The sequence below is a fragment of the Streptosporangium sp. NPDC050148 genome (genome assembly GCF_055586505.1).
Window position 1 is genome coordinate 1 of the sequence record NZ_JBVJIA010000042.1, and the last position, 55,277, is coordinate 55,277.

54 protein-coding genes, 3 tRNA genes and 2 pseudogenes are annotated in these 55,277 nt (G+C 71.3%); 38 read left to right on the forward strand and 21 right to left on the reverse strand.

Annotation, left to right across the window (positions count from 1 at the left end; translation table 11 throughout):
* The 3 genes and pseudogenes from ACZ6RT_RS32695 to ACZ6RT_RS32705 form a co-directional block, all read left to right on the forward strand.
* Positions 1–132, forward strand: a pseudogene (locus ACZ6RT_RS32695) (IS5/IS1182 family transposase); the annotation flags it as partial.
* 322 nt (positions 133–454) lie between these two features.
* Positions 455–1,276 carry a helix-turn-helix domain-containing protein gene (locus ACZ6RT_RS32700; protein ID WP_470157713.1) on the forward strand — a complete coding sequence of 274 codons (822 nt, stop codon included), beginning with the start codon at positions 455–457 and terminating at the stop codon, positions 1,274–1,276.
* Positions 1,267–1,479, forward strand: a complete 213-nt coding sequence (locus ACZ6RT_RS32705; RefSeq protein ID WP_350961927.1) for a DUF397 domain-containing protein — start codon at positions 1,267–1,269, stop codon at positions 1,477–1,479. The genes ACZ6RT_RS32700 and ACZ6RT_RS32705 overlap by 10 nt, the downstream gene beginning before the upstream one ends.
* A gap of 144 nt (positions 1,480–1,623) precedes the next feature.
* On the opposite strand, the gene ACZ6RT_RS32710 is transcribed toward ACZ6RT_RS32705, so the two are convergent.
* Positions 1,624–2,301, reverse strand: coding sequence for a hypothetical protein (locus ACZ6RT_RS32710; protein WP_470157715.1), 678 nt, complete (start codon positions 2,299–2,301; stop codon positions 1,624–1,626).
* A 153-nt stretch (positions 2,302–2,454) separates the two neighbouring features.
* Between ACZ6RT_RS32710 and ACZ6RT_RS32715 the strand changes: the two genes are divergently transcribed.
* Positions 2,455–2,976 carry a 2'-5' RNA ligase family protein gene (locus ACZ6RT_RS32715; RefSeq protein WP_470157717.1) on the forward strand — a complete coding sequence of 174 codons (522 nt, stop codon included), beginning with the start codon at positions 2,455–2,457 and terminating at the stop codon, positions 2,974–2,976.
* Positions 2,977–3,071: 95 nt separating this feature from the next.
* Here the strand turns inward: ACZ6RT_RS32715 and ACZ6RT_RS32720 are convergent, their stop codons facing one another.
* The gene (locus ACZ6RT_RS32720; RefSeq protein WP_470157719.1) at positions 3,072–3,572 is read right to left on the reverse strand and encodes a MerR family transcriptional regulator; all 501 of its coding nucleotides are present in this window, start codon (positions 3,570–3,572) and stop codon (positions 3,072–3,074) included.
* A 28-nt stretch (positions 3,573–3,600) separates the two neighbouring features.
* Here ACZ6RT_RS32720 and ACZ6RT_RS32725 point away from each other — a divergent pair, with 28 nt between their 5' ends.
* Positions 3,601–4,287 carry a methyltransferase domain-containing protein gene (locus ACZ6RT_RS32725; protein ID WP_470157721.1) on the forward strand — a complete coding sequence of 229 codons (687 nt, stop codon included), beginning with the start codon at positions 3,601–3,603 and terminating at the stop codon, positions 4,285–4,287.
* Positions 4,288–4,434: 147 nt separating this feature from the next.
* The gene (locus ACZ6RT_RS32730) at positions 4,435–4,959 is read left to right on the forward strand and encodes a hypothetical protein (RefSeq protein ID WP_470157723.1); all 525 of its coding nucleotides are present in this window, start codon (positions 4,435–4,437) and stop codon (positions 4,957–4,959) included.
* A gap of 34 nt (positions 4,960–4,993) precedes the next feature.
* On the opposite strand, the gene ACZ6RT_RS32735 is transcribed toward ACZ6RT_RS32730, so the two are convergent.
* The 4 genes from ACZ6RT_RS32735 to ACZ6RT_RS32750 all read right to left on the reverse strand — a co-directional run bounded on the left by ACZ6RT_RS32735 (position 4,994) and on the right by ACZ6RT_RS32750 (position 10,786).
* On the reverse strand, positions 4,994–5,935 hold the full coding sequence (locus ACZ6RT_RS32735) for an NAD-dependent epimerase/dehydratase family protein (RefSeq protein ID WP_470157725.1): 942 nt from the start codon (positions 5,933–5,935) through the stop codon (positions 4,994–4,996).
* Between the two features lie 95 nt (positions 5,936–6,030).
* Entirely contained in the window at positions 6,031–7,092 is a 1,062-nt protein-coding gene (locus ACZ6RT_RS32740; RefSeq protein ID WP_344890778.1) for a 2-oxoacid:ferredoxin oxidoreductase subunit beta, read from the reverse strand.
* Complete coding sequence (locus ACZ6RT_RS32745; RefSeq protein ID WP_399185488.1) at positions 7,085–8,938, reverse strand: 2-oxoacid:acceptor oxidoreductase subunit alpha; 1,854 nt, start codon at positions 8,936–8,938, stop codon at positions 7,085–7,087. The genes ACZ6RT_RS32740 and ACZ6RT_RS32745 overlap by 8 nt, the downstream gene beginning before the upstream one ends.
* Positions 8,939–9,283: 345 nt before the next feature.
* Entirely contained in the window at positions 9,284–10,786 is a 1,503-nt protein-coding gene (locus tag ACZ6RT_RS32750; RefSeq protein WP_470157728.1) for a polysaccharide deacetylase family protein, read from the reverse strand.
* 211 nt (positions 10,787–10,997) lie between these two features.
* Here ACZ6RT_RS32750 and ACZ6RT_RS32755 point away from each other — a divergent pair, with 211 nt between their 5' ends.
* The 5 genes from ACZ6RT_RS32755 (at position 10,998) to ACZ6RT_RS32775 (ending at position 14,541) form a co-directional block, all read left to right on the forward strand.
* Complete coding sequence (locus ACZ6RT_RS32755) at positions 10,998–11,369, forward strand: NADH-quinone oxidoreductase subunit A (RefSeq protein WP_344890770.1); 372 nt, start codon at positions 10,998–11,000, stop codon at positions 11,367–11,369.
* Positions 11,370–11,422: 53 nt separating this feature from the next.
* On the forward strand, positions 11,423–11,920 hold the full coding sequence (locus ACZ6RT_RS32760; RefSeq protein ID WP_184537730.1) for an NADH-quinone oxidoreductase subunit B: 498 nt from the start codon (positions 11,423–11,425) through the stop codon (positions 11,918–11,920).
* Positions 11,913–12,497: an NADH-quinone oxidoreductase subunit C gene (locus ACZ6RT_RS32765; RefSeq protein ID WP_399185490.1), complete on the forward strand. Its 585-nt coding sequence runs from the start codon at positions 11,913–11,915 to the stop codon at positions 12,495–12,497. The genes ACZ6RT_RS32760 and ACZ6RT_RS32765 overlap by 8 nt, the downstream gene beginning before the upstream one ends.
* Positions 12,498–12,518: 21 nt before the next feature.
* Complete coding sequence (nuoH, locus tag ACZ6RT_RS32770) at positions 12,519–13,475, forward strand: NADH-quinone oxidoreductase subunit NuoH (RefSeq protein WP_470157731.1); 957 nt, start codon at positions 12,519–12,521, stop codon at positions 13,473–13,475.
* Between the two features lie 127 nt (positions 13,476–13,602).
* Positions 13,603–14,541: a hypothetical protein gene (locus tag ACZ6RT_RS32775; RefSeq protein ID WP_399185494.1), complete on the forward strand. Its 939-nt coding sequence runs from the start codon at positions 13,603–13,605 to the stop codon at positions 14,539–14,541.
* 31 nt (positions 14,542–14,572) lie between these two features.
* Here ACZ6RT_RS32775 and ACZ6RT_RS32780 read toward each other — a convergent pair whose 3' ends face one another.
* Positions 14,573–16,120, reverse strand: a complete 1,548-nt coding sequence (locus tag ACZ6RT_RS32780) for a serine/threonine-protein kinase (RefSeq protein ID WP_470157733.1) — start codon at positions 16,118–16,120, stop codon at positions 14,573–14,575.
* A 371-nt stretch (positions 16,121–16,491) separates the two neighbouring features.
* On the opposite strand from ACZ6RT_RS32780, the gene ACZ6RT_RS32785 reads away from it, so the two are divergent.
* From ACZ6RT_RS32785 to htpX, 7 genes and pseudogenes are all read left to right on the forward strand, one after another.
* Positions 16,492–17,592: a 4Fe-4S binding protein gene (locus tag ACZ6RT_RS32785; protein WP_470157784.1), complete on the forward strand. Its 1,101-nt coding sequence runs from the start codon at positions 16,492–16,494 to the stop codon at positions 17,590–17,592.
* Positions 17,589–18,125 (forward strand): NADH-quinone oxidoreductase subunit J, encoded by a 537-nt coding sequence (locus ACZ6RT_RS32790; protein WP_399185496.1) that lies wholly within the window; start codon positions 17,589–17,591, stop codon positions 18,123–18,125. Before ACZ6RT_RS32785 ends, ACZ6RT_RS32790 begins: the two co-directional genes overlap by 4 nt.
* A gap of 1 nt (position 18,126) precedes the next feature.
* Positions 18,127–18,408 (forward strand): annotated as a pseudogene (gene nuoK / locus ACZ6RT_RS32795) (NADH-quinone oxidoreductase subunit NuoK); the annotation flags it as partial.
* 164 nt (positions 18,409–18,572) lie between these two features.
* Positions 18,573–20,723 carry an NADH-quinone oxidoreductase subunit 5 family protein gene (locus ACZ6RT_RS32800; RefSeq protein ID WP_470157736.1) on the forward strand — a complete coding sequence of 717 codons (2,151 nt, stop codon included), beginning with the start codon at positions 18,573–18,575 and terminating at the stop codon, positions 20,721–20,723.
* A 79-nt stretch (positions 20,724–20,802) separates the two neighbouring features.
* Positions 20,803–22,560 (forward strand): complex I subunit 4 family protein, encoded by a 1,758-nt coding sequence (locus ACZ6RT_RS32805; RefSeq protein ID WP_470157738.1) that lies wholly within the window; start codon positions 20,803–20,805, stop codon positions 22,558–22,560.
* A complete protein-coding gene (locus ACZ6RT_RS32810) occupies positions 22,557–24,263 on the forward strand; it encodes an NADH-quinone oxidoreductase subunit N (RefSeq protein ID WP_470157740.1) in 1,707 nt (568 codons plus the stop codon). The genes ACZ6RT_RS32805 and ACZ6RT_RS32810 overlap by 4 nt, the downstream gene beginning before the upstream one ends.
* Positions 24,264–24,336: 73 nt before the next feature.
* A complete protein-coding gene (gene htpX, locus ACZ6RT_RS32815) occupies positions 24,337–25,185 on the forward strand; it encodes a zinc metalloprotease HtpX (RefSeq protein WP_399185503.1) in 849 nt (282 codons plus the stop codon).
* Between the two features lie 39 nt (positions 25,186–25,224).
* On the opposite strand, the gene ACZ6RT_RS32820 is transcribed toward htpX, so the two are convergent.
* The gene (locus tag ACZ6RT_RS32820; RefSeq protein WP_470157742.1) at positions 25,225–26,070 is read right to left on the reverse strand and encodes a hypothetical protein; all 846 of its coding nucleotides are present in this window, start codon (positions 26,068–26,070) and stop codon (positions 25,225–25,227) included.
* Positions 26,071–26,571: 501 nt separating this feature from the next.
* A complete protein-coding gene (locus tag ACZ6RT_RS32825; protein WP_399185506.1) occupies positions 26,572–27,066 on the reverse strand; it encodes a YajQ family cyclic di-GMP-binding protein in 495 nt (164 codons plus the stop codon).
* 508 nt (positions 27,067–27,574) lie between these two features.
* Here ACZ6RT_RS32825 and ACZ6RT_RS32830 point away from each other — a divergent pair.
* Positions 27,575–27,659: transfer RNA gene (locus tag ACZ6RT_RS32830), tRNA-Tyr, on the forward strand.
* Between the two features lie 245 nt (positions 27,660–27,904).
* The gene (locus ACZ6RT_RS32835; RefSeq protein ID WP_470157744.1) at positions 27,905–28,498 is read left to right on the forward strand and encodes a DUF4291 domain-containing protein; all 594 of its coding nucleotides are present in this window, start codon (positions 27,905–27,907) and stop codon (positions 28,496–28,498) included.
* A gap of 166 nt (positions 28,499–28,664) precedes the next feature.
* On the opposite strand, the gene ACZ6RT_RS32840 is transcribed toward ACZ6RT_RS32835, so the two are convergent.
* From ACZ6RT_RS32840 to ACZ6RT_RS32855, 4 genes are all read right to left on the reverse strand, one after another.
* A complete protein-coding gene (locus ACZ6RT_RS32840) occupies positions 28,665–29,807 on the reverse strand; it encodes a pentapeptide repeat-containing protein (RefSeq protein WP_470157746.1) in 1,143 nt (380 codons plus the stop codon).
* A gap of 440 nt (positions 29,808–30,247) precedes the next feature.
* Positions 30,248–31,120 (reverse strand): zinc-binding dehydrogenase, encoded by an 873-nt coding sequence (locus ACZ6RT_RS32845; RefSeq protein WP_470157748.1) that lies wholly within the window; start codon positions 31,118–31,120, stop codon positions 30,248–30,250.
* 43 nt (positions 31,121–31,163) lie between these two features.
* The gene (locus tag ACZ6RT_RS32850) at positions 31,164–31,991 is read right to left on the reverse strand and encodes an NAD(P)H-binding protein (RefSeq protein ID WP_470157750.1); all 828 of its coding nucleotides are present in this window, start codon (positions 31,989–31,991) and stop codon (positions 31,164–31,166) included.
* Between the two features lie 18 nt (positions 31,992–32,009).
* Complete coding sequence (locus ACZ6RT_RS32855; RefSeq protein WP_470157752.1) at positions 32,010–33,092, reverse strand: alkene reductase; 1,083 nt, start codon at positions 33,090–33,092, stop codon at positions 32,010–32,012.
* A gap of 141 nt (positions 33,093–33,233) precedes the next feature.
* On the opposite strand from ACZ6RT_RS32855, the gene ACZ6RT_RS32860 reads away from it, so the two are divergent.
* Positions 33,234–33,659 carry a MarR family winged helix-turn-helix transcriptional regulator gene (locus tag ACZ6RT_RS32860; protein ID WP_470157754.1) on the forward strand — a complete coding sequence of 142 codons (426 nt, stop codon included), beginning with the start codon at positions 33,234–33,236 and terminating at the stop codon, positions 33,657–33,659.
* A 441-nt stretch (positions 33,660–34,100) separates the two neighbouring features.
* Here the strand turns inward: ACZ6RT_RS32860 and ACZ6RT_RS32865 are convergent, their stop codons facing one another.
* Both ACZ6RT_RS32865 and ACZ6RT_RS32870 read right to left on the reverse strand, forming a co-directional pair.
* Positions 34,101–34,622 (reverse strand): hypothetical protein, encoded by a 522-nt coding sequence (locus ACZ6RT_RS32865; protein WP_470157756.1) that lies wholly within the window; start codon positions 34,620–34,622, stop codon positions 34,101–34,103.
* Positions 34,623–34,689: 67 nt separating this feature from the next.
* Positions 34,690–35,427: a phosphotransferase family protein gene (locus tag ACZ6RT_RS32870; protein WP_399185518.1), complete on the reverse strand. Its 738-nt coding sequence runs from the start codon at positions 35,425–35,427 to the stop codon at positions 34,690–34,692.
* Positions 35,428–35,446: 19 nt separating this feature from the next.
* Between ACZ6RT_RS32870 and ACZ6RT_RS32875 the strand changes: the two genes are divergently transcribed.
* From ACZ6RT_RS32875 to ACZ6RT_RS32915, 9 genes are all read left to right on the forward strand, one after another.
* The gene (locus ACZ6RT_RS32875; RefSeq protein WP_470157758.1) at positions 35,447–35,752 is read left to right on the forward strand and encodes a hypothetical protein; all 306 of its coding nucleotides are present in this window, start codon (positions 35,447–35,449) and stop codon (positions 35,750–35,752) included.
* Positions 35,753–35,771: 19 nt separating this feature from the next.
* Positions 35,772–36,356, forward strand: a complete 585-nt coding sequence (locus tag ACZ6RT_RS32880; RefSeq protein WP_399185519.1) for a GNAT family N-acetyltransferase — start codon at positions 35,772–35,774, stop codon at positions 36,354–36,356.
* 237 nt (positions 36,357–36,593) lie between these two features.
* Positions 36,594–37,112 (forward strand): SigE family RNA polymerase sigma factor, encoded by a 519-nt coding sequence (locus ACZ6RT_RS32885; protein WP_399185520.1) that lies wholly within the window; start codon positions 36,594–36,596, stop codon positions 37,110–37,112.
* Entirely contained in the window at positions 37,109–38,200 is a 1,092-nt protein-coding gene (locus tag ACZ6RT_RS32890) for a hypothetical protein (protein WP_470157760.1), read from the forward strand. Before ACZ6RT_RS32885 ends, ACZ6RT_RS32890 begins: the two co-directional genes overlap by 4 nt.
* A gap of 94 nt (positions 38,201–38,294) precedes the next feature.
* Positions 38,295–38,876: a TetR/AcrR family transcriptional regulator gene (locus ACZ6RT_RS32895; protein ID WP_399185523.1), complete on the forward strand. Its 582-nt coding sequence runs from the start codon at positions 38,295–38,297 to the stop codon at positions 38,874–38,876.
* A gap of 103 nt (positions 38,877–38,979) precedes the next feature.
* A complete protein-coding gene (locus ACZ6RT_RS32900; protein WP_470157762.1) occupies positions 38,980–40,230 on the forward strand; it encodes an MFS transporter in 1,251 nt (416 codons plus the stop codon).
* 15 nt (positions 40,231–40,245) lie between these two features.
* Entirely contained in the window at positions 40,246–41,004 is a 759-nt protein-coding gene (locus ACZ6RT_RS32905; RefSeq protein ID WP_399185525.1) for an SDR family NAD(P)-dependent oxidoreductase, read from the forward strand.
* A 225-nt stretch (positions 41,005–41,229) separates the two neighbouring features.
* Positions 41,230–41,562, forward strand: a complete 333-nt coding sequence (locus ACZ6RT_RS32910) for a hypothetical protein (protein ID WP_399185527.1) — start codon at positions 41,230–41,232, stop codon at positions 41,560–41,562.
* Positions 41,559–42,011: a MerR family transcriptional regulator gene (locus ACZ6RT_RS32915; RefSeq protein ID WP_470157765.1), complete on the forward strand. Its 453-nt coding sequence runs from the start codon at positions 41,559–41,561 to the stop codon at positions 42,009–42,011. Before ACZ6RT_RS32910 ends, ACZ6RT_RS32915 begins: the two co-directional genes overlap by 4 nt.
* Positions 42,012–42,450: 439 nt before the next feature.
* Here the strand turns inward: ACZ6RT_RS32915 and ACZ6RT_RS32920 are convergent, their stop codons facing one another.
* The 5 genes from ACZ6RT_RS32920 to ACZ6RT_RS32940 form a co-directional block, all read right to left on the reverse strand.
* Positions 42,451–43,728, reverse strand: a complete 1,278-nt coding sequence (locus ACZ6RT_RS32920; RefSeq protein WP_470157785.1) for an RNA polymerase sigma factor — start codon at positions 43,726–43,728, stop codon at positions 42,451–42,453.
* Positions 43,729–43,731: 3 nt separating this feature from the next.
* Positions 43,732–44,136: a YciI family protein gene (locus tag ACZ6RT_RS32925; RefSeq protein ID WP_399185530.1), complete on the reverse strand. Its 405-nt coding sequence runs from the start codon at positions 44,134–44,136 to the stop codon at positions 43,732–43,734.
* Positions 44,137–44,351: 215 nt separating this feature from the next.
* Positions 44,352–45,644, reverse strand: a complete 1,293-nt coding sequence (locus ACZ6RT_RS32930) for a PP2C family protein-serine/threonine phosphatase (protein WP_399185532.1) — start codon at positions 45,642–45,644, stop codon at positions 44,352–44,354.
* A 264-nt stretch (positions 45,645–45,908) separates the two neighbouring features.
* A complete protein-coding gene (locus ACZ6RT_RS32935) occupies positions 45,909–46,157 on the reverse strand; it encodes a hypothetical protein (RefSeq protein ID WP_399185533.1) in 249 nt (82 codons plus the stop codon).
* Between the two features lie 368 nt (positions 46,158–46,525).
* Positions 46,526–46,837 carry a hypothetical protein gene (locus ACZ6RT_RS32940; RefSeq protein WP_399185534.1) on the reverse strand — a complete coding sequence of 104 codons (312 nt, stop codon included), beginning with the start codon at positions 46,835–46,837 and terminating at the stop codon, positions 46,526–46,528.
* Between the two features lie 395 nt (positions 46,838–47,232).
* Here ACZ6RT_RS32940 and ACZ6RT_RS32945 point away from each other — a divergent pair.
* The 8 genes from ACZ6RT_RS32945 to ACZ6RT_RS32980 all read left to right on the forward strand — a co-directional run bounded on the left by ACZ6RT_RS32945 (position 47,233) and on the right by ACZ6RT_RS32980 (position 52,311).
* Positions 47,233–47,305: transfer RNA gene (locus ACZ6RT_RS32945), tRNA-Thr, on the forward strand.
* Between the two features lie 203 nt (positions 47,306–47,508).
* A tRNA-Met gene (locus ACZ6RT_RS32950) sits at positions 47,509–47,582 on the forward strand.
* A 78-nt stretch (positions 47,583–47,660) separates the two neighbouring features.
* Entirely contained in the window at positions 47,661–47,825 is a 165-nt protein-coding gene (gene rpmG, locus ACZ6RT_RS32955; protein ID WP_030921771.1) for a 50S ribosomal protein L33, read from the forward strand.
* Between the two features lie 277 nt (positions 47,826–48,102).
* Complete coding sequence (locus tag ACZ6RT_RS32960; RefSeq protein ID WP_344890670.1) at positions 48,103–48,549, forward strand: MaoC family dehydratase N-terminal domain-containing protein; 447 nt, start codon at positions 48,103–48,105, stop codon at positions 48,547–48,549.
* 1 nt (position 48,550) lies between these two features.
* A complete protein-coding gene (locus ACZ6RT_RS32965) occupies positions 48,551–48,979 on the forward strand; it encodes a MaoC family dehydratase (protein WP_399185535.1) in 429 nt (142 codons plus the stop codon).
* Positions 48,980–49,106: 127 nt separating this feature from the next.
* Entirely contained in the window at positions 49,107–50,339 is a 1,233-nt protein-coding gene (locus tag ACZ6RT_RS32970; RefSeq protein WP_399185536.1) for a glycosyltransferase, read from the forward strand.
* Between the two features lie 34 nt (positions 50,340–50,373).
* Positions 50,374–51,411: a UDP-N-acetylmuramate dehydrogenase gene (locus ACZ6RT_RS32975; protein WP_399185538.1), complete on the forward strand. Its 1,038-nt coding sequence runs from the start codon at positions 50,374–50,376 to the stop codon at positions 51,409–51,411.
* 330 nt (positions 51,412–51,741) lie between these two features.
* Positions 51,742–52,311 carry a TMEM165/GDT1 family protein gene (locus ACZ6RT_RS32980; protein WP_399185539.1) on the forward strand — a complete coding sequence of 190 codons (570 nt, stop codon included), beginning with the start codon at positions 51,742–51,744 and terminating at the stop codon, positions 52,309–52,311.
* A 53-nt stretch (positions 52,312–52,364) separates the two neighbouring features.
* Here the strand turns inward: ACZ6RT_RS32980 and ACZ6RT_RS32985 are convergent, their stop codons facing one another.
* Complete coding sequence (locus ACZ6RT_RS32985; protein WP_399185541.1) at positions 52,365–55,229, reverse strand: helix-turn-helix transcriptional regulator; 2,865 nt, start codon at positions 55,227–55,229, stop codon at positions 52,365–52,367.
* Positions 55,230–55,277 lie beyond the last annotated feature (48 nt).

The window sequence follows — 55,277 nt, forward strand, 5'->3', positions numbered from 1 at the left end:
AAGGCCTTCGCCCTGCTGCACCACTTCCGCCGGTTGCGCATCCGCTGGGAAGTCCGCGACGACATCCACGAAGCCTTCCTCAGCCTCGGCTGTGCTCTGATCTGCTGGCGTCGCCTCAACTCATTGCGTTAGCAGCTCTTACTCAGCGGTGACAGGTACGTGTCCGGAAGAAGCCGAGGTGCGGCCGTCGATCTGTTCTCCACGTGGCTGAGCGGACATTCTCACCCTCCCGACTCGGACATACCCGATGATTTTTCGATGCTCGCGGAGGAGCGCTCACTACGGGCACGGGAAAACCGATCCAGTGGCGTCCCCGGTTTCCCGGAACCCTCAAAAGAGTGCCCTCTAATGGCTACTTTGAGTGTTGAAATCTGCGGTACATCGACGAGACGATTTGTAGAAAAGCTGTGTCGCCTGTGTCGCGGTGTGGAATTCTTCGCTGGACGGAGCCAAAATGTTCATGAATTCCGATCTCGATCCGAGAGTGAGCAATCTGGCTCTCTTCGGTGCGGAACTCCGTAAATATCGAAAAAGGGCAAAAATAACTCAGGACGAGCTGGCCGAGGTGACCCAGTTCAGCAGGAGCCTGCTGAGCTTCGTCGAGAGAGGCGAGCGCACTCCCAGTCGCAACCTGGCACAACGCTGTGACGAGGTCCTGGAGGCGGGCGGAGAGCTCGTCCAGCTCTGGGAGTACATCACCCACGCCGCGAGCCCTCGGTGGTTCCGGGGCTGGCTCGATGTCGAACCGGCCGCGCACACGCTGCACACCTGGGAGCCGCTCGTCATGCCCGGCCTGCTCCAGACCGAGGAATACGCGCGGGCGGTCATCCGCGGAGAGCCCGGCATAACCGACGAGCAGACAGAAAAAGCCGTCACCGCTCGAATGGAGCGTCAGACGATCTTGGGTCGTGACGACCCGCCCCTGTTTCGTGCGGTGATCGACGAGGGCGTTCTGTATCGCCCCATCGGCGGCGGAGACGTCATGCGCCGACAACTCGAACGGCTCGTGCGGGCGATGGAGTCCCCGCGAATCGGCGTCCAGATCGTTCCCATGGAACTGGGAGTGACAACGGGAATCCTCGGCGGTTTCGTGATCGCCCAGCTTCCAGGGAACCCGGATATGGTGTACATCCAGTCTGCGATCCAGGGAAATGTGTCGAGTCGCCCCGAAGACGTGGAGGCCATCCACGCCAGATACGACGCCCTGCGCGCGGAGGCGCAACCCCGGCGCGCGTCCATCGAGTTGATCAGAAAGGCCGAGAAGCTGTGGATCTGAGTGATGAGCTGAAGAGCGCGGCCTGGCGCAAGGCCACCAAGAGCGGATCTGACCAGGGAAACTGCCTGGAGGTGGCTCCGTTGTCGGGTGGCCGGGTGGGGTTGCGTGACACCGAGGCTCCCGAGCGCGCGCCGTTCGTGGTGAGCGCGAGCGTCTGGGACGCCTTCATCGACGGCGCCAAGAAGGGCGAGTTCGACTTCTAGTCCGACAGGACGCTCATGCCGGAGCCGATCGGTTGCGCGCCGCGATCGCCGAGTTGTCGGCTCTGCTGGAAGAGCCCGAGCAGGTCGCGTCCACCCCGTCCCCGCCGACCGGCGGACACCGGTCGGCAGAGGCCGGGTGGCCGGTCAGCAGACGCCGGGCAGCGAGCAGACCTTCACCGCCATCTTCCGGGCGTCCTTCAGCTGCCGGCGGAAGTCCGAGGCGTGCACCCCGCTGTACTCCCTGGCCTGCGTGTAGCTCACCAGGGCGCGGCCCTTGCGCACGATGACACCCCGCTGGCCGCCGATGGCCGGGCCCGCGTCCCTGCGGTCGTAGTTCTGGACGATCACCCGGACGGCCTGGTCCCCCACCTTGATCTTCTTCGTCCGGCCCTTGGCGATCACCTGGTCGCCCTGATCGACCTCGCATCCGCCGATCCGCCTCCGCAGGTCGGCCAGGGCCGTGCGCGCAGCCCGCTCGGAGCGGTAGATCACGACCTGCTCGGCCTGGTAGACCTCCAGCGCCGTGTAGGTGACCGTCCGGGTGCTCACCCGGCCCCGGTCCGTGGAACGGCCCACGTCGCAGGGCGAGAGGTTGAGGCGTTCATGCCGGTCGCTGATCGTCCACTTCTCCTCCCCCGGGTGCTTCACCGGCTTGCGGGCCTGGGACTCGTGGAGCAGGAAGTTCCTCGGCAGTTTCCCGCCGGTCTTCTCCGCTCCCGCGTGCTGCTCCGCGGTGGCGGCCGTCCCGGTGGCCGCCGCGGCAGCGGCGCCGCCTCCCGTCAGGACGAGCGCGGTGAGCGCCCCGGCCGCCATCTTCGCCACGCGATGCATCGTCCGCCCCGTACCCGCCATGGTGACTCCCCCGTGTCCGTGCTCCGGTCTCATGCTCGGTACGACAGGCGTTCCGCGCAAAAGGTTCACGCCCATGGAGAAGAGATCCGCGGCCGGGCACAGCGCACCCGTTACCGTTGCCGGATGCACACCATCGAGCTGACCTGTGACGACATGCTCGACTCGGCGGTGCGCGCGGCCTGGGACCGGCTGGCGGCCGAGGGACTTCCCAGCCAGGCCCGGCACCCGCACCCGAGCAACCGCCCCCATCTGACGCTGGCGGTCTGCGAACGGCTGCCGCCCGACGCGCCGGCCGCGTTCGCCGAGGCCTTCGGTGACCTGCCGGTGCCGGTCAGGCTGGGGCCGCTGCTGCTGTTCGCCGGCCGGGCGCGGGTGCTCGCCTGGGGCGTGGTGCCGGAGGCCCGGCTGCTGGCCGTACACGCGGGGGTGTGGCGGGTGCTGGGCGGCTCCTGCGGCGGCAACCCGCTGCACGCGCCGGGACGGTGGCTCCCGCATGTGACGCTCGCCCGCAACCTGGACGCCGCGACCCGGGCGCGGGCGGTCACGGTGCTCGACGGGCTGGCCGAGGCCACCGGGGCGTTCTCCGGCGCGCGCAGCCACGACGGCGCGCTCCGCACGACCGTCCCCTTGGCGGGACAGCACTGACCGGGCCTGTCACCGCCGCCCCTTCCGGGGGTGCTCGACGAGCAGGCCCGGCAGGGCCGCGGCGCCGCCGCCTTGCCCTCATCCGTACGTTCGCGTCATATCAATGATCCCGGTCGCCGGTCGGCCGTGTTCGGTTCGTCCACGGTGCCTTCGGGATTCCTGCCGGCGGACTCGACGGCCCGATCCGGGGTACGGCGATCCGGACCCGTCGCGGAGGACGAGCGCAGCCGGTCGGTCAGGAACCCCTGGAAGTGGGGGCACGTCATGATGTCGTCGTGCGGGCATTCCAGGCCGCCCTCCAGCATGTCGAGGGCGGCCTGTGCCCGGGCGATCCGTGCCAGCAGCCGCTCACGGTGGCGGGCCATCACCTCGTGGCGGTCCGGTGCGGACCGGGCGGCCAGCATCGTCCGGATGTCCGCGAGCCCGAAGCCCGCCTCCTTCGAGATCAGGATCGCCGCCACCCGGTACAGGTCCGCGTCGGTGTAGCGGCGGCGGTCACCCGCACGAGCCGGTGTCATCAGTCCTTCCGACTCCCAGTGACGCAGCACGTGTGTCGGCAGTCCGAACTGGGCCGCCACTTCGCCGATTGACTTCATGTCGACATTAAGTCGCACACTGATGACCATGTCCACACTGCTTACTCTCCTTGACGCTCTCGACGACCTTCCCCAGGCCCGCGAACTGCGGGAACGCACGTACCAGGCGCTGGGCGACAGCGTCGTCGACGTCGGCTGCGGAAGCGGGCGCGCCGTCGGCGAGCTGGCCGCCCGCGGGGTGAGGGCCATCGGTGCCGACCTGGATCCCGCCATGATCGAGGTCGCCGCCGAACGCTGGCCCGCGGGCGAGTTCCATGTCGCCGACGCCACCGCGCTGCCTCTCGACGACGGCTCGGTCACCGGCTACCGCGCAGACAAGCTCCTGCACGCCCTCGCCGAGCCCGAGCGAGCCGTCGCCGAGGCCCGCCGGGTCCTGGCCGTGAACGGCCGTGCGGTGCTCACCGGCCAGGACTGGGACACGTTCGTGATCGACTCCGACGATCCCGGACTCGTCCGCACGCTCGTCCACGCCCGCGCGGACGCCATGCCGAGCCCGCGGGCCGCGCGCCGGTACCGGAACCTCCTGCTGGACAACGGGTTCGTCGACGTCACCGTCGAGGTCCACACGATCGTGTGGACGGGCCCCGAGGGCCTGCCGATACTCGCCAGCCTGGGAGAGGGGGCCTGGCTCGACGAGCAGGCCGCCAGGGCGCGCGACGACCGGCTCTTCCTCGCCGTCCCGGTCTTCCTCGCCTCCGGGACCCGCGCCGGCTGAGCACCGGTCCGGCATCGACGATGATCGTCGGAAGCGTGGCGGATGACACCAGCCCACGCCGGAAGAGCGTCGACGCGGTCCTGTACGTGGTGCGATCCGGCTGCCCGTGATGCCGCCTCCCCGCCGAGGCTGTGGCATGTTCGTCGGATGAATCGTCTTTCCCGTTCCCGGATCCAGCGACGATTACGGTCGCTGGCCTGCCTGGAGGTGCTGAACGTCCCGTTGCAAGCGGTGATCTGGTTCGGCGTGTTCGGGCTGCCGGTCACCGTGGGTAACATCGCGGGCTTCGTGTTGTTCGCGCTCCTCTTGCTGGAGGGGGCGGGGTACTGGTCAGCGAAGTCGCGCCAGATAGCCACACGGAACAGGTTCCTCCCGGGGCGCGGAGCCTTCAAGACCCTCCGTAGAGGTAACGTCGCCGTGCTCGCCGTCGGACTGCTGTTCGTCGTCGGGACGGTGGTGACCGATCCGGGGATCGGCAGCTGGCCCGGACTGGGGTTCGGACTGTTCGCCGTGCTGGAGCATGTGAATTATTTTCACGTCCAGCTCATGTACGACACCGCTGAGGATCTCCGCCACCTGCGCTCACACGGCCTGCGTCACGCTCACCTGGCCCGTGATCTCGCTCTTCACGAGAAACGTGCCGCCTACCGCGTCCGCGGCGACGAACGGTGACTCCGATACCGACGTCCCCGCGCGGACCCTCCGCTCAGGCGCCCTCGCGGGCGAACCAGGCGACGGTCCGGCGCAGGCCCTCCTCCAGGCCGACGACGGGCCGCCAGCCGAGGATCTCGGTGGTGGCGGTCAGGTCGGCGATCCTGGCGCTGTCCAGGGGGCGGTCGCCGAGCGCGCCGTAGCGGGGGCGGGCCTCACCGCCGACGCCGACGCCGCCGACGATCCGGACGAGCAGGTCCACGGTGTCGCGGATGGAGGTGCCCTCTCCCGAGCCGATGTCGAAGGTGCGGCCCGCGGCCTCCGGGGTCGCGCCCGCCGCGAGGAAGGCGTCGACCACGTCGTCGACGTGGACCCAGTCGAGCTCGCGCGTGCCGCTGCCGAGCTCGGGCTCCCGGCCGCGCAGCAGCGACAGCGTCACGTACGGGACCAGCTTGCGGACGTCCTGGGGGCCCGGCCCGTAGACCATGCCGATCCGCAGGGTGCTGACCTGGACGTCCCACAGGTGGTGGAACATCCGCGCGTACCCCCCGGCGGCCCACTTGGAGGCCGCGTACGGCGAGGACGGGGCCCGCTCGCCCTCGTCCGGCCGGAGCTCCTCCAGGGAGCCCGCCAGGACCACCCGGGCCGGGGTGCCGGCGACCGCGGTCAGCAGGTTGACCACGCCGGTGAGGTTGCTGTGCAGCATCGGCAGCACGAGCTTCGGATCCCTGGCCCCGGCGACCTCGCTGGCCAGGTGGAACACGACGTCGGGGCGGACGGAGCGGACGAGCCCCCCGACCGCGTCCGCGTCGGCGACGTCGGCGACGTGCCAGGTCTCGCCGTGCTCCGAGCCCTCCCGCACCCTGCGGCCGACGGCGTGCACCCGCGCGCCGAGCCCGCCCAGGCGCCTGACCAGATGCGTCCCGATGAAGCCACCGGCCCCCGTCACCAGCACGGGCCTGGCGCGCCAGTACGTCTCCGCCACCGGGTCGGCCATGTGCTTCCTCCTGGTTCGGGGGATTCGGGGGGAGCAAGCGGTAAGGCCCGCTCCGAGGAGCGGGCCTTACCGTGTGGTCGTGCGCGTGGTACCGGTCAGCCGATGCGCCAGGTGTCCCCGGCGAGCAGCAGGTCGTTCAGGTCCCCCGGGCCCTTGTCCCCGACGGCCTCCTGGAGCTGGGCGGCCATGAGCTCGTCGTAGGACGGGCGGTCGACGTTGCGGAAGACGCCGATCGGGACGTGCTCGAACGAGGGCTCGTCCAGCCGGGAGAGCGCGAACGCCAGCGACGGGTCGGCGCGGCGGGCGTCGTGGACGAGGATCTCCTCCTCGCTCACCGCCGACCTCGGGACGACCTCGATGCCGCCGTCGGCCGCCCGGCGTACGGCCTTGGAGGCCGAGGCGATGGGCATGCCGTGCTCCAGGCGCAGCGTGATCTCGTCGCGCTGCTCCGGGTCCTTCAGCGGCTCGAAGGCGTTGTCGTTGAAGATGTTGCAGTTCTGGTAGATCTCGACCAGGGAGGTCCCCCGGTGCTCGGCGGCCTCGCGCAGCACCGACTGCAGGTGCTTGCGGTCGGAGTCGATGGTCCGGGCCACGAAGGACGCCTCGGCGCCGATGGCCAGCGAGATCGGGTTGAACGGCTTGTCCAGCGACCCCATCGGGGTCGACTTCGTGATCTTCCCGACCTCGGAGGTCGGGGAGTACTGCCCCTTGGTCAGGCCGTAGATCCTGTTGTTGAACAGCAGGATGTTCAGGTTGACGTTGCGGCGCAGCGCGTGGATCAGGTGGTTGCCGCCGATGGACAGCGCGTCGCCGTCACCGGTGATCACCCACACCGACAGGTCGGGACGGGACGCGGCCAGGCCGGTCGCGATCGCCGGGGCGCGCCCGTGGATCGAGTGGAACCCGTAGGTGTTCATGTAGTACGGGAACCGCGACGAGCAGCCGATGCCCGAGACGAACACCATGTTCTCGCGCTTGAGGCCGAGCTCGGGCACGAACGACTGGACCGCGGCCAGGATGGCGTAGTCACCGCATCCGGGGCACCAGCGGACCTCCTGGTCGGACTTGAAGTCCTTCATCCCGAGCTTGACCTCGGACTTGGGGACCAGCGAAAGTCCGCCGCCGCTTCCGGGGAAGGACACTTCGGTACTACTCACTGTCGATCACGTCCTGAATAACGCCGGCGAGTTCCTCGGCCTTGAAGGGAAGCCCGCGCACCCGGTTGTAGCTGATGATGTCGACCAGGAAGCGAGCGCGGAGCAGGAGCGCGAGCTGGCCGAGGTTGATCTCCGGCAGGAGCACCTTGTCGTAGGCGCGGAGCACCTCGCCGGTGTTGGCGGGCAGCGGGTTGAGGTGGCGCAGGTGGGCCTGGGCGACCTTGCCGCCGGCCTTCCTGATGCGCCGCACCGCCGCCGCGATCGGCCCGTACGTGGAGCCCCAGCCCAGCACCAGCACGCGGGCGTCGCCGTCGGGGTCGTCCACCGCGAGCGGCGGGATGTCGTTCGCGATTCCGTCGATCTTGGCCTGGCGGACCCGGACCATCCGGTCGTGGTTGCCGCCGTCGTAGGAGATGTTGCCGGTGTTCTCGGCCTTCTCGATGCCGCCGATCCGGTGCTCCAGGCCCGCGGTGCCCGGGATCGCCCAGGGGCGGGCGAGGGTCTCGGTGTCGCGCTTGAACGGCAGGAAGGTCGTGCCGTCCTCGGCGTTCGGCCCGGAGGCGAACTCGGTGGAGATGTCGGGCAGGTCGGCCGCGTCGGGCACCTTCCACGGCTCGGAGCCGTTGGCCAGGTAGCCGTCGGAGAGCAGCATGACCGGGGTGCGGTACTTCACCGCGATCCTGGCCGCCTCCACCGCGGCGTCGAAGCAGTCCGACGGGGTCGAGGGCGCGACGATCGGCAGCGGCGACTCGCCGTTGCGGCCGAACATGGCCATCAGCAGGTCGGTCTGCTCGGTCTTGGTGGGCATTCCGGTGCTGGGACCGGCCCGCTGCACGTCGACCACGAGGAGCGGCAGCTCGGTCGTCACCGCCAGGCCGACGGTCTCGGCCTTGAGCGCGACACCCGGCCCGGAGGTCGTGGTGACGCCCAGCGCCCCGCCGAAGGCCGCGCCGAGCGCCGCGCCGACGCCCGCGATCTCGTCCTCGGCCTGGAAGGTACGGATGCCGAACCGCTTGTGCCGGGAGAGCTCGTGCAGGATGTCGCTGGCCGGGGTGATCGGGTAGGACCCCAGGAAGAGCGGGAGCCCGGACTGCACCGAGGCGGCGATCAGGCCGTAGGCGAGCGCCTGGTTGCCGGAGATGTTGCGGTAGACGCCCGGAGCGAGCTTGGCGGGCTTGATCTCGTAGGAGACCGAGAACGACTCGGTGGTCTCGCCGTAGTTCCAGCCCGCCTGGAAGGCCGCGATGTTGGCCTTGGCGATGTCGGGCTTCTTGGCGAACTTGGTCTCCAGGAACTGGATCGTCGCCTCGGTGGGCCGGTGGTAGAGCCAGCTCAGCAGCCCGAGGGCGAACATGTTCTTGGAGCGCTCGGCGTCCTTCTTGGACAGCTCGAAGCCCTCCAGCGCCCGGACCGTCAGCGAGGTCAGCGGCACCGGGTGGACCCGCCACTCGGCGAGCGAGTCGTCCTCCAGCGGGCTGGCGTCGTAGCCCACCTTCTGCAGGTTGCGCTTGGTGAACTCGTCGGTGTTGACGATGATGTCGGCGCCGCGCGGCAGGTCGGACAGGTTGGCCTTGAGCGCGGCGGGGTTCATCGCGACCAGGACGTTGGGGGCGTCACCGGGGGTGAGGATGTCGTGGTCGGCGAAGTGAAGCTGGAAACTCGACACGCCCGGCAGGGTGCCTGCGGGGGCGCGGATCTCGGCCGGGAAGTTGGGGAGCGTCGAGAGGTCGTTGCCGAACTCCGCGGTTCCGGCCGTGAAGCGATCACCGGTCAGCTGCATGCCGTCGCCGGAGTCCCCGGCAAACCGGATGATCACGCGGTCGAGTTGCTGAACCTGCTTGGTCACAGCTCAGTCCTCCTCGACGCGACAGCGCGCCGTTGTTCGTGGCACATTCTTTTTTCCATGCTAGATCCTCGGGGTGACGCGTAGTCTTTTCGCGCTCCACTCGGCAGAGGAAAGTGACCTTTGTCGCATTGTCCTCGGCGGCCTTGAGTCGAAGCCTGGGGGCGTGCGTGCACGGCGCATCGCGGGCGTCCATCGGCCCGCGGAGAGGTCACGATCGCGGACGGCCGGCCCGACACAGCCCGGCCGCGATCCTGCACAGGTCGACGTGCAGGCGGCCGAAGAGGACGGTTGTGGTCACGCCGTCCAATATATGTCCCGTCCCCGAGCGGCTCTCATCGCCTCCGGTTATGGCCTCATAGCCCCAGGGTATGACGCGGGCAGTCGCTCCGGCGCCTCGGGGGCCGCCCCGGAGTCGTAGATCCAGCCCGGCCGCATCGTACGCCCACCGTACAGCTCGGGGACGGTGACGAAGGTGTAGCCCGCCGCGGTGAGCCTGCGAAGGATCTCCGGGGCCGCGTCCACGGTGGGGCCGTGGAAGTCGTGCATCAGGACGATCGACCCCGGGCCGGTGCGTGCCACGACCCGGCCGGCGATCGCCCGAGGGTCGGGGTCGTTGCGGTCCTCGGCGTCGGCGTTCCAGCGGACCACGGCCATGCCCAGCTCGCCGGCGACGGTGGCGACCCGCTGGTCGATCCCGCCGTAGGGCGGGCGCATCAGCGTGGGGGCTTGGCCGACGGCCTGGGCGATCGCGTGCTGCGCACGGTTGAGCTGCGAGGTGACCATGAGGGTGGTCAGCCCGCTCAGGTCGCGGTGCGACCAGGTGTGGTTGGCCACCAGGTGCCCCTCGTCCCGCATCCGCCGCAGCAGGTCGGGACGGGCCGAGGCGCTGGAGCCGAGGCTGAAGAAGGTGGCCCTGGCGCCGTGCCGGCCGAGGACGTCGAGCAGCCGCCCGGTGTCGGGGCCGGGCCCGTCGCTGTAGGTCAGCGCCACGCACCGGGTCCTGGCGCAGTCCGCGCCGCCGGCCTTGGAGCTGCGGGCCGGGGGCTTGTCGGTGCTCGCCGCGAGCATGTCCTGCCACGCGCTGCCGGACGGCCCGGACGCCGACAGGACCGCCCGCCGCGCCCGCAGCCCGGTCGGCGACAGCAGCGGCTCGGAGACGGCCGACGGCACGGCGACCGCCACCCGGCCGGTGTCCCTGGGGCCCGCCTGCCCGTCGTCGAACTCCACGACGAGGTCGCCGCGCGGGTTGAAGACCAGGGAGTCGAACATCCTCGGGTCGGGCCTGAGCGGGTCGAGGCGTACCGGCGTGCCCCGCCGGGCCATCTCGTCCCCGACCGCTCCGGCCAGCGTGGCCAGCGCGGCGTCGTCCCTGATCAGGCCCGCCGATCCCATGACGCGCCGGTCCGCCCGGTCGTACCAGAGGGTGGTACGGGACTCCCGCCAGCCCGCGTCCATGGACCGGCCGATGCGCAGCCGTACCCCCAGGACCTCCTCGGAGGCGGCGGCCAGCATCCAGTCCACGTTGAACTCGGGGGCGGCCGTGGTGTCACCGGGGGTCTTCTGCCAGGTGAAACGGTGAAGCTCGTCGTCGACCACGTCGCGGAGCCGGTCGGTGAGCCGGGGGGCTCCTGCGAAGGCGGGGTAGGCGGCGTGCACCCGCCGGCCTCCGCTCTCGCCGGTGCTCAGCGTCCTGGCGGTCAGGCCATGGACGACGGACGGGTCCACGTAGTTGATCATCGTTGGTTCCGAGGGCAGGGTCCGCGTGATGGGGGAGGCGGTGGCTGCGCCGCAACCGGCGAGCATTGCGACCATCCAGGCGATTCCTCCGATGAATCGCTTTTGTGCCATAAATAGATATTAAACCTACCAATGAGCTATTTACCCTTATTTGATATTAAGTGCACGGAGGCTTTAGCCGTTCCGTTCCCCGAACGACCGCCGCTTCCTGCTCCGGTCCGGGACCGGGGCCGCCTCCCGGTCCGCCGCGTGACGGCGGCGGTGGATCCTGCTATAGGTAGGACGAGGGAGCTCCGCCGCGCGGATCCCGGGAGGAGGGGCCATGAGCGGATATTTCGGCTCATATGTAGTGGTCCTCGCGCTGTTCGCGATCGGCCTGCTGATCGTCGCGGGAGCGCTGCTCGTCAACCGGGCGCTCCGTCCCAGCCGCCCCACCCACGAGAAGCTGCTCACCTACGAGTGCGGCGTGGACCCGGTCGGCGACGGCTGGGCGCAGTCCCAGATCCGCTACTACGTCTTCACCTACCTGTACGTGGTCTTCGCGGTGGACGCGGTCTTCCTCTTCCCATGGGCGACGATCTTCGCCGCGCCGGGATTCGGGGCGGCCACCCTGGCCGAGATGTTCGTCTTCCTGGGCTTCATCGCGCTCGGCATCGTGTACGCCTGGCGCAAGCGCGTGCTCACCTGGACCTGAGTCCCGGCGGGCCGCCGGAGCGCGGGCGCCGACACTGAAGGAGAATGCGTGCCATGGCGGATCTCCCGATGCCCACCGTGGGGCCGGTCTCGCGGCTGGCCCCCAAACCCATGCGCTTCATCCTCAACTGGGGACGGCGCTACTCGCTGTGGGCGTTCAACTTCGGCCTGGCCTGCTGCGCGATCGAGTTCATCGCGACCTCGATGAGCAGGCACGACTTCATCAGGTTCGGGGTGATCCCGTTCGCCAACGGCCCCCGGCAGGCCGACCTGATGATCGTCTCGGGCACGGTGACCGACAAGATGGCGCCCGCGGTCAAGCGGCTCTACGAGCAGATGCCCGACCCCAAGTACGTGATCTCCTTCGGCGCCTGCTCCAACTCCGGCGGCCCCTACTGGGACTCCTACTGCGTGACCAAGGGCGTCGACCAGATCATCCCGGTCGACGTGTACGTGCCCGGCTGCCCTCCCCGGCCCGAGGCCCTGCTCCACGGGATCATGATGCTCCAGGAGAAGATCGCGGCCGAGAACCTGGGGGATCGCTATGCCTGACCTGCCCGACGCCACGTCCGGGACCGGATCGGCGGCGGGGTTCGCGGCCGGCCTGGCGCGGGACGGGCGCGCCCGGGTGTCGGACTCCTTCGGCCAGACCACGGTGGACGTCGAGGCCGGCGACTGGATCGGCGTGCTGACCTCGGCCCGGCAGGCGGGGTTCGAGTTCTTCGACTGGCTGACCGCGGTGGACGAGCCCCCGGAGGAGTTCGCGGTCGTCGCCCACCTGTACGCCCCGGCCTGTCGCTCGCACCTGCTGCTGCGCACCCGCCTGCCGCGGGCCGACCCCCGGCTGCCCACCGCGGTCGGGGTCTTCCGCGGGGCCGACTGGCACGAACGCGAGACCTTCGAGATGTTCGGCGTCGTCTTCGAGGGCCACCCGTACCTCGTGCCGCTGCTGCTGCCCGAGGGCTTCGAGGGGTTCCCGCTCCGCAAGGACTTCGTCCTGGCCGCCCGGGTCGCCAAGGCGTGGCCGGGGGCCAAGGAGCCCGGCGAGTCCGACCACGGCTCGCCGAGCCGCCGCAAGACGCTCCCGCCCGGGGTACCGGCCGGCTGGGGACGCGACCGTGGTGCCTGAGACGCCCCGCCGGAGGTGCCCGTGATCGTCGAGGTGCTCGACGCCGCCGTCCGGCTGCTCGTGATCGTCGCGGCGTTCCTGGTGCTGCCGCTGGTCGCCGGGCAGATGGAGCACAAGGTCATGGCGCACATGCAGGCGCGTCTGGGCCCCATGTACGCCGGGGGCTTCCACGGCTGGGCCCAGCTCGTCGCCGACGGGGTCAAGTTCATGCAGAAGGAGGAGATCGTCCCGGCCGCCGCCGACCGCCGGGTCTTCGCCCTGGCGCCCGGTGTCGCGCTGGTCCCCTACCTGCTGGTGATGGTCGTGATCCCGGTCGGTCCCGGCCTGGTCGGGGTGGACCTGGACGCCGGGCTGTTCTTCGTCCTGGCCGTGATGGGGGTCGGCGTGCTCGGCTCGGTCATGGCCGGGTGGTCGTCGGGCAACAAGTACTCGGTCCTGGGCGGGATCCGCTCGGCGGCCCAGCTCATGTCGTACGAGCTGCCGCTGGTGCTGGCCGCCTCCAGCGTGGCGATGGCCGCGGGCACGCTCTCCCTGCCGGGCATCGTGCAGGCCTGGCAGTGGTGGTGGCTGCCCTGGCAGGCGATCGGCGCCGTGGTCTTCTTCGTCGCCGGGCTCGCCGAGCTGCGCCGCCCGCCGTTCGACATGCCGATCGCCGACTCCGAGCTCGTCATGGGCCCGATGACCGAGTACACCGGCATGAGGTTCGCGCTGTTCATGCTGGCCGAGTACGCCGGGATCATCGTGGTGTCCGCGCTGACCACCGTGCTGTTCCTGGGCGGCTGGCAGGGCCCCTTCCTGCCGGGGCCGGTCTGGACGCTGCTCAAGGTCTTCCTGCTGGTCTTCGTGATCATCTGGCTCCGGGTGAGCTACCCGCGCCTGCGCGAGGACCAGCTGCAGCGGCTGGCCTGGGTCGTCCTGGTGCCGCTGGCACTGGCGCAGCTCGCGCTGACGGGGATCGTCAGGGTCGTCGCCGGCTGATCCCGCGTCGTTCCTCGCCGGTCCTCGCGCGATCGGCCCGCCGTACGCGATGATCTGACGTTCGAAGCGCCCACGCTGGGCAGGGAAGTAATACACCCTGTGACGCCACCTGCCAAGGACGGAACGCATGACCCTCGCGCTTGCCGTGGAGAACGACGAACTGGTCGTCGACGTGCCGGAACACCCACCGGTGCGGCTGCCGTTGACCGGCGAGGTCCGGGCGCGCACAATGCTGATCTTCGGCTACCCCGGCAGGGGCAGGACGAGGTACGGCCTGGCGGTGCTGGACGACTCCGGCCTGGTCATGCTGGAGGCCCCGGGTGCCCGCTCCCGGGAGGAGGTGGAGGCGTTCGCCGCGGCCAACGGGCTGGAGTTCGAGTTCCGGACGTTCGACACCCCGCAGCGCGCCAGGGTCGCGCTGGCCCGCAGGTCGCCCCGGTGGCGCGCGGTGACCTGGCGCCGGGCCCCCGCGCCGCTGCCGCGCCTGCGCGTGCCCGGCGCGCGAAGCCTCAGGCCGCCCCTGAGCTCGCCCAAGGTGTGGTGGCGCGAGCAGCTGTTGTACGTGCTCATGTGGGCCGTGCTCGCCTACGGGGTGGCCTTCGTGGCGCTGGTGCTGCTGAACCTGACCGACACCCGCGCCGACGTCACCCGGGGGATGGGCCCGCTCGGCATCGTCGCCCTGGTGCTCGCGGGGCTCACGGTCGTCGGGGCCGTCGTGGTGGTCGGGATCGGACGGCGCAGGACCCGCAGGCAGACCGCGCAGGGGCGGGTCCTGCGGCGGGAGGGACAGCCGCACTGCCGGCTGGTGGTCGTCCACGAGCGGCTGCTGCTGGAGACGGCGCGCAGGACCCGGGAGCTGGAGGCGTCCGAGCTGCTGCTGTACTCGGCCGAGTCCGGGGTGAGCGGCCTGCTGGTCGGCGGAGGGCTCTTCCACCTGCCGGGCCGCTGGGACCCCGAGGAGGTGGAGCGCTTCGCCTCCGGGAACGATCTGCAGCTCCAGGTGCGCGCGCTGACCCACGAGGAGTACCTGACCCTGTCGGCCCAGGCCAGGGACGCGGTGCCCTGACCCCTGCGCGCTGTGCACGACCCGCGCATGATCAGTGCACGATGCGCAGCATGATGTCGGAGGCCGTGGGCCGGTTGGCGGGCAGCTTGTCCAGGCAGGCCGCGGCCAGCGGGCGCAGCGACGGCGGCATGGGCGACAGGTCCGGGTGGTGGTTGATCACTCGGTTCAGGATCGCGGGGATGGTGTCCTCCCCGAACGCCGCCCGTCCCGAGGCGGCGAAGAGCATCGTCGCGGCCCAGCTGAACACGTCGGTCTCGGTGCCGATCGCCTCGCCCGCGAGCTGCTCGGGCGACATGTAGGCGGGGGTGCCCATGATCTTTCCCGAGGTCGCGGTGACCTGGTCGAGGGCACGGGCGATCCCGAAGTCGATCACCCGGGGGCCGTCGGCGCCGATCAGCACGTTGGCCGGCTTGAAGTCCCGGTGCACGACCCCGGCCCGGTGGATCGCGGCCAGCGCGCCCGCGGTGGCCAGCGCCAGCCGGGTCAGCCCGTCCTCGTCGCGCGGCCCCCTGTCGCGGACCAGCTGCTCCAGGGAGACGCCCTCCACGTACTCGCTGACGACGTACGCCTGGTCCTCGGTGATGTTCACGTCGAGCACCCGGGCGGTGGAGAACGTCGCCACCCTGCGGGTCGCCTCCACCTCGCGCAGGAAGCGCTCCCGGACCACCCGGTCGCCGCTGACGTGCTCGTGCAGCACCTTGATCGCGACCTTCTGCCCCTGCGGGGTGAGCGCCAGGTAGACCTTCCCCTGCCCGCCCTTGCCCAGCTCGCCGATCAGCCGGTACGGCCCCAGCCACCCGCGCGGGGTCCCGGCCGCCGGGGTCGACGCCGCGGGGCCGCGGGGGTTCCGAGCTCCCTGAGCGCCCTGGAGGCCCTGGAAACCGTGAGGATTCCGGGGGCGGTGAGGGCCGTCGTACGGATTTGGGCCGTGAGAGCCGTCGTACGGGCTTGAGCCGTGAGGGCCGTCGTACGGGCCTGGGCCCTGGGGGCCGTCGTACGGATTTGGGCCGTGAGGGCCGGAGTCGTACAGGTGGGTGTCGTGCCGGCGATCGTGCGGGCGGGCGCCGTGCGAGGTCTGCGACCCCTGAGGCCCCCCGTACCGAGGGGGCTCCATGTGCGGGCGCGGGGACTGCCACTGCGCGGGAGGGCGCGCGGCCGGGGACACCGGATGCGCGGCCGGGTACGGGGTCCGTACCTGCCCGTGGTCCGGGCCGTGGAGCGGCCGGGCGTCCACCTGCGGGTCCCGGAACACCGACTCCCTGAGGATCACGGCGTGGATCAGCCCGCCGATCCAGCTTCCGAACAGGCCGATCGCCCCGATGGTGTCCAGCCAGACCGGGATGCGGTCGGAGCTGCCGTAGATGGAGGCGCCGACCATGAAGACGCCGATGCCGACGCCGTAGACGACGGCGGCGAAGACCAGCAGGGGGCTGCGCAGCCTGCGGGCGGCGTGACCGATGATGGCCGGTGTACCGATACCGCAGGTCAGCAGGGGGACCAGTGTCCACAGCACGCTCCACGCCATGGTGGAACGCGCCGGTGGCCGCGGCTGCCATGCCGGCGGCCCGTAGTACGACATGGGCGAACAATACGATTTTTCCGGCATTGCCGCAGAACATTGGGCGCCGGGGCGGCGAGTCGGGGTCGGTTATCGAACACACAGTCTGTGGATAACTTCTGTGGATAACTCGCCGCCATGGGGATTCCCGCGGTCCGGGCCATACCACCGAGGTCTCCGGGCGCCCGCCGCATTCCCGAGCGCCCCACCGTGCGTCATGATGTTGAGTTGTGGCACGGATACCAGGAGTGGGGTTGGCGAAGGGGCTCTCCGTGACCCTTCGCCACATGCTGAACAGGTCGGTGACCCAGCAGTACCCCGAGGTCCGGCCGGAGCTGCCGCCCCGGAGCAGGGGGGTGATCGCGCTGGTCGAGGAGAACTGCACGGTGTGCATGCTCTGCGCCCGCGAGTGCCCCGACTGGTGCATCTACATCGACTCCCACAAGGAGACCCTCCCGGCCCCCGAGGGCGGCCGTCCCCGCGCCCGCAACATGCTCGACCGCTTCGCGATCGACTTCTCCCTGTGCATGTACTGCGGGATCTGCATCGAGGTCTGCCCCTTCGACGCCCTGTTCTGGTCCCCGGAGTTCGAGTACGCCGACGGGGACATCCGTAATCTTCTGCACGAGAAGGACAGGCTGGCGGGCTGGGCGCAGACCGTCCCGCCGCCCCCGGCCCACGAGCCCAACGCCGACCCGCCCAAGGAACTGGCGGCGGCCTCGCGCCCGGTCCGCCCCCGTCCCACACCTGCGGCGCCCCCTCCCGGCGCGCCCTCCGGTACGTCTTCCGGTACGCCCGGATCGGGTTCTTCGGCGCCCGGCTCTTCGGCGTCCGGTTCCGGTACTGCGGTCTCGGGGTCCGGTTCTTCGGCGTCCGGGGCCGCAGCGGCGTCCGGGGCCGGGTCGGCGCCTGGGACGGCGTCCGGAACCGGCCCGGCGGCGTCGGGTTCCATGGGTTCCCGGGGGTCTGCCGGGTCTGTGAGCTCTGCGGGCTCCCCGGGCACTTCGTCCGCCCCTGCCTCCCCTCGTGCCTCCGGTGCCGAATCCCCGGCCCCGGGCACCTCGGGTTCCGCTCCCTCGGACGCCCCTGCCTCCCCGGCCTCGAACGCCCCCGGCTCTCCGGTCTCGGATGCGCCCGGCCCTGCGGGATCGGCTCCTACTTCTGCGGCGTCCCCGACTTCTGCGGCGTCCCCGGATTCTTCGACGTCCGCCGCGTCCCCGGGGTCTGCGGCCTCCGACGCCCCCGCCGAACCGCCGTCCGGACGACCCGCCCGGCCGCCCGGCAGGCCCTCCAGGCCGGCCACCTCGGCGAGCCACGCGAGCGTCCGCGCGATCCGCCCGCCGGGGTCCCTTCCCAAGCCCACCGGTTCGTCCACAGGCGGCTCGTCCGTCGAGAAGTTATCCACAGGTAGGGGTGGCGTGCCCCCGGCGACGGACGCGCCGGAGCAGACTTCTCCTGCGGATCCGAACGGAGAGCCGGAGGAGGAGACGTGACCGAGGTGCCGTCCTATCTGTCACCGAGCGGGCAGGAGATCGTCTTTCTCCTGCTGGGCGCGGTGGCCGTCGGGTCGGCCCTGCTCGTCGTGACCACCCGGCAGCTCGTCCACGCCGCCCTGTGGCTGGTCGTCTGCTTCGGCGCGCTGGCGGGGTGCTACCTGGTCCTGACGGCCGAGTTCGTCGCCTGGGTCCAGGTGCTGATCTACGTCGGTGCCATCGTGGTCCTGTTGCTGTTCGGCATCATGCTCACCCGTGCCCCGATCGGCAGGAGCGCCGACCTCGACAGCCCGAACAGGCCCACCGCCGCGATCGTGGCGATCGCCACCGCGGCCGTGCTGGTCACCGTCGTCGTCGACGGCTTCCGCATGGCCTACGCGCCCCTGGAGCCCGGTGCCGGTTCCGCGCGGGAGCTCGGCTCCAGCATCTTCCGCAACTGGGTGCTCCCGTTCGAGGCGCTCTCGATCCTGCTGCTCGCGGCCCTGATAGGCGCCGTCGTGCTGTCCCGCACCGACATTCGCGGGAGGGACTGACGTGCACATCGTCTACCCCGCCGTCGTCTCGGCGCTGCTGTTCTCGATCGGCGTGTACGGCGTGCTCGCCCGGCGCAACGCGATCCTCGTGCTGATGTCCGTCGAGCTCATGCTCAACGCCGTCAACCTCAACCTGGTCGCCTTCGACGTGTGGTTGCGCGATCGGTTGCACGGCGGGCAGGTCCTCACGCTGTTCGTCATCGTGATCGCCGCCGCCGAGGTCGGCATCGGCCTCGCGATCATCCTGGCGCTCTACCGCAACCGCCAGACCGTCGACCTCGACCGTCTCCGCTCCCTGGCGGAACCCACCGACGCCGACCCCGCCGACGCGAAGTCCACCGGCACCGACCCCGCCGGCACCGATTCCACCGGCACCGGGTCCGATGACGCCAGGCCCACCGGCACCCGGCCCGTCGCTCCCGCAGCCACCGGGCCGCGTGACACGACATGATCACCGTCGCCGCCCTCGTGATCCTGCTGCCCTTCCTCGCGGCCGTCGCCGGGCTGCTCGGCTCCCGCTTCCCTCACCGCCCCCGCGGTGTCACACCCCTCGCACCCGCTACCGCCAGGACCGACACCGCCCAGACCACCGCCACCGCCCAGACCACCGCCACCACCGAAACCGCCACCCGCACCGGAACCGACCCCGGGACCAGCGCCGAGACCGGCATCACCGCCGAATCCACGGCCGAATCCACGGCCGGCACCACGGCCGAGCTCAGGGCCGGCCTCAAGGCCGACAGCGCCGCCGGCCGCCGGGCCGCCTGGATCGCGGTGGTCCCCACCGCGGTCTCCGCCGTCCTGGCGCTCTGGCCGGCCTACGCCACGTGGACGGCCGGCCGGGGCGGAACAGGGGCGTCCACTCCGGCGGGAGCCGGTGGCCAGGACGCGGCCGGCGGTGCGATCGAGGGGGTCACCGCGACCTTCACCGTCATCGAGACCGGCTCGGTGCCCATCTCGGTGGGGCTGCTCGTCGACGGCCTCGCCGCCTCGATCGCGGTGCTGGTGACCGTCGTCGCGCTGGCCGTCCAGGTGTACTCCGTCGGTTACATGCGCGGCGACCGGCGATACCCGTCGTACAGCGCCTTCATCAGCCTGTTCACCAGCGCCATGCTGCTGGTCGTCTACTCGGCGGACCTGCTCGTCCTCTACGTGGGATGGGAGGTCATGGGCCTGTGCTCCTACCTGCTGGTCGGGCACTGGTGGGAGGAGAGGGCCAACTCGCGGGCGGCGATCAAGGCGTTCCTCGTCACCCGGATCGGAGACGTGGGTTTCCTGTTCGGCATCTTCGTCCTCGGGACGGCGGCCGGAAGCTTCAGGATCGCCGACGTGATCGCCGCCGTCCCCGCGATGTCGTCGGGAACGCTCGTCGCGGCCACCATGCTGCTGCTGGCCGGGGTCGCCGGGAAGAGCGCCCAGGTGCCGTTGCACGTCTGGCTGCCCGACGCGATGGCCGGACCGACACCGATCAGCGCCCTCATCCACGCGGCCACCATGGTCGCCGCCGGGATCTTCGTCGTCGCCCGCCTCTACCCGGTCTTCCTCGGAGCCCCCGCGACCCTGGACGTGCTCGCGGTCATGGCCGCGATCGGCATGCTGGGCGCGGCCCTTGCCGCGCTGGCCCAGGACGACCTCAAACGCGTCCTGGCCTACTCCACCGTCAGCCAGCTCGCCTACATGGCCGGTGCCCTGGCGGCGGGTTCCCGAAGTGCCGCGGTCTTCCATCTGATCACCCACGGAGCCTTCAAGGCCCTGCTCTTCCTCTGCGCGGGGGCCGTCATCCACGCGGTCGCCTCCAACCTGATGAGCACGATGGGGGGTCTTCGCAGGGAGCTTCCCGTCACCTTCGCCGCGATGACGATCGGCCTCGCGGCGCTGATGGGCCTCCCCCCGGCCAGCGGTTTCTTCAGCAAGGACGAGGTGCTGGTGGCCATCGAGCGCTCCCTGTCCGCCGGGCCACTGAACGATGCCGTGGCCCTGCTGCTGTACGGGTGCGCGCTCGCCACGGTCGCGGTCACCGGCGCCTACGCCACCCGGGCCTGGCTGCGCACCTTCTTCGGACGGCGCGCCCCGGCGAACCCCGTACTCGCCCTCGGTTCCGCCGCGGGGACCGCGTCCGGCACCGTCCACGCCGCCGTGCACCGGACACCGGCCACCATGCGCTGGCCCATCGTCGTCCTGGCGGTCCCGGCCCTGCTTCTCGGCTTCGCCCGGATCGGTGACGTGCACTGGGGGACCGCGGCTCTCAGCCTCGCGGTGGCGCTGCTGGGCGCCGGAGTGGTCTACGCCGTGTGGCGATCGGAACCGGGGAGTGACCCGGCCCGTCTGCTCGGCCCTCTCCGCGTTCCCTGTGAGCGCGCCTTCCATGTAGACGCCGTCTACACGGCCCTCTTCGTCCAGCCCGTCCTGCTTCTTGCCGGTCTGGTCGTCCGTGCCGACGGCCGCGTGGTGGACGGTGCGGTGCGCGGCTCGGGCCGGACGACCCTGGGCGTGGCCGGGCTGGTCCGCCTGGCACAGAACGGCAACGCGCAGCTCTACATCACCGGCCTGCTGGCGGGCGTCCTTCTCTTCGCGGCCGGGGCGGTGATCTTCAAATGATCTCTCTGCTTCCCCGGGGTGTCATGGCCCTCGCCGTGCCGCTCCTCGCCCGTCCGGCGGTGACACGCCGTTGACCTCCATGAGCTGGTTGCCGCTCGCGCTGCTCGCCCTGCCACTGGCCGGGGCGGTCGCGCTGCTCGTGCCGTCCCGTGCGGACGCCGTGGCCCGGGGGCGGCTGCTCCGTGCGTACGGCCTGGCCGTCTCCGGGGTCACGTTCGCGCTGTCGGTGGTGCTGGTCGCCGCCTTCGACCACGGCGACGCCGCCCGGGTGCAGTTCGCGACCGACCTGGCCTGGATCCCCGGGCTCGACCTCCGGTTCCATCTCGGCGTGGACGGGATCTCGCTCCCGCTGGTGGTGCTGACCACGCTGCTGACCTTCCTCTGCTTCGTCTACCTGTGCCGGGGGCGGGCCGACGGCCCCGGGCAGCTGCTGCGGTCCGGTCCCGGCGGTGACCGGCCGCGGGCGATGGTGTTCACCCTCCTCGTCCTCGAGGTCGGCATGGTCGGCACGTTCCTCGCGCTCGACCTGCTGTTGTTCTTCGTCTTCTTCGAGGTCGTCCTCATCCCGATGTACTTCCTGATCGCCGTCTGGGGCGGCCGGGCCCGCCGGGCGGCGGCGATCAAGTTCATCCTCTACACCCTGCTCGGCTCGGTGGTCCTGCTGCTCGGCCTGCTGCTCATCTGGTCGCAGACCGGCACCCTGGACATGACGGCCCTGGCCGAGGCGCGGGGGATCGGCATGTCCCGCCCGGTGCAGACCATCGCCTTCCTGGCGGTCGGCATCGGGTTCGCGGTCAAGACACCGATGTGGCCGTTGCACACCTGGCTGCCCGACGCGCACACCGAGGCGCCGACCGTCGGCTCGGTGCTCCTGGCGGGCGTACTGCTCAAGATGGGCACGTACGGCTTCGCCCGCATCGCGATCCCGGTCCTGCCCGACGGCGCCGCCGCGACGGCCCCCTGGCTGGGCGCCTTCGCGGTGGCCGGAATCGTCTACGGCTCCCTGGCGTGCCTGGCGCAGCGCGACCTGAAGAGGATGATCGCCTACTCCTCGGTCGGTCACATGGGCTTCGTGCTGCTGGGGTTCGCCACGCTCACCCCGGTCGGGATCAACGGGGCGTTGTTCGGCAACATCGCCCACGGCCTGATCACCGCCCTGCTGTTCTTCGTGGCGGGAGCGATCAAGGAACGCCACGGCACCTCCGACATGCCCGCGCTCGGCGGCGGCATGCTGACGCGCCTTCCCCGGGTGGGGTCCCTGCTCACCTTCGCCTGCGTCGCCTCGCTCGGGCTGCCGGGGCTGGCCGGCTTCTGGGGGGAGATGCTGGCCCTGCTCGGCGCCTTCCAGCCCGCCGCGGGCCTGTCCCGCCCCCTGTACCTGGTCTTCATGGCCCTCGGAGGTCTCGGCACCGTGCTGACCGCCGCCTACTTCCTGCTCATGCTCTCCCGCGTCACCCACGGCAGGGGCACCGAGACGGTCCACGTCCCGATCCTCACCGCCGCCGCCACGGGCGGCCTTCCCGCCACGGGCCCGACCACGGTTCCGGCCGCGAGCCCGACCACGGTTCCGGCCGCGAGCCCGACCACGGGCTCCGTCGCGGGTTCCGCCGCGGAGGAGGACACGTCCAGCGCCGGAGAACGCGCGGTCACGTCGGCACACGGCACGACAGGCCGCCCGCCCGCCTCCACCGGCAGGGCGCGCATGCCCGACGTCATGGGTCACGAGCTGGCCGCCTGGGTGCCGCTGGTCGTGCTGATCCTGTTGTTCGGGCTCTGGCCCAAGGCGCTCCTCGCCCTCACCGACCCGGTGGTCCGCACCCTGGTGGGGGCACCGTGATCCAGCCCATCGACTACTACGCGGTCGCGCCGCCGCTGATCCTCGCCCTCACCGCCGGGCTCGTACTGCTGCTGGACGCCTTCCTGCCCCGCAGGCCGCACGTCCGGCGGGCACTCGGCGCGGTCACGCTGGCCGGGGTGATCGCGGCCCTGGCGACGGTGATCTCGCAGGCCGTACGAGCCGGCGATCCGCTGAGGACCTTCTGCGTGCCCGAAGGGCTGCTCGGCTCCCCCCGCGCGGCGATCGGAGGTCTCGTCCGCCCGGGCGGCACGCCCGCGACGGCCACCGCGGCGCCGTGCTCCTTCGTGGTCGACGACTTCACGCTGATCTTCGCCGGGCTCGCGCTGGCCGCGGGGGTCGTCGTGGTGCTGCTGTCGGCGGCCGAGCTGTCCCGTGCCGACATTCCCGTCGGGGAGTGGTACTTCCTGCTGCTCTGCACGCTGGCGGGCGCCGTCGCCCTGCCCGCCTCCCGCGACCTGATCATGCTGGTGGTCGCGCTGGAACTGGTCTCGCTGCCGGTGTTCGCGCTCACCGCGCTCAGGCGCTATGACGGCCGCAGCTCCGAGGCGGCGGTGAAGCTCTTCCTGGTCTCGGTGGTCTCCACGGCCGTCATGCTCTTCGGCGTCTCCCTGCTGTACGGGACGACCGGCACCGTCTACCTCGGCCGGATCGCCCAGGCACTGCGACAGGTCGGGCCCGCTCCCGGAATCCGGCCGGGTCTCGTGGATCCGGGCGGTGTCGCCGCAGGCTCCTCGCTCCAGATCGACCAGGCGCCGCCCGCCGTGGTGACCGTGGCCGTGGTGCTCGTCCTCGCCGGGTTCGCCTTCAAGATCGCCGCGGTGCCGTTCCACGCCTGGGCGGGTGACGTCTACCAGGGCGCGCCCGTGCCCGTCGCGGCCCTCCTGTCGGTCATCTCCAAGGCGGCGGGGTTCGCCGGGCTGATCCTCATCCTGGTCGTCGCCCTGGGCGGTCAGGGCTCCACCTGGGTCCCGCTGGTGGCGATCATCGCCGCGCTGACCATGACCGTGGGGAACCTGCTGGCGCTGCGCCAGCGCGACGCGGTCCGTCTGCTCGCCTGGTCCTCCGTCGCCCAGTCCGGCTACATCCTCGCCCCCCTCGGGGTCAGGAACGACCAGGCGATGAACGCCTCGATCGCCTACCTGCTCTTCTACGCGGCGATGAACCTCGGCGCCTTCGCCGTGGTCACGCTGGTGTCCAGAGGACCCGGGGGAGGAAGGCTCGACGACTACCGGGGGCTGGTGTTCCGCAGCCCGGCGGCCGGGCTGGCGCTGGCCTTCTTCCTGATCTGCCTGGCGGGCCTGCCCCCGGGGCTCGCGGGGCTCTTCGCCAAGATCGTGGTGTTCCGGGAGGTGCTCGGCGCGGGCGGTGGCTGGCTGGCCGCGGTGATGGCGGTCAACACGGTCGTGGGCCTCTACTACTACGTCACCTGGGTCGTGCGGATCTTCACCCCGGCCCCGGTCCCGGCCCTTTCTCCGGTGGTCCCGGCCGGTGAGGGGGCGGCAGCGGGCGAGCCCGGTGTGAGCGGGCCCGGAGCGGATGAGACACCTTCCACCGGGCGCGGGGCCGGGTGGTTGCCCGCCGCCGTGGCCGTCACGCTGGCCGCCGTCGTCGCGATCGTCTTCTCGGCCGCCCCCCAGCTGGTCCTCGACCTCGTCCCCGCGGCGCTCATCGCCGCAGGCTGAACCGACCGGGAACGTTCGACCTGGGCAGAGACGTTGTCACAGGTGAGTCGGCATCGACCGGGAGGGGGATGAAGTGCACCACAACGGTCTGCGTACCGCGGCCCTCCTCGGCGCGCTGTCCGCGGTGATCATCGCGGTGGGGGCGTGGTTCGGGGGCGGCGCCGGCGTGCAGATCGCGGTCGTGACCGCACTGGCGGTCAACGCCGTCGCGTACTTCTTCTCCGACCGCATGGCGCTGTCCGCCATGCGCGCCCGGCCCGTGAGCGAGGTCGAGCAACCGGTCCTCTACCGGATCGTGCGGGAGCTCTCCACCGAGGCCCGCCAGCCCATGCCCCGGCTGTACGTCTCGCCGACCATGCAGCCCAACGCCTTCGCGACGGGACGAAATCCCCGTAACGCCGCGGTCTGCGTGACCTACGGGATCACCCGGCTGCTCGACGAGCGCGAGCTGCGCGGGGTCATCGGCCACGAGCTCTCCCACGTCTACAACCGCGACATCCTGATCTCCTCGGTGGCCGGCGCGCTCGCCACGATGATCACCTACCTCGGTTACGTCGGGCTCTTCTTCGGCGGGGACGACGACGAGGGGCCCGGTTTCGTCGGTGCCCTCCTCATGCTCGTGCTCGGCCCGGTCGCGGCGGGGATGATCCAGACGGCCATCTCGCGTTCCCGCGAGTTCCAGGCGGACGAGTCCGGAGCCAGGCTGACCGGTGACCCGCTGGCCCTGGCCTCGGCACTGAGGAAGATCGAGATGGGCACCCGCCGGTTGCCCCTCCCGGAGAACGGCCGCATCGTCTCCGCCTCACACCTGATGATCGCCAACCCCTTCCGCGGCACCGGGATCAGCAGGATCTTCTCCACCCACCCGCCCACCGCCGAGCGCGTCGCCCGCCTGGAGCGGATGGCCGGCTACCGCCGCTGACCCCGTCCGGAAAAACGGCTCCCTGCGGCCCGGGACGGATCACGGGCTCAACCCGGCGACGATCGGATGGTGGACCGACCCGGGCACGACGAAGCCACCGGCCCGTTCCGTCCCGCCCGTCTCCCGATCGACCCGATACCAGGTGTAACGGCTACCACCCCCCTTCCTCGCCCGGCGCGAAACGACCGTCTGCAGCTCCAGCTCACCCATGACGTCCCAGCGCAGCCGGGTCGCGGTCCTGCCGTACGGGACGGTGACGGGGGTGCTCGTGAGAGGGACGCCGGACGTCACGCTCCACAGATCGATCCCGGCGTCACGTTCCGTGAAGTGGGCGACGGTCTCGCCTCCCGGCCCGAGCGCGCCTCCCAGGGGCGCGCGTCCCCGCTCGGCGAAAGGCGACATCGAGTACACCCGCGCCTGGAACGTGTCGTCCACCAGCAGCACGAATTCCGCGTCGGGACTGAAACTCCACGGTCGCAGCCCCGACGGCACCGTGGGGCCGGCCCCGCTGCGGGTGTCCAGGATCCGGTGCTCCCCTCCGGCGCTCAGCACCACGTACCGCCCGCGCGGGGAGAGTTCGATCCGCGTCGCACGCATGGCGGTCGACCAGGTCACGCCCGGCACCGCGCGTACCGCGTCCGAGGTCACCTTCCGCACCACCAGCGCCCCGCCGTCGAGCTGGAAGTAGGCGACATGTCCCCCGTTGGGGGACAGGGTCAACGGAGCACGCCGTCCCCGCGAGGAGAACACCCGGGCGTCGGTGAGGTCGACGACGTCGTCCCCCCGGCCCCAGAGCCTCCACGGGGCGCAGAGGCAGCCGTCGAGCCCCGCGTACCGGGCCGGAGACCGCACGTCCACGGCGCGTGCCGGAAGGGGAACCGCCATCGCCATGACGAGCACACCGGCACAGACGCCCAAACGGCGGAACGATCTCATGGAGAACCCCCGAGTCCCCGGACAACGGGGGCGTCCGCTACGTACCGGCCACTGTACGCCCCGGCCGAGGTCCGGCCGGTGATGCCGTCGCGGATGTCGTCATCCGGTCCGGCGACGGAACCGGACCTCCCTGCCGGCAGGCCGGAGATCCCTTCGCGGAACGGCCCCTGCCGGTCGGGACGGACGCTCGGTCACGGGCCCTCCCATGACGGGAGCGGTGGACGGCGCGCCGGCCACACGTCCCGGACGGCCTCGCCGCATCGGCGGCCGTCCGGCACCGCGGACGCCGGGTGTCCCGACGGCCGGTGGCCGCGCCGATTCGAGCGGGTGAGCGGCCGGGGCATGGGAGACCTCCTGCCCCGGCCGTGTGCCCTGAACGTGCCCTGGGCGTGCCCTGATCGACGACGGGAATCATGGAATCCCGGTCCAGGGCGCCGATCGCTCGCCCGGCTAGCGGTAGTTCGAGAACTGAAGGGCGATCTCCAGGTCCTTACCCTTGAGCAGGGCGATGACCTCCTGGAGCTCGTCCCTCTTCTTCGAGCTCACGCGCAGCTCGTCACCCTGGATCTGCGCCTTGACGCCCTTGGGCCCCTCGTCACGAATGATCTTCGAGATCTTCTTGGCGTGCTCCTGGTCGATGCCCTCCTTGAGGGTCACCACGAGGCGGTACTCCTTGCCCGAGAGCTTGGGCTCGTCCGCGTCCAGGATCTTGAGCGAGAGCCCCCGCTTGATCAGTTTTTCCTTGAAGACATCGAGGACCGCGTTGGCGCGCTCCTCGCTGTTGGCCTTGATCTCGATCGCCTTCTGTCCCCCCGACCAGGCGATGGTGGCCCCGGTACCCTTGAAGTCGAACCGGTGGCCCACCTCCTTGAGCGTCTGGTTCAGCGCGTTGTCGGCCTCCTGGTGGTCGATCTTGCTGACGATGTCGAACGATGAATCCGCCAAAGTACAATCCCCTCTGACCCGGTAGAACTATCAGCCACGGCCCGGCTCCCAGGTGCCGCGGACCTCGAATCGCGGCGACGTCCGCGAGCCGGTTCGGTAGACGCGTACGTAACGGATCAGCCTAGCCAGCATCTCTCACCGATGCCGAGGCGGTGGCGTGTCCCATCCCGGCCCCGTCGCATTCCCGCCACCCCGGCCGACCCCCCAACTCGCCCCCCATCCTGTACGCGTCCCGTTTCCCGGCTTTCACGGGCGTCATCACGACCCGCACCCGCCACACCGGCCCGTCACCGTGCCGATCCCTGTTCCTTCCCGCGGTCTCCTCCTCGCGTCGGCACCGGACCGTCTCCCACGCGTCCCTCTGACCCCACCCGTAGCCGTCAGGAACAGCCGATACGCCCCAAAGGCCCAGGTGGGGGCGGGTAGGGGGCGGCACGCGCCGCCGATGTCACGTCACCAGCCGAAGTCCGCTATTCTTCTTCCTGTCGCCGCCGCAAGCGGAGGACGCGGCAGGTTGCCCGAGTGGTCAAAGGGAGCGGTCTGTAAAACCGTCGGCTCAGCCTACGCAGGTTCAAGTCCTGCACCTGCCACCAGCAGAAACAGCAGCTCAGAGGCCCTCCGGGGCCTCTTTTGCGTTTCCGGGCCATGCAGCCGGATGCCACCCTGAGCGGCCCTGTGTCGGTGGTCGCGCAATATGCGCGCAATGATCCTAAGGCCGTTTCCCCGGGCCGTGCCGGGTTCTCGGAGCGGTTCAGGGATGAGGGCCGGCCGGTGAAGCCGAAGGAGACGGCTTTTAAATCAATGGATCCTCCCAGCGGCCGGCCTCATCCTGTCCAGCATGGAAGAACCAGAGCGCAGGATCCGGGCGGTCCACACCGCCTCAACGGTCACCGTCTACCAGGCCTACGCTCCGGAGATCGGCCTCCCCGCCGCTCGCCGTGGACGCTTCCCCGCCGCCTGGAAGCGAGACCGGATGACGTGGGTCAAACCATCGTTCCTGTGGATGATGTACCGCTGCGGCTGGGGCACCAAGGAGGGACAGGAGACCGTCCTGGCCATCGAGATCGTCCGCGAGGGGTTCGAATGGGCCCTGCGCCACGCGTGCCTGTCGCACTATGAGCGTGGACTTCATTCCGACCGGGACACCTGGAAGCGGCAGCTGAAGCATGCGCCGGCCCGAGTGCAGTGGGATCCCGAACGCGATCTCCGCCTACAGCCGCTGCCCTACCGCTCACTGCAGCTCGGCCTCTCGGATGAGGGCGCCCGCCGGTACGCGGACGAGTGGACGGTCGCCATCACCGACGTGACTCCGCTTGCTCGCGAGATCCACACACTCATGCGCAACGACGAGCCGGACACCGCGGTCCGTCTCCTGCCCGAGGAACGTCCTTACCCTGCCGGGGACGAGCTTCTGGCCCACCTACGTCAGTGATCCGCTCATGACTCCTGAAGGCTGTCTCTCGACTCGGTGGACGGACCGACGTCGGACCTGGTGTGCAGATGCTGTCGGCGGAGCTTCGTGAGCTCGTCGAGGTGTTCACCGGGCTGAGCCCGGCTCAGTTCCGGCCTGAATTGATAAATACCTACCCCGGCAGGGCCTACTTGGCTGGAGGGTCGTTCTCAGCGGTTGCCGCCTGGACCGCGAACTCCTTGTAGGTCCTGGGACGGATGGGCGGGAGCGATCGCCGCCGTACGGGTTTGAGGTGGGAGAAGTCGAATCCGTCGGGCCACACGGTGGTCTCGTCGAACACCACGTGTTTCAGTGAGGCGCCCGTCAGAACGGCTCCGGTCAGTGTGGCTCCTCGGAGGTCGCTGTAGTCCAGGCGGGCGCCGCGCAGGTTGGCGTTCCGTAGCTCGGCTCTGGTCAGGTCGGTGCCCCGGAGGTCGGCGCACTCGGCGATGGCCCGGGTCAGGACGGCATCGCGCAGGTCGGCCTGGTAGAGGACCGCGTCGACAAGGATCGCCCCCGCCAGCCGCACTCCGGTGAGATCCGCACGGGTCAGGTCGGCGCCGACAAGGGAGGCTTCGGCCAAGTCGCTGAAATGAAGGTCCACGTCGTGAAGCCTGGCGGAGGCGAGGTTGGTCTTGGGCAAGACCGTGCGGTCAAGGCGGAGCACCTGGTTCCGGCCCGGGTCCCGGCGGCCGAGGACGGTCAGTGCCGCGTGGATGTCAGGGGCCCGGAGGGAAAGGTTGACAGCGCTGCCTGGTGCTGTGGTGGCGTGACGTGCGTGCTGGATGTCTCGTTGGGGATCGCGGGCTCGGTTGCCGATGAACGCGGAGAGGATCTCCCCGATGACCCGGCGGTCGGTCGTGGAGGAGCGGGAGATACGTTCCAGGGCGTAGATGCCGCCCAGGCGGACGTCCACGCTCGGGTCGCCCAGATGCGCGATGGCAGAGGCGAAGGACTCGGTGGCTTGCCCGTGGCGGCTGAGCTGTAGCTGGTGCCAGGTGAGGTAGGCGCCGATCAGGAGCACCAGGCCTCCGACGCCCTGAAGCAGGGCCGTGCGGATGTTGTTCACAGCAGCGGCGTAGTCGGCCGGTGGCTTTGCCGTACCCAGGTCCCATGCGAGCAGGTAGCGGGGGAGGAAGACGGCGCCGGCCAAGGCGGCGAGCCCCAGAAGCGCGGCAAGGATGAAGGGAGCCGAGATCCGGGACAGCACGGAGGGGCGGACACCTGCGATCTTGTCCGTCCGCACGGGGTGACCGGGGAGAGGGGGGATGTGATCTTCGAAGCGCTTCATGGACTCACCAGAGATCGGCTTCCGGGACCTCCAGCGTGACTAAAGGTCGTCTCGTCGACAAGCTGCACGGCAGCGCCGACGTTACGAGACAGCCTTCAGGCAGGCTCCAGCCGCACCACCGTGTGCTGCGTGGCCGGCACAAACGAATCGAAACAACCTCGGAATGCCAAAGGGTCCCGGAGGGTGTCCCGGGACCCTGGTCGTGCGGCGTGCGTCTCATGCGGTCAGCGCGTCACTGATCCGCTTGTCGGCGATCTCTTTCTGCGCGTCGAGGCACTTGGCGTAGACCCTCAGCAGGACGTCCACACCGTGGCCCGCCCGCCCGCCCGCCAACGCCTTGACCGCTTTCCGCTTGAGCTCTTCCTGATACCTCTTGCTCGTCTGCTCTCTTCAGTCGCTTTCCTGGACGTCGAGGACGGCCTTTCCGGGGACCTGCCGGTTCAGCAGCTGTCCGATGGCTTCTTCGTAGGAGTGCCAGCCGCCCCGCCAGCCGACGGGGATCTCCAACCGGCCCTGCTCGGCGAGGCGGACGAGGTACCGCAGGTCGCCGCGAGCGGTACGGAGATGTTGAACGTCTCGATGCGCCCGCGATCGTGGCCTGTCCGGGCCTGCTCGAAGCCGATCGTGGTCGGCTCCTTGGACGCCATGCCCACCGCCGCGACGACACCGCCGGACGAGAGCCGCTGGTACGCCTCCGCCAGTTGCCGGCCGCCGACGTTGTCCACCACGCCGTCGACCCGTCCCTTCATGGTCTGCGGGCCGATGACGACCTCCGTCGCGCCGAGGGCGAGCAGGCCCTTGCCGCGTCCGGGCGAACCGACGGACGCGACGACCTCCGCCCCGGCCAGGTTCGCGAGCTGCACGGCGTACCTGCCGACGCCGCCGGACGCCCCGGTGACCAGCACGCGTCGGCCCAGGAGGGGGCCGAGCCGCCGGACGGCCTGCAGCGCGGTGACGCCGGCGACCGGCAGCGCCGCCGTGGATCCGAGGTCCACCCCGTCCGGAACGACAGCGAGCTCGTCGGTGTCGACCGCGCGGAACTCCGCCCACGCGCCTGCCCAGCCGAAGGTGACCACGCGTGCTCCGCTCGCCGGGCCTGAGCCGTCGGCGGCCGGAGTGACCACGATGCCCGCCGCGTCCCATCCGGGAATGGTGCCGTCCGGAAGTTCCGGCGTCCGGAAGGCGACCTCCCCGAAGTTGAAGGAGAACGCGACGACCCGGACGAGCGCCTGTGACGGGCCGGGTTCCGGGACCGGCGCGCCGTCCATGCGCAGCATGTGCTCGTCGGCCCGGTGGTGAACGAGTGCTCTCATCCGCTGTCCGATCTGTGTGTGCGCCGAGCCGGCCGTGCGCATCTCAGCCGTGCCACTGGTCGGCGTGCTCGGCGATGAACTCCCCGATCGTGCGTGGCGCGCGTCCCGTGATCTTCTCGACGGTGTCGCTGACCGTGGCGAACGTCCCGTCGTGCACCCGGCCGAACATGTCGCCCACGACCTCGGCGAGCCACGGGGCGGCTCCGGCGACGGCCGCCGACAGCGGCGGGACCGTGGCTGTGACCTGGACGCCGATCGCGGCTGAGATGTTCGCCGCGATGTCGGCGGTGGTGACCGCCTCCGGGCCGGTCACGGTGTAGGCCTTGGCGTGGTGGGTGGCAGGGTCCGCGATCGCCTGTACGGCGACGGCGGCGATGTCGCGGGTGTCGACCCAGGCGATCGGCGAGCCGCCGGTGGGCAGGCTGATCACCCGCTCGTGGCGGATCGCGTCGAGGAAGTAGCGTGGATCGGTCAGCACCTGCTGGAACCACGACGGGCGGAGGATCGTCCAGCGGTTCGCGTTGCCGGTGACGGCGTCTTCGACCTGCCGCACCCAGCCGCCGGCCGCGACCCGCTCCGCGCCCTGCTCGGAGACGAGGACGATGTGGGCGGCCGGTGCGGCGGCGATGAGTCGTGTGACCAGCTCGGCGGAGTCCTGGACGTCCGGGCGTCCAAGGTGGATCGCGTCCACCCCGTCCACCGCCTTCGGCCAGGTCGACCGGTCCCGCCAGTCGAAGGGGACCGTTGTCGGCTCCTGCGAGTTCCGCGAGGACCCTCCGCGGACCACGGTGTCATCGCGTTCGGCGAGTTGCGCCACCACTTCGCGGCCGGTCTTCCCGCGCGCTCCGGTGACAAGGACGGTTCTGGTCATGCTCATCGGTCCTTTGACCTATTCGGCGTTCGCCAGCGTCGGGTAGTCGGTGTAGCCGGTGTGGTCGCCGCCGTAGAACGTCGCCTGGTCCGGGGTGTTGAACGGACCGCCGGTCTTGATGCGCACATCGAGGTCGGGGTTGGCCAGCCACAGGACGCCCAGGGAGACCGCGTCCGCGATACCGGCCTCCATCGCCTGCTGCGCCGCGTCGACGGTGGCCGGGAAGACCTCCATGGTCTCGTGCGGGTTGAGGATGAGCGTGCCCGGCCATGCGGCCCGAAGCTGCTTGGTCAGGTCGCGTGTGCCCATCTCGACGACGTGGACGTAGGCGATGTCGAGCACCGCGAGCTCGTCGAGCAGCGCGGTGTAGACCGGAAGCGGGTCCGCTTCGACCATGGCGTTGTACGGGCTGCCCGGCGAGACTCGGATGCCGACGCGGCCGGCGCCGGCCACCTCGGCGACCGCGCGCACCACCTCGACGGCGAAACGGATGCGGCCGGCGACGGAGCCGCCGTACTCGTCGGTGCGCAGGTTGGTGTTGTCGGCGAGGAACTGGTGCACCAGGAAGCCGTTCCCGCCGTGCACCTCCACCCCGTCGAAGCCGGCCTCCAGGGCGTTGCGGGCGGCCTGCGCGAACTCCTCGACGGCGTCGGCGATGTCCACGGTGGTCATCTCCCGCGGCGTCGGGTGGTCCACCGGGCCTTCGAGGCTGATCATCTGTTCACCGGAGACCACCGGGGACGGCGCGATGGGCAGCTCGCCGTTCGGGTACAACGACGGGTGCCCGATCCGGCCGCAGTGGGTGAGCTGCGCCACGATGCGGCCGCCCTTCGCGTGCACGGCCTCGGTGACCGTGCGCCAGGCCGCCACCTGTTCGGCACCGTGCAGGCCGGGGGTCAGGATGTAGCCCTGGCCCAGCACGCTCGGCTGGATGCTCTCGGAGATGATCAGACCGGCGCCGGCCCGCTGGGCGTAGTACTCGGCGGTCAGCGGGGTGGGGACGCCCTCCGGGGTCGCCCTGTTCCGCGTCATCGGGGCCATCACCAGGCGGGACGGCAGCCGCAGCGTGCCCACCGCCACCGGGTCGAACAGAGTGCTCATGACTTCTCCTCGCTGAGGAACGCGGATGTGGCCGGACGAGAATTACTTGATCGGCTCATGGATATCGTGGCACGATTCCTTGAGTCAATCAAGCAATCTCGGATTCTTGAGCGACTCAAATTCCTGGCCTACAATCGCTCCATGGCAGTGCCCTCCGTGCCCGCGAGCGCCGCGACCGACGTCGAACAGGCGATGTTCGACTTCGTCGACGCCTACAACCAGGCGTGGGAGGCCGCGGCGAACGAGCACGGGCTCAGCACCGCCCACGCCTGCGTGCTCGGACGCGTCGAGACCCGCCGCAGCATGGGGGAACTCGCCGAGGAACTGCGCTGCGACGCCTCCAACATCACCCAGATCGTCGTCCGCCTCGAGGCACGCGAGCTGGTGCGCCGTGAGCCCAACCCGGAGGACAGGCGCTCCCGGCAGATCGTGCGCACGCCGGACGGCGACGACCTCTACGAGGCGTTCGAGGAGTCCTTCGAGTTCCCGAGGGCGGCCGCGGCGAACCTCACCGCCGCGGAACGCGCGCAGTTGACGGCGCTGCTGAGGAAGGCGGTGCGGGGATGACGTGCCAGGGGAAGGCGACCGGCGACACCTGATCGGTGGACGGGTGGGGGAACGCGGCTCTCGCCCTGAGCGCGGCGGTTCCCATCCTCCTGGTCCGGCTCCCGTACCAGTCGGGCGATGGCCTGGCTGAACGGTTCGACTCGATCCACCAGGCGGACGATCATCTCATCGACCGTCAGCCCCGGCTCGCGGCACACGATCTTCCAGGCGTACGCGACGGGGCGTGGCGGATCCGCCGACCGGCTGCCGCGTAGCGTGACCTCTGAGGAGCCGGGCGAGCGCGTCTCTGTTCATGGGAGCAGGGTACGCACGGTGCCCAGGCTCACATGAGGGCCGCGCGTGGGAGTCGCCCTGGAACTGTCCGGCCGGGTGACCGCGAGGAACCCCGGCGCGACCGGCGTGGCGAGCGGCTGCGGACGATCCTGCGGGTCGTCCGAGAGCCTACGGATGCGATGGTCCAAGCCCGTAGCGGACGTAGCGGTCACCGGGAGGGGTGAACTCCATGCCGTTCTCGTCGAGCGCGTTGTAGATCGTCACCTGACCGTTCGGGAAGCCGAACCCCACGGACACGATCCGGCCCTCACCCAGGCGCTCGTTCCTCCACATCAGCAGTTCCACCGCCGAGCAAGGCCGTCCGACCAGTGCGGCGAGGTCATCCGGTGCATCGTCACGCCATGCCAGGTGGAAGCCGGACCAGTCCGGTGCGCGCGCCGGATCGATGGTGTTCCAGGTGATGGAGAGCTCGTCGAACTTCCAGTGGTTGATCTCGACCTGTTCGCCCTCGAAGTCCAGGAGGATCGGGCAGTCGGCGAACCAGGCGTCCTCGTCGAGATCCCATACCACCAGGGCCCGGGTCAGCCGCCGGCCGACGAGACGACCCAGCCTCGCCCCGTGAGCGGTGGTGATCGCCGAACGTCCGCTCAACCATTCCGGCCGATATCCGGGAACTCCGAAGTCGAACATCCCGCGATTGTGCCCGAGCATCGGTGCCCGGCAGAACGGCACCCGTAGCCGTCAGGCTCGTGCGACCTCACATCCGCGATCTCAGCACGTCGACCTCGCAGCCTGGTGAGGACGGGTCGAAGCCGTGCTCGACCAGCCAGCGGATCGCCAGCAGGCTTCGCAACGACCACCACGCGCGGATCACGTCGAGGTCGACGTCGGTGCCGTAACCGGCGAGGACGTCGCCGAGGTGCTCCTCGTGCCCGAGCGTCAAGGTGGCGAGATCGAACAGGGCATCGCCCTGGCTCGCCTCGGACCAGTCGATCACGCCGGTGAGCTCGTCACCGTCGACGAACACGTGGGTGATCTGCAGGTCGCCGTGCGTGAACACCGGTGCCCACGGCCGGAGCGCGGCCTCGGCGACGCGGCGGTTGCGCGTGACCAGGTCGGCGGGAAGGACGCCGTTCGTGACGAGCCACTCGCATTCACCGTCGAGGTCCGATGCGATCTCGTCGAGGCTCCGACCGGGCCATGGCGGCAGCGGCGCGTCGTGCAGCATTCGTGCGGCGGCACCCGCCGCGGCCCACGCCGCCGGCGACGCGCTCGACGGCTCGCCGAGGCGGCCGAGCGCCGTCCCCGGGAGGGCGGCGAGCGCGAGCACGGGCGGTTTCCGCCACAGGACCTCCGGAGTGGGGATCGGCGCCATGGCCATCGCCTCGACCTCCACGTCGGTACGCGTCCGATCAGCGTCGATCTTCAGGAACACGTCACCGACGCGCAGGGTCGCGCGCTCCTGATGGGCGACGACGACCTCGACCTCTTCCACGCCCGCCATTATCACGAGGATGATCATCGGTGTCGCCGGGTTCGTCACGTGCGACTCCGCGGCCGACCACGTCCCGTCGCCCGTCGCCCGTCGGTCGCAGGCCCACCAGGCATACCAGGCGGCCCAGGACGGCCATCGGAACGCCGAGGCCGCGGTCGCCTTCGGCGCCGAGGTGGCCTCCGACCCGGAGGCCACCCGTGCGGCACCGGCCGCGTTCACCGCGCCGGTGCTGCTGCTCGCCGGGGAGGTCGACCTGAACACGCCCCCGAGCGTCGCGACCGAGTTCGCCGGGCTGTTCCCGTCCGGCTATCGGCTCCACCGGTGACCGTGCCAGCCTCTACGCCATGCTCATCAGATTCGGGACGAGGGACGACGCCGAGCACATCGCGGTGCTGCACGCCGAAAGCTGGCTGACCGCCTACGCGGGGATCATGCCCGACGACTATCTGAACGGACCGCTGCTCGACGAGCGCAGGAGCGTGTGGAACGCGCGCCTCACCGCCGCTCCGGAACACGATCACCCCCCGTGCCTGCTGGTGGCCGTCGAGGACACCGTCCTCGCGGGGTTCGTCTACCTCGGCCTCCAGGCCGACGGCCGCGTCCTGCTCGACAACCTGCACGTCCGGCCCGCGAGCAGGGGTTCCGGAATCGGTCACCGGCTCATGCGTCACGCCTTCGCCTGGGCCGCGACGCGGCATCCGGGCAGGGTCCTGTACCTGGGCGTGCTGCGGGGCAACACCTCCGCGATCGCCTTCTACCGGCGTCTCGGCGGCCGGCCCACCAGGGAGTTCGTCCAGCGCTTCCCCGCGGGGTTCGACCTGCCCGCCGTCGAGTACACCTGGGATCCGGACGCGGTCCGCTCGCTCGCCGGCCACCGTTCCGCCGGTGATCGCCAGGCCTCCGGCGGGGGTCCTCCGAACCCGGAATGATCCCGATCACCGGACGCGGGCCCTCGGAGCCGGCGCTTCCGCGGACGCCGGGACCGGTCTCCGATCCGGACGTACCGCGCGGACGCCGGGGCCGGTTTCCTGCCCGGACGTACCGCGCGGACATCGGGGCCGGTTTCCTGCCCGGACGTACCGGAGCGGACTTCTCATGGAAAAACAGAAGGGCTACAACCATTCATCCCATGAGACGCGTTAGCAACGGGGGAGGGGGAGATCACATTGAATGATCACGACGAGTTCCGCGAGTTCGTGCTCGCCCGCCAGCAGGCGCTGATGCGCGTCGCCTACCTGCTCATGGGAGACGCCCACCTCGCGGAGGACCTCCTGCAGAGCGTCCTGATCAAGGTGGTGGGGAAGTGGCCCAAGCTGTCCCGGGACGGCAACCCCGAGGCGTACACGCGCAAGGCGCTGGTCAACCAGTCCATCTCCTGGTGGCGCCGGCCACGTCTCGAGTCACCGAGCGCGGACCCGCCGGAACGCGGGGCCTCCCATGACGAGGCCACGCTCGACCGGATCGTGCTCCGCCAGGCGCTGGCCAAGCTGACGCCCAAGCAGCGTGCCGTGATCGTGCTGCGCTTCTGGGAGGACCTCACCGAGACGCAGACGGCCGAGACGCTCGGCTGCTCGGTGGGCACCGTCAAGAGCCAGGTCCATCACGCGCTGGCCCGCCTGCGCACGCTCGCGCCCGAACTGGCGTACCTGCTGTCCGATCCCGAGGTCAGGGAGGTGGCCCGATGACGAGGCTGCACGATGCGCTGGACGACATCGCCCGCGAGGCTCCCCTGGTGGACCTGGCCGATCGGGTCATCACCGGTCACCGGAGCAGGCGTCGTACCGGCCTGGCGGCGGTCGCCGCGGCGGTCGTGGCGCTCGGCATGGCGACCGCGGTCGTGACGCCGCCGGGGGAGCGGGGGAACGGGACGGTGGCGTCGCGCGGGACGGACACGCTGCCCGACCTCCCGGACGGCAGGGTGGGGCCGCTCAGCCACGCGTACCTGACGGAGTGCGAGGTGAGGCAGGGGGCGGGGGGCCTCGACTGCGACGCCGCCGAGTGGCGGGTGGTCACCCGCTCCGGCACGACCTACCGGGTGCCGCAGGCGCTCGCCGTCACCGCCGACCGCCGGCGTGTTCCCACCGCGATCAGCCGGGACGGGCGCATGTTCGCCTACTACAGCCGCCGGGCCCAGGCGCACGTGGTCCGCGACCTGGTGAGCGGTTCCGAGGTCGTCTCCCCGGTCACGGTGAAGGAAGGGCGGATCGGCGTGGGCTCCATGCTCGTGGTCTCCGACGACGGCCGTTACGTGATCTTCGATCCGCGGGAGGGGACCAAGAAGCCCGGGGTGCTGATCGACGTGCGGACCGGCAGGACGGTGTCGATACCGGGCGTGTACGAGCCGGTCGGCGTCAAGGACGGCGTCGCCGCGCTGGTGCGGTACAGAAAGACCGACCTGTGGCAGATGCCCGTCACCGGCGGGGGCACGCCGGTGCGCTTCGACGGCGCGTTCATCATGTTCAGCGAGCTCGCCCCGGACGGCCGCACGGTGGCCGCCTTCGAGCACGCCGACCTCATGAAGCGCACGCTCACCCTTCTCGACACCGGGACCGGGCGGACCCTGCGCAAGGTCGCCATCCGCGGCCTGCCGGAGGACGGCAGCGTCACCGACACCGCCCTGTGGCGGAACGAATCCGAGATCACGATCGTGTACGGGAAAGGCGAGATCAGTACCTATGCGGTCGACGTCAGGACCGGCCAGGCCCGGCGGCTGGTCCGTTACCGGGCCACGTTCCCGTCCGTGATACTGCCGGGAGTGGCGGGTATCCCGTAGCGCCGAGGGCCTGGAACTCCCGGCCGGGGGACGACCGGTCGTCCCCCGGCCCTGATATTTGACTGATCGGTCTCGTATGGATAGGGTCCGTGGTGTGGCAAGGACCAAGGAGTTCGATCCGGACGCGGCCCTGCAGAAGGCGCTGGAGCTGTTCTGGGAGCGGGGGTACGAGGCGACGTCCATGGCCGACCTGGTGGAGCACCTGGGCATCGCCCGGGCGAGCATCTATGCCACCTTCGGCGGCAAGCACGACCTCTACGTGAAGGCGTTCGAGAGGTACCTGCAGACCAGGGACCCCCGGGTCGTCGAGGTGCTCTCCCAGCCGGGGCCCGCGCTCCCGGCCGTGCGGGCACTGGTCGAGGCGTACGCCGAGGAGTCCCTGTGCGACGAGCGCAGGCGCGGCTGCATGGTCGTCAACGCGGCCGTGGAGGTCATGTCGCGCGATCCGCAGACGGCCCGCCGGGTCGAGGCGAGCTGGGACAACCTGGAGACCGCGCTGACCTCGGCGCTGACCCGGGCGCGCGCGCAGGGCGAGATCCCGCAGGACAGGGACCCACGTGCCCTGGCCCGGTTCCTGCTGGTCATGATGCAGGGCATGCGCGTCCTGGGCCGTGCCCACCCCGACCCCGCCAGGCTGCGCGACGCCACCGCGCAGGCGCTGGCCGTCCTGGACTGAGGAAGTGATCACTGTGACGCGAGGCGCTTCCGCATGCCTCGAAACTGGAACGATCGGTCTAGAAAAACATGCCTCAAGGACGGCGTTCGCGCTGCTCGGAGCCGTGCAGGTCACGCTCATCGCGACGATCACGGTCATCACCGTGGCGCTGCCCGCCGTCCAGCGGGATCTGCGGGGGGACGACACCGACCTGGTGCTGGTCACCTCCGCCTACGGCCTGTCGTTCGGAGGGCTGCTGCTGCTCGGCGGGCGGCTGGCGGACCTTCTCGGCCCCAGGAGGGTGTTCGTCACCGGCATGGCCGTCTTCGGCCTCGCCTCGGTCGCGGCAGGTCTCGCCCCCGGGACGGGCGTGCTGGTGATCGCCCGGTTCGCCCAGGGGGCCGGTGCGGCGCTTGCGGCGCCGGCGGCGATGGCGCTGCTGGGCGTCGTGTTCCCCGATCCGCGCCGCCGGATGCGGGCGACGGCGGTGTGGGGCGTGCTGAGCAGCGCCGGTGCGACCGCGGGGATCGTGCTCTCCGGCGTGGTGACCACCTGGGTGCCGTGGCGATGGGTGTTCCTGGTGCCGGTCGTGGTGGCGGCCGTCGCGGCGACCGTCACGCCGAGGCTCCTGCCCGCCGACCCCCCGCCGCGCAGGAGCCGGATCGACTGGCCGGGCGCGGTGCTGGCGACCGCCGGGCTGGCCGCGCTGATCCACGGGGCCGAGCGCCCGGGCTGGACGGTCCTCGCGGGTGTCGTGCTGCTCGTGCTCTTCGTCCTGGTCGAGCGGCGCTCGGCGGCACCGATGATGCCGCTGCCGTTCCTGCGCGGGCGTGCCCTGCCGCTGGTCGCCGTGATGCTCTGCGCCGGGGCGATGGCGAGCGGGTTCTTCCTGCTCTCCCTGTACCTGCAGCAGGTCCGCGGCCTGTCGCCGCTGTGGACGTCGGTCGCGTTCCTGCTGTCCGCCCCGGCCGTCCTCGTGTCCGCTCCCCTGGCCGCGCGGCTCGTCCCCCGCCTGGGGATCCGCCGCGTCCTGGCGGTCGGCCTGGCCGTCGCGGGCGCCGGTCTGCTGCTGCTCAGCCTTCTCGACGCGCCCTACGCCGGCCTGGTCGTCTTCCCCTGCGGGGCGGGGATGACGTTCTCCGCCGCCGCGCTCGCCGTCATGCGTGACGCACGGGACGGCGAGGGCGGCCTGGCAGGGGGGCTGCTGAACACCGCGATGGAGATCGGCCCGCCCCTCGGCCTCGCGGTGCTGGTCTTCCTCGCGGGCGCTCACTCACACCACCCGTCGAGCGGCTACGCCTTCGCCCTGCGAAGCGCCGCCGCCGCTCTCGTCGTCACCGCTCTGTTCTCGGCGCTCCCGCGCCGTACCAGGTAATCGAAGGAGAAGATCATGACAGCACGTTTCACCGGCAAGGTGGTCCTCGTCACCGGAGGGGGCTCGGGCATCGGCCGGGCCGCCGCGCTCGCCTTCGCCCGGGAGGGCGCGACCGTGGTGGTCGCCGGGCGCGGCGCCGCGGCGCTCGAGGAGACCGTGAAGCTGATCGAGCACGAGGGGGGCCGGGCCGACGCGGTGACCGCCGACGTCTCCTCCTCCGCGGACGTCGCCCGGCTCGTCGCGACCACGGTGGAGCGCCACGGCGGCCTGCACGTCGCGTTCAACAACGCGGGGGTCGTCGAGGGCGGCATGCTCGCGGACATGGACGAGGACGCCTGGGACCGCCTGCTGGCCGTGAACCTGACCGGCGTCTTCCTCAGCATGAAGCACGAGATCGCCCACATGCTCGGCAACGGCGGCGGCGTGATCGTCAACACCTCCTCCAACCTGGGCGCCCACATGCGGCTGCCGTTCCTCGGCGCCTACGCGGCGTCCAAGGCGGCCGTGAGCGCGCTGAGCCGGACGGCCGCGAAGGAGTACATCGGGCAGGGCATCCGCGTCAACGTGCTCAGCCCGGGGCCGATCGACACCTCCATGTCCCTGTGGCCCGGTGAGACCGAGGCCGACCGGGCCGAGCGGCTCAAGGGCGCGCTGCCGATCGGCAGGGTCGGGTCGCTCGACGAGGCGGCCTCCGCCGTGCTCTGGCTCGCGGCGCCCGAGTCGGGATTCGCGGTCGGCCACGACCTGGTCCTCGACGGGGGCGCCACCGCCTGAGGGAGCGGCCGTCGCCCGCCGGCCCGGGACCGCGATCCCCGGCCCGGGACCGGGACCGTGATCTCCGGCCGGACGGGCGGCGACCGCTCCGCAAGTCCGGCGAGCGCCCCGGGAGCCCCCGCGCCCGTCGCGGGCGCGGGGGTTGCATCCTGTACCGGGGTACGGGCCTACCGTCGAGGGCAGGGCCGCTCGCGACGGACGGGCGGCGTGGCGCAGGGAGGGCTCATGGAGTGGGTGCCGGCCGTATGCACGCTCCCGACCGGAGAGCGGCCGTCGCGGATCGCGGAGTTCGACGAGCTGTTCGCCTCCGCGCTGCTCGGGCTGGAACGCGTGGGGGCGACGCACCTGCGGCTCACGCTGGACGGCGGAGCGCGGGTGCGGGAGACCGTACGGGACCTGATGGCCCGGGAGACGGGCTGCTGCTCGTTCTTCACCTTCACCCTGGTGCCGGACGACGCCGGGTCGACCGTGGACGTGGAGGTCCCCGCGGCGTACGCGGGGGTGCTCGACGGGCTGGTGGCCCGGGCGATCGCCTCGGCTCCCCGGGACGTGTCGTGAACGGGGGCCCGCTGCGTACCGGAGAGGTGGCCGAGGCGGCGGGGGTCAACGCGCAGACGCTGCGCTACTACCACCGGCGGGGCCTGCTGCGAGAGCCGCCGCGCAGCAACGGGGGGCACCGGCTCTACCCGCCGCGGACCGTGACGGTCCTGCGGATGATCAAGGCGGCGCAGCGGCTGGGCTTCACCCTGGAGGAGGTGGCCGACCTGGTCGAGGCGACCGCGCACCGCCGGGGCGGGCCGGGCGGCGGCCTGCGGGCACGCGTGGAGGCCAAGCTCGGCGAGGTGGAACGGAGGATCGAGGACCTGCTGACCGTCCGCGAGACGCTGATCCGGGCGGTGGACGCCGGGTGCGACGACCTGGAGGCGTGCGCGGCGAACTCGTGCTGCCCCCTGCCGTTCCCCGACCCGGCGGACGGGGGTCACCGGGCGGATCCCGGTGGGTCCTGACCGGCGGGGACGGCTTCCGAGGGTGATCCCGGAGGGTCCTGACCGGCAAAGACGCCTTCCCGGGGGATCCCGGGGAGCCTTGACCGGCGGAGACGCCTTCCGGAGTCGGATCCTGGAGGGTCCTGACCGGCGGGGACGCCTTCCGGGGGGCGGGTGCCGTGTCCCGCGGGCCGGGACGGCGGGGCGGGGGTGCGCGGGCGGTCGCGTGTCACCGGCCGCCGAGATGTGTGAAATGATCTTCATGGCGTTCTTCCGGTCGTGCCGGGCCTCTCGAGCGGTTCCCGCATGGGGGGCGACCGGGGACGCCGAAGGGTCCCGGATGTTCCTCCGGGGCCCTTCTCGCGTGGTCCGGCGGACGGCCGTGGCCCGCGCTCGTGCCTGTGCCTCGCGATTCCGGGACGGGGCCGCCCCGTGCCCGTTCGTGCCGTACGCGACGCCCTCAGGAACCCTCGGGGTCCCCGGCCTCTCCGGTGTCCATGGCGGCGAGCCGGGCGGCGCGGGTGGTGAGGTGGTCCCGCTCGGGGATGCTCGTCGTGCGGCTCGCCGCGACGCGGTACTCCTCGACGGCCGCGTGCCGATCACCGGCCATCTCCAGCAGGTGGGCCCGCGCGGTGTGGAGGCGGTGGTGGCCGGCCAGGCGGCCGTCGGCCTCCAGCGCCCCGAGCATGCCGAGGCCGGCCCGGGCGCCGTGCGCCATGGCGGCGGCGACGGCGCGGTTCAGGGAGACCATCGGGTTGTCGGACATGCGCTCCAGCAGGCCGTACAGCGCGAAAATCTGCGGCCAGTCGGTCTCCTCGGCCGTGGCGGCCTCGTCGTGGAGCGCGGCTATCGCCGCCTGGAGCTGGTACGGGCCGACCGCGCCCCCGGCGAGGGCCGCGGTGACGAGCGCGACGCCCTCGGCGACGGCCGCGCCGTCCCACAGGCCGCGGTCCTGCTCGGCCAGCGGGATCGGGGCGCCGTCCGGTCCGGTACGCGCGGGACGCCGGGCGTCGGTGAGCAGCATCAGCGCGAGCAGCCCGGCCACCTCGCGGTCCTCGGGGAGCAGGCCGTGGACCGTCCTGGTCAGCCGGATCGCCTCGCGGGCCAGCTCCACGCGCTGCAGGTCGGGGCCCGCGCTGCTGGCGTACCCCTCGTTGAAGATCAGGTAGAGCACGTGCAGCACCGAGGCGAGCCGTCGTGCCCGTTCCTCGGGCAGGGGCATGCGGAAGGGGACGCCGGAGGCCTTGATGCGCTGCTTGGCGCGGCTGATCCGCTGCGCCATGGTCGCCTCGGGGACCAGGAACGCCCTGGCGATCTCGGCCGTGGTCAGGCCGCCCACGGACCGCAGGGTGAGGGCGATCGCCGAGGCCGGGGTCAGCGCGGGGTGGCAGCACAGGAAGAGCGTGGTGAGCGTGTCGTCGCGGTCCGCCGCGCGTTCGTCGTCCGCGGCCGGTGCCGTCCTGCGGTCCGGGGGCGCCTGCGCGGCCACCCGCTCCTCCCGCAGGCGCCGCGCCTGCTCGTTGCGGACCCGCTCGGTCATCCGGCGGGAGGCGACGTGGACGAGCCAGCCCCGCGGGTTGCCGGGCACCCCCTCCACCGGCCACTGGGCCACGGCGTCCAGGAGCGCCTCCTGGACCGCGTCCTCGGCGGTGGCGAAGTCGCCGAAGCGCCGGGTGAGCACGCCGACGACCTGCGGCACCAGCGGGCGCAGCAGGTCGTCGACGACGGGATCATCCAGCGGTCACAGCTCCTCGGCCGGGCTCGCCGACATCACCTGGCGTACCTCGATCGGCATGTTCAGCGGCCTGCCGCCGGGACCGGGCGCGGCCGAGACGTACGCGGCCAGCTCGATCGCCCGCTCGGGGCTCTCGCAGTCGACCACCCAGTAGCCGACCAGGAACTCCTTGGTCTCCGGGTACGGGCCGTCCGTGATCACGGGGGAGCCGCCCTGGCCGGCCCGCACGATCCTGGCCTGGTCCGGAGCCGCGAGCCCCTGCGCGTCCACCAGTTCCCCGGCGGCGCCGAGCTTCTCACCCGTGGCCCGCATGAACTCGATGTGGGCCATGACGTCCTCCACCGGCCAGGTCTCGATGGGGGGAAAGTCGGCCTGTGCGCCGGAGGACTGCATCAGCAGCATGTACTTCATGGGTTCGCTCCCTGTTCCCGGGCGCCTGTGCCGGCGCTCTCCCCGTGGTAGAAGCCGGTCACCGCTTTCTCGACATTCTTACCGGCGATCCCGGAAGAAATCCGGCCGCGGACGCGGGCCGGCCGCCGTTCCGGGCTTTGACGCGGTCACGGACGCGGTCACGGTCACGGACACGGTCGTGATCGCGGGACGGTCGCGACGCGGTCGCGGGGCGGTCAGGGGGGCGGGACGCGAAGCGCCAGGATGGCCATGTCGTCGGTCATGTGCCCCCGGCTGTACTCCAGGGCGGCGTCGCCGATCCGCCGTACGGTCTCGTGCGCGTCCAGGTCCGCGCAGGACGCCAGCAGGGCGATCAGGCGCTCGTCGCCGAACAGGTCCTGCTGCCCGGGCGGGTGGGCCTCGGTGACGCCGTCGCTGTAGAGCAGCAGCGTGTCCCCGGGCCGCAGGTCGAAGCGGACGTTCTCCAGGCCCGTCTCCTCCAGGACGCCCAGCACGACGCCGCGCGTGCGCAGGGCCTCCACCGTGCCGTCCCCCCGCCGCAGGAGGGCGGAGGGGTGCCCGGCGGTGGAGAGCATCCCGGTGAACCCGTCCCCCTCGGGGCGGAAGATCGCGCAGACCGCCGTCAGGAACCGGCCGTCCTTGACCCGCTGGGCCAGCAGGGCGCGGTTCAGCTGCTCCAGCACCTTGCTGGGCGAGACGTGGCGGGGCGCGTCGGCCCGCATCGTGTACCGGGCCAGGGCCGTGATCTGCGCGGCCTCCACGCCGTGCCCGCACACGTCGCCCAGGATCGCGCACCAGCGCGGGCCGCTGGCCATGAACAGGTCGTAGAAGTCGCCGGTCACGTTCACCCCGCCCGCCGCCGGGATGTACGTGGCGGCGGCCTCCAGGCCGGAGACCTCCGGCATCATCGGCGGCAGCAGGCTCTCCTGCAGGGTCCGGGCCAGTTCCTCGGAGACCCTGCCCGCGGCCTGCAGCTCGGCCACGTGCCGTTCGGAGCGGGCCAGCGCGTCCCGGAGCATGATCTCCCCCGACACGGCGCGTGCCAGGGTGGCCAGCGTCTGCGCGTCGATGTCCGTCCAGGTGCGCGGGGTCTCGTCCACCACGCAGAGCCCGCCCAGGACCTCGCCGTCCGGGCCGTGGATGGGGTATCCGGCCCAGGCGCCGATCTCCAGCCGCTTCACCGCCGCCAGGCAGTCCAGGCGGGGGTCGGCGGCGACGTCCCCGGCCAGCAGGGGCTCGTTCGTGGCGATCAGGATGTGGCAGGGGCTGTCCGCCACCGGGCTCTGCCGCTCGGACATGGAGAGCTCGCCCATGCCGATCGCGCTCTTCCAGAACGACCTCCGGTCGTCCACCAGGGTCACGAACGCCCGCCGCGTGCCGGTCACCCGGGCGGCCAGCAGGGCGAGATCGTCGAACGAGGGCTCCGGCTCGGTGTCGAGCAGGCCGGTGGCCTGTACCGCCGACAGGCGCTTGGGGTCGAGCACCGCCTGCGGGATCTCAAAGCCCATGTGCGCAACCGCCTTCTTCCCGGCCCGCCGCCCGCGGACGCGCCGCCGCGACGGAGGGTCCCCGGGACCGGCCCGGGACCGGTGATCGTGTCTCCTGGAACGAAGCGGGCCGCCGCGCGGCCGGTCCGCGCCGCGATGGTCCGGAGGCGGTGCTGCCCTCCCGGCCGCGGATCACACGGTCCCGCGGTAAATCGTACGGTGCCCTGGTCACCCGCTCCCGACCCGCCTCGCGAGTACTTTTCGTACGGTGCCGGGAAGCGGTTGCTACAGACCCATCTCGGAGGTCAGCAGGCGGTGCGCCCGGTCGACGTCCTCGGGGGTGTAGCCGGGAATGCTCCGGTCGAGCCGCTGGAGGAGATCCATCAGGGCCTGCTTCTGCGCCAGGTTCCGGACGGGGAGCCGGTCGAGGTCCACGCTCATCAGCCAGTCGAGCAGCACCACCGCGTCGGCGGTCCGCAGGCTCAGCGGGGTCGTTCCCGAGGCGGCCGTCCCCAGGCCGGGCGTTCCGCTCATGCGAGCAATCTACTCCTACGCAGATATGCGAAATAACCCATTTTGTCGTATGAATTTCTCCTTTCCTCGTGCCCCGGGGATCGCCACGCTCGCCCGCTGCTCGAAAACAGTCGAAAATCCATAAAAACTGATATGTCCGGCTTTTTATCCGCCGGCCTCCCGGGCGATCCGCGATGCCCGGCTCCGGGTGCCGTCCATGCCGTCCATGCCGTCCATGCCGTCCGGGCCGCGTGCCGACCGTGACCGGGTCGCGTCCGAGCCGCCTGTCGACCGTGCCGGCGCCGTGCTCGGGCCGCGTCCGGGGGCACGTCCGGGGTGCGTCCCGGGGTGCGCGGAGCCTCACCCGGATCCGGTGCGCCGGGGCCGTCTCACCGGCTGAGCGCGGCCCACAGGGTGCCGAACTCCTCGGGGGTCAGGGCGTTCAGCCCGAAGTCGTCGGGGTAGATCGGGCCCTCGGCCAGGAAACCGTGCTCGTCCTCGATGTGCCTCCACGAGTACGTGCGGGCGATGCCGTCCGAGCCCAGCTCGGCGTGCCTCACCGGCCAGTACTCCCCGCCGTCGTCGAGCACGGTCTCGAACAGCCATACGTGGCCGTCGTCGTCCACGCCGTGCCAGTACAGGTGCGGCCGGTCGCTCTCGTCGAGCGCGCGGATCGTTTCTCTGCGACGGTCCTGCAGCATCGTGCTCCTTGGTGTCCCGCGGTTTCCCGCAAAAGCTGGCGAAAGGGGCATAGCCCGCTTTTTACTGTGTTGCGCGTTCTCGGTCCGCTCCAGGCGGAGATCAACGGTCATGCGGCGGACCTCGGTCCCTCCCGGCGGCGGGCGGTGGTGGCCAGGCTCGTGACGGCCGGCGGGCACGTGGTCTCCGCCGATCGTTTCATCGACGACCTGTGCCACGGGCGGCCCTCGCCCGAGGCGCCGGCCGGGGCGGGGCGCGCGGTGTGGGCGGTGCCACCGGCACGCCGGGGTTTCCGGGGGAGACGGGGGGTGATCCGAGTGGTCCTCGATTGATTTCGCATCCCGCTGCGGAGCCGTGTATGGTTACACCTGTCCGCAAGCGAGAGCGACACGGACAGGCCCCTTTAGCTCAGTCGGCAGAGCGTCTCCATGGTAAGGAGAAGGTCTACGGTTCGATTCCGTAAAGGGGCTCGACAGCCTAAAAGCCCTGACCTTTCGGTTGGGGCTTTCGGCTTGGTCGGCCGTAAAGGTGCAGGCCAGAAAATACTCAAGGTTCCGACGCGCCGGCGGGCATACTGGGGTGACCCAGAAGGGATCGCCCCGACCTGCACAAGTTCGCAGGCACTCGACGGGTCGGGTATCCTTGCGGGGTCGGTCGATTTCGTCGGCCTCAAGGCGGAGTAGCTCAGCCAGGCAGAGCAAACGGCTCATAATCGTTGTGTCGCCGGTTCAAGTCCGGCCTCCGCTACTACCCACCGGGGTCTCCTCCATCGGAGGAGACTGCCGCGGGTTGTCCAATGTCTCGAACGTAGAAAGGCACTCCCAAGTGGCTGCCACCGACGTTAGGCCCAAGATCACGCTGGCCTGCCAGGAGTGCAAGCACCGCAACTACATCACGCGGAAGAACCGGCGCAACGACCCGGATCGGCTTGAGCTGAAGAAGTACTGCCCGAACTGCAAGACGCACCAGGCGCACCGCGAGACCCGCTAGTCCTTGCGAAGCCCCCCGCCCGGCGTCGGGGGATGAGTGCCTCGTCGGCACGTACATGCTCCACGACAAACCGGCGTCCCGAACGGGGCGCCGGTTTGTCGTGTTCCTCCATGTTCCCCGCCCGGACGTTGGTCCCGATGGAGACCCCCGCCGCCTGCCCGCCGGGCTACGGTTTCCCGGTGGGCCCCGCGGCCCGCATCCTGGATGCTCGTCCTGTCACTGTCAGCTCGACCCACCGGCGCCGGCCGTGCCGTGCCGGTGCCCGCAAAGGAGCACGATGGCTCTGAACCGCGACTTCGTGGGGCGGGCGTCCGCGCCCTCCGCCCCGTACGAGGTCAGCCGCGTGAAGATCAAGGAGTTCGCGGCGGCGATCGGCGACGACAACCCGGTCTACCGGGACCGGGAGGCCGCCCGGGCGGCGGGCCACCCCGACGTGATCGCGCCGCCGACCTTCCCCATCGTGTTCAGCCTGTCCGGGGGGTCGATCCTGACCGATCCCGAGCTCGGCCTGAACCTGGCCATGGTGGTCCACGGCGAGCAGCGCTTCGAGTACCGGCGGCCGATCCGGGCCGGGGACGAGCTGGTGAGCGTCTCCACGGTGACCGACATCCGCGTCGTCGGGCGGAACGAGCTGATCACCGTCAGGAGCGACATCGGCACCGTCGAGGGCGAGGACGTGTGCGTCGCCTACAACACCATCGTCGAGCGCGGAGGGGCGAGCTGAGATGGCCGCTACGGTCAGGTACGACGAGGTCGAGACGGGGCAGCAGATCCCGCCCGTCGACTACCCGGTGCGCCGGGCCAACCTGGTGATGTACGCCGGGGCCTCCGGTGACTTCAATCCCATCCACTGGAACGAGCGCTTCGCCAAGACCGTCGGGCTGCCCGACGTGATCGCGCACGGCATGTTCACCATGGCCCAGGGCGGCCGGTTCGTCACCGACTGGGCGGGCGACCCGGGCGCGGTCGTCGACTACGGGGTGCGGTTCTCCTCCATGGTCGTCGTCCCGGACGACGACCGGGGCGCGGTGATCACGGTGAGCGGGATCATCGAGGAGAAGCTGGAGGACAAGCGCGTGGTGGTCGCGCTGACCGCCAGATCCAACGATTCGCGGGTGCTGTCCAAGGCCCGCGCGGTGGTCCAGCTCTCCTGACGCCCGCAGTCGGGCCCCGGCGCGGCCGGGGCCCGCCCGGGTTGCCTTCCCGGGGACGGCCGAGGGGCGGTCGGCGGCAGTCGGGGGAGGGCCGAATCTTCTCCCGGTCCGGGGGTAGCGTCCCGGCATGAGCGAAGCACCGACCTTCGAAGTGTGGCCCACGGTAGCGTCCCTGCCCCGGGAGGGTGGCCGTACGGCCCAGGCGGCCTCGCCCTCCACGGACGACGCCCCCGCCCCCATCACCCCGGGTGGTCACGACGCCGGGCGGACCACCGCCCCGCCGATCGTCACGGACACCGGCCCCGACGGCGCGGCGCGCACGGGCACCGGTGAGGCCGGCGACGCCGGTGGCACCGGTGAGCGGCGGGTGGACGCCGACGACGCCGGCGGGCGGGAAAAGGACGCCGATCCCGGCCGGGTCGCCGGGGCGGCCGACCCTGGCCGCGACCCCGGCGGGCTCGGGGAGCTGGACGCCAACCGGATCGCCGAGACCGAGGCCGCCCCCGGGCCGACGGCCGACGACTCCCAGCTGCTCGGCCGCTCCGAGGACCACGACGGCCATCCCGAGCGGATGGTCTCCTCCCAGCTGCTCTGGGACGGCAGCCTCTCGGTCTCCCGGATGGACGAGAGCATCGTCCCCCCGGCCGGGGTCGAGGAGGCGAGCGCGCCGCGCGCGACGGTCACCGTGGCGCTGCTGGTCGACGGCCGCCCCGACGACGTGCGCGAGTGCGTGCGTGCCCTGGTCGCCCGTACCGAGGTCAAGGTCCTCGCCCTCGACCTGGGGGACGTGGACGGCGCCGGGGCGGTCCTGCACGAGCTGGCCGGGGAGTTCCCCCGGCGCGTGGACGCCTGGCACGTGGCCGAGCTCCCGCACTGGCGGGGCGGCTCCGCCGGGTGGGGGGAGAGCCGGAACGCGCTGCTGCGCCTGGACGACTCGGATGTGCACGTCGTCATGGACACCTCGGTCATCCTGGACGGCGACGCGGTGACGCCGCTGGTCAAGGCCCTGGAGGACGAGAACGTGACCGCGGCGGGCTGGGAGGGCGTGACCTTCGGCGACGACGGCCGGGGATGGGCGGACGCCGAGGCCGGCGAGGTGCGGGGGCTGCACGGCCACCTGCTGGCGGTCAGGCGCGACGCCGCGCTGGCCGCGGGCGGATTCCCGGCCGAGGCCCGCTACCACGGCGACGCCGGCCTGGAGTTCTCGCTGGGGCTGCCGGGCACGCTCGTCGCGCTGGGCAAGGACCTGCCGGTGCACCGGGAGCGGGACCACGCCGACGACGGCGTCGATCCCGCCTACCGGGAGAGGGAGACCGCGGGGACGCGGGAGCGGGTGCTGGCGCTGCTGCGCTCGCCGTAGGCTGGTCACGGACGTCGGCCGGGGTGGGGAGCGCATGACGGAGCGGGTGACGGGTGTACGGCTGGCGCCGTACACCACGCTGGGGCTGGGCGGGCCGGCGGGGAGGTTCGTGCGGGCCGGGTCGGCCGAGGAGATCGTCGAGCTGGTGGCGGCGGCGGACCGGGCGGGCGAGCCGGTGCTGGTGCTCGGCGGCGGAAGCAACCTGGTCGTCTCGGACGACGGCTTCGACGGCCTGGTCGTGCGGGTCGACTCCCGGGGGGTCCACCATGAGGGGGACCTGGTCACCGTGCAGGCCGGCGAGGACTGGGACGTCCTGGTCGAGCGGGCCGTGGCCGAGGGCCGTACCGGGCTGGAGTGCCTGTCCGGCATCCCGGGGCTGGTCGGGTCCACGCCGATCCAGAACGTCGGCGCCTACGGCCAGGACGTCTCCCAGACGATCACCCGGGTCCGGGTCTACGACCGCCGGGCCGGCGAGGTGCGGGAGCTGACCGCCGCCGAGTGCGGGTTCGCCTACCGGCACAGCGCGTTCAAGGAGGACCTCGGGCGCCACGTCGTGCTCGCGGTGACCTACCGGCTGGCCCGGGAGGCGCTCTCGGGCCCGATCGCCTACCGCGAGCTGGCCTCGCGGCTGGGCGTCGCCCTGGGCGACCGGGTGCCGCCCGCCGAGGCCCGCGCCGCCGTGCTGGAGCTGCGCCGGGGCAAGGGGATGGTGCTGGATCCCGGGGACCCGGACACCCGCAGCGCCGGGTCGTTCTTCACCAACCCCGTGCTGACCGCGTCGCAGGCCGCCGAGCTGGAGCTGCGGGCGCCGGGCTTCCCGCGCTGGGACATGCCGGAGGGGGCCGTCAAGGTCCCGGCCGCGTGGCTGATCGAGAACGCGGGGTTCCCCAAGGGGTACCGCCGTGGTCCGGCCCGCATCTCCACCAAGCACACCCTTGCGCTGACAAATCCAGAGATGTCGGCATCGACCGAGGAACTGCTCGGTCTCGCGCGGGAGGTCCGGGACGGCGTCCTGGAGAAGTTCGGCGTCACCCTCGTCAACGAGCCCGTGATGGTCGGCACCCGCCTCTGACCACCGCCCCGCGAGGACCCGCGAGGGTCTGGTGAGGGAGCGGGCAGGGGCCGGGTGGGGGGCCGGGGCACCGTAATGGGCATCCGATTTCGACTGCTATGGTCTGATGGAAAGACCCGAAGGGGAGTAGTCCCAATCGCGTGATCGACATGCTGGCGTCTCGGACGCCCGGTCGCGCGGGCCCCGGATCCGGCCGTTCGGCGCGGTTCCGTGGCGGACGAGACCTTCGGCCTGGCAGGCACTCATCGATGCCGCCGGGCCGGAGCCGTGCCCGAGACTCCCCGGGTACTTCCCTTCCGCCCGGCTGCGTGCGCGGGAAGGGCACCCTCGTTGGAAGCGTTCTGGATCAGCCTCGTCGTGATCTTCGTAGCCGAGCTGGGCGACAAGAGCCAGCTCATGGCCATGACCTTCGCCACCCGGTTCAGGGCGTGGCCGGTCCTGGCCGGCATCACCATCGCCACCACCGTGGTGCACCTGGTCAGCGTCGGCGTGGGCGGGCTGGCCGGTGATCTTCTCCCCACCACCGCGATCACGGTCATCGCCGGGCTCGCCTTCCTCGGCTTCGCCCTGTGGACGCTGCGCGGGGACGAGCTGACCGACGACGAGGCGGCCAAGGCCCAGCGCACGGTCCGGTCGGCGATCATCGCCGTGACCGTCGCCTTCTTCCTCGCCGAGCTGGGGGACAAGACCATGCTGGCGACCATCACGCTCGCCACCCGCCACGGCTGGTTCGGTACCTGGATCGGCTCCACGGTCGGCATGGTCGCCGCCGACGCCCTGGCCATCCTGGTCGGCCGCATGCTCGGCAGACACCTGCCCGAGCGCATCATCCGTTACGGCGCCGCCGCCGCGTTCGCCGTCTTCGGCGTCATCCTGCTGGCCGAGGCGCTGCTCGCCTGAGCGGCCCGTCCTCTCCCGGGCGGCCCGTCCCCGTCCGGGCGCCGCCCGGACGGTCAGCCGATCAGGGTGAGGCGGTGGGCCGCGGCGGCGGCCTCGCCCCGGGTGGAGACGCCCAGCTTGCCGAGGATGTTGGAGACGTGGACGCTCACGGTCTTGGCCGAGATGAACAGCTCGGCGGCGACCTCGCGGTTCGACCGTCCCAGGGCGACCAGCCGGAGCACCTCCAGCTCACGCGGGGTCAGCACGGACTCCCCGGCCCCCGGCCGGTCGCCGAGAAAGATCCCGATCCGGCGGGCGAGCACCTCCAGCTCGGTGACCAGTGGCCCGGCCAGGAGCGACACGGCGATCGGGTGGGCCGTGCGCAGCCGGTCCGCGGCACCGTCGCGGTCACCGGCGCCCGCCGCCGCCCGCGCGGCCCGCAGCAGCGATCTCGCGCGCTGGAAGGGACGGCCCAGCCGTTCCCAGGCGGCGGCGGCCGCGTCGTGGTCACGGGCGACACCGAGCCGGTAGGCCTCGGCGACCGGGCTGTCCACGGTCACCGCGCCCGCCGCGCTCTCCACGTGGGCCCGCAGCGCCGCCGCCCGTTCGGGGGCGAGCGGCTCGACCGCCTCGCAGACCCCGCCGAGCAGGGCCAGCACCTGCCAGCCCAGCATGGGCTTGCTCGTGATCTGCGCCTCCCGGGAGACCCGCTCGGCGACCTCCAGCGCGGCCAGCGGCTGCCCGTCGAGCATGTGCAGGCCGACCAGGAGCCGGGCGTTGCCCGTCAGCTCCTGCATGAACTCCTCGGGGGCGACCCCGAAGGCCCCCACCTCGTCCAGGACGGACCTCAGCACCTCGGCCTCGCCCCGGGCGGCCGCCACGTCCCCGCGTACCCTCCGCAGGTGGTGGCGGGTGCGCAGGGAGGGGTCCATGCCCAGGGTCTGCTCGACCAGGTCGACGGCCTCGTCGAACCTGCCCAGCGCCTCCAGCGCCTCGGCCCTGTTGTTGGCGATGAACGTGCCCTCGACCCGGTAGCGCCCGTACTTCTTCGCCAGCCGCTCCCCTTCGAGGGCCAGCTCGATCGCCTCGGCGGAACGGCCCATGTTGTTCAGCGCGTCCACGTTGTTGGCCAGGGCGCGCAGGATGATGCCGCCTCCCAGCTCGCCGATGGCCTGGGCGGTCTCGTTGAGCTCGATCGAGGCGCCCAGCCGTCCGGCGATGGAGTCGCTCAGCGCCAGGTTGAGCAGCAGCTCCGCCTCCAGGGGCCCCTTTCCGTGCTCGCGCGCGATCCGCAGCGCCTCCTCGGTCAGGGAGGTCCCCTCGGCCAGTTCGCCGCTGAGCGTCAGGTACAGGCCCAGCTTGGACAGCACCTGGGCCCGTTCCAGCCCCGGTTCGGGGACCAGCCGCTCGGCGTAGCGCAGGTCGTCGAGCACCCCGGGCTTGCGCTTGGACAGCTTGAACTGCGAGCGCCGCACGAGCAGCCCGGCCACCCGCGCGGGTTCGGCCCGCTCGTCGAGCTCGTTCAGCGCGGCCATGACGAACTTGGTGCCCCGGTCGGCCTCGCCGCACGCGCTCGCGGCCTCGGCGGCGTGCTCCAGCACCGTGGTGTGGTCCACGCCGATGCGCTCGGCGGCGTCGGGGACCTTGCTCCAGAGCGTGAGGACCCGCTCCAGCAGCTGCATCATCTCGTTGTAGGCGAAGCTCCTGGCGGCCTTGCCCGCGGCCTCCCAGGCGGAGATCAGGGCCCACAGGTCGTCACGGGCGGCGTACCAGTGGTGGGCGATCTCGATGGCGGCCCTGCCGTGCGGGACCAGCGTGCGGTCGCGGCCGATCTCCTCGGCGAAACGGGCGTGCAGCCGTACGTACTCGCCGGGCAGGAGGTCGTCGTGCACGGCCTCGCGGATCAGCGCGTGCCGGAAGACGTAGGCGTTGCCGTCGGCGACCTGCAGCACGTTGGCCGCGATCGCGGTGCGCAGGGCGTCGTCCAGGTCGACGTCGGACAGGCCGCTGACCGCGGCGAGCAGGGCGTGCCCCACCCGGATGCCACCGGCCGCGGCGACGCGCAGCACCCGCTGCGTCTCCTCGGGGAGCCGCTCGACGGAGCCGATGATCAGATCGTGCAGGGACTCGGGGAAGGTGCAGTCGCCGCCGCACTCCATCAGCGCCTCGACGAAGAGCGGGATGCCCTCGCTGCGCTGGAAGACCCTGTCGACCTGGACGAACTCGGGCGTGGTGCCGAGGATTCCGGCCATCTGGGCCGCGACCTCGGCCCGGGTGAGCCGGGGCAGGTCCATCCGCACGACGTCGTCCAGCCGTCCGAGCTCGGTGAGCACCGGCCGCAGCGGGTGCTGGCGGTGCAGCTCGTCGGACCGGTAGGTGAGGACCATCAGCACCGGCGCGGTGCGCAGGTTCCTGCTGAGGAAGGCGATCAGGTCGCGGCTGGAGTTGTCGGCCCAGTGGACGTCCTCGATGAGGAGGATCACCGGGCGGCGCTCGGCGAGCCGTTCCAGCAGGGTGAGGATCTGTTCGAAGAGCCGCGCGCGGGCGGTCTCGCTCTCGGTGTCGCCGCTCGGCTCGCCGAACTCGGGCAGCAGCCGGGCCAGGTCGCGCCCGCCGCCCTCGGGGAGCAGGCTCGCGATCTCCTCGGCGCCGTGCTCCCGGACCAGCTGGCGGATCACCGCGGTGAACGGCGCGTAGGCCAGGCCCTCGGTCGACAGCTCCACGCAGCCCCCGTTGAGCACGTGGGCGCCGTCGGCCGAGGCCCGCTCCGCGAAACATCCGAGCAGACGCGACTTCCCGACACCGGCCTCCCCGCCGAGCAGCACGGTCGTCGCCCTGCTCTTGCGGGCCTGCCCGAACGCTTCGGCCAAGTCCGCGAGTTCTGTTTCGCGCCCCACGAAAACAGGACTCACAGCCCGACCAACCATGTCTGTCAGCATGTCATGCCTTACTCGGGCCAAGCCTTCTATTTATCCTTGGGCGAAATG

Coding starts and splice junctions, on each gene's coding strand:
- ACZ6RT_RS32700 (WP_470157713.1), top strand. CDS start 455: ATGTTCATGAATTCCGATCTCGATCCGAGAGTGAGCAATCTGGCTCTC.
- ACZ6RT_RS32715 (WP_470157717.1), top strand. CDS start 2,455: ATGCACACCATCGAGCTGACCTGTGACGACATGCTCGACTCGGCGGTG.
- ACZ6RT_RS32720 (WP_470157719.1), bottom strand. CDS start 3,572: ATGAAGTCAATCGGCGAAGTGGCGGCCCAGTTCGGACTGCCGACACAC.
- ACZ6RT_RS32725 (WP_470157721.1), top strand. CDS start 3,601: ATGTCCACACTGCTTACTCTCCTTGACGCTCTCGACGACCTTCCCCAG.
- ACZ6RT_RS32730 (WP_470157723.1), top strand. CDS start 4,435: ATGAATCGTCTTTCCCGTTCCCGGATCCAGCGACGATTACGGTCGCTG.
- ACZ6RT_RS32735 (WP_470157725.1), bottom strand. CDS start 5,935: ATGGCCGACCCGGTGGCGGAGACGTACTGGCGCGCCAGGCCCGTGCTG.
- ACZ6RT_RS32750 (WP_470157728.1), bottom strand. CDS start 10,786: ATGGCACAAAAGCGATTCATCGGAGGAATCGCCTGGATGGTCGCAATG.
- ACZ6RT_RS32755 (WP_344890770.1), top strand. CDS start 10,998: ATGAGCGGATATTTCGGCTCATATGTAGTGGTCCTCGCGCTGTTCGCG.
- ACZ6RT_RS32760 (WP_184537730.1), top strand. CDS start 11,423: ATGGCGGATCTCCCGATGCCCACCGTGGGGCCGGTCTCGCGGCTGGCC.
- ACZ6RT_RS32765 (WP_399185490.1), top strand. CDS start 11,913: ATGCCTGACCTGCCCGACGCCACGTCCGGGACCGGATCGGCGGCGGGG.
- ACZ6RT_RS32775 (WP_399185494.1), top strand. CDS start 13,603: ATGACCCTCGCGCTTGCCGTGGAGAACGACGAACTGGTCGTCGACGTG.
- ACZ6RT_RS32780 (WP_470157733.1), bottom strand. CDS start 16,120: ATGTCGTACTACGGGCCGCCGGCATGGCAGCCGCGGCCACCGGCGCGT.
- ACZ6RT_RS32785 (WP_470157784.1), top strand. CDS start 16,492: ATGCTCTGCGCCCGCGAGTGCCCCGACTGGTGCATCTACATCGACTCC.
- ACZ6RT_RS32800 (WP_470157736.1), top strand. CDS start 18,573: ATGATCACCGTCGCCGCCCTCGTGATCCTGCTGCCCTTCCTCGCGGCC.
- ACZ6RT_RS32805 (WP_470157738.1), top strand. CDS start 20,803: ATGAGCTGGTTGCCGCTCGCGCTGCTCGCCCTGCCACTGGCCGGGGCG.
- ACZ6RT_RS32820 (WP_470157742.1), bottom strand. CDS start 26,070: ATGGCGGTTCCCCTTCCGGCACGCGCCGTGGACGTGCGGTCTCCGGCC.
- ACZ6RT_RS32835 (WP_470157744.1), top strand. CDS start 27,905: ATGGAAGAACCAGAGCGCAGGATCCGGGCGGTCCACACCGCCTCAACG.
- ACZ6RT_RS32840 (WP_470157746.1), bottom strand. CDS start 29,807: ATGAAGCGCTTCGAAGATCACATCCCCCCTCTCCCCGGTCACCCCGTG.
- ACZ6RT_RS32845 (WP_470157748.1), bottom strand. CDS start 31,120: ATGAGAGCACTCGTTCACCACCGGGCCGACGAGCACATGCTGCGCATG.
- ACZ6RT_RS32850 (WP_470157750.1), bottom strand. CDS start 31,991: ATGACCAGAACCGTCCTTGTCACCGGAGCGCGCGGGAAGACCGGCCGC.
- ACZ6RT_RS32855 (WP_470157752.1), bottom strand. CDS start 33,092: ATGAGCACTCTGTTCGACCCGGTGGCGGTGGGCACGCTGCGGCTGCCG.
- ACZ6RT_RS32860 (WP_470157754.1), top strand. CDS start 33,234: ATGGCAGTGCCCTCCGTGCCCGCGAGCGCCGCGACCGACGTCGAACAG.
- ACZ6RT_RS32865 (WP_470157756.1), bottom strand. CDS start 34,622: ATGTTCGACTTCGGAGTTCCCGGATATCGGCCGGAATGGTTGAGCGGA.
- ACZ6RT_RS32875 (WP_470157758.1), top strand. CDS start 35,447: ATGATCATCGGTGTCGCCGGGTTCGTCACGTGCGACTCCGCGGCCGAC.
- ACZ6RT_RS32880 (WP_399185519.1), top strand. CDS start 35,772: ATGCTCATCAGATTCGGGACGAGGGACGACGCCGAGCACATCGCGGTG.
- ACZ6RT_RS32890 (WP_470157760.1), top strand. CDS start 37,109: ATGACGAGGCTGCACGATGCGCTGGACGACATCGCCCGCGAGGCTCCC.
- ACZ6RT_RS32905 (WP_399185525.1), top strand. CDS start 40,246: ATGACAGCACGTTTCACCGGCAAGGTGGTCCTCGTCACCGGAGGGGGC.
- ACZ6RT_RS32910 (WP_399185527.1), top strand. CDS start 41,230: ATGGAGTGGGTGCCGGCCGTATGCACGCTCCCGACCGGAGAGCGGCCG.
- ACZ6RT_RS32925 (WP_399185530.1), bottom strand. CDS start 44,136: ATGAAGTACATGCTGCTGATGCAGTCCTCCGGCGCACAGGCCGACTTT.
- ACZ6RT_RS32930 (WP_399185532.1), bottom strand. CDS start 45,644: ATGGGCTTTGAGATCCCGCAGGCGGTGCTCGACCCCAAGCGCCTGTCG.
- ACZ6RT_RS32935 (WP_399185533.1), bottom strand. CDS start 46,157: ATGAGCGGAACGCCCGGCCTGGGGACGGCCGCCTCGGGAACGACCCCG.
- ACZ6RT_RS32940 (WP_399185534.1), bottom strand. CDS start 46,837: ATGCTGCAGGACCGTCGCAGAGAAACGATCCGCGCGCTCGACGAGAGC.
- ACZ6RT_RS32960 (WP_344890670.1), top strand. CDS start 48,103: ATGGCTCTGAACCGCGACTTCGTGGGGCGGGCGTCCGCGCCCTCCGCC.
- ACZ6RT_RS32965 (WP_399185535.1), top strand. CDS start 48,551: ATGGCCGCTACGGTCAGGTACGACGAGGTCGAGACGGGGCAGCAGATC.
- ACZ6RT_RS32970 (WP_399185536.1), top strand. CDS start 49,107: ATGAGCGAAGCACCGACCTTCGAAGTGTGGCCCACGGTAGCGTCCCTG.
- ACZ6RT_RS32975 (WP_399185538.1), top strand. CDS start 50,374: ATGACGGAGCGGGTGACGGGTGTACGGCTGGCGCCGTACACCACGCTG.
- ACZ6RT_RS32985 (WP_399185541.1), bottom strand. CDS start 55,229: ATGCTGACAGACATGGTTGGTCGGGCTGTGAGTCCTGTTTTCGTGGGG.